At 38.8% G+C, this 57,671-nt stretch carries 42 protein-coding genes (2 of these 42 cut by a window edge); 35 read left to right on the top strand and 7 right to left on the bottom strand.

All coding sequences use genetic code 11. The features are described 5' to 3' along the window. The 10 genes from Q0371_RS14125 to Q0371_RS14080 form a co-directional block, all read left to right on the top strand. Positions 1–553, top strand: the 3' portion of a protein-coding gene (locus Q0371_RS14125) for a hypothetical protein (RefSeq protein WP_298472133.1). The gene continues 566 nt to the left of window position 1, outside the view; only the last 553 of its 1,119 coding nucleotides appear in the window; the start codon falls outside the window, past its left edge; the stop codon is at positions 551–553. A 273-nt stretch (positions 554–826) separates the two neighbouring features. Next, positions 827–1,861 carry an N-acetyl-gamma-glutamyl-phosphate reductase gene (gene argC / locus Q0371_RS14120; protein WP_298472132.1) on the top strand — a complete coding sequence of 345 codons (1,035 nt, stop codon included), beginning with the start codon at positions 827–829 and terminating at the stop codon, positions 1,859–1,861. A gap of 13 nt (positions 1,862–1,874) precedes the next feature. Continuing rightward, positions 1,875–3,101 (top strand): bifunctional ornithine acetyltransferase/N-acetylglutamate synthase, encoded by a 1,227-nt coding sequence (gene argJ, locus Q0371_RS14115; RefSeq protein ID WP_298472130.1) that lies wholly within the window; start codon positions 1,875–1,877, stop codon positions 3,099–3,101. Next, positions 3,064–3,843, top strand: a complete 780-nt coding sequence (gene argB, locus Q0371_RS14110) for an acetylglutamate kinase (protein WP_298472129.1) — start codon at positions 3,064–3,066, stop codon at positions 3,841–3,843. The genes argJ and argB overlap by 38 nt, the downstream gene beginning before the upstream one ends. Then, the gene (locus Q0371_RS14105) at positions 3,840–4,964 is read left to right on the top strand and encodes an acetylornithine transaminase (RefSeq protein WP_298472127.1); all 1,125 of its coding nucleotides are present in this window, start codon (positions 3,840–3,842) and stop codon (positions 4,962–4,964) included. The genes argB and Q0371_RS14105 overlap by 4 nt, the downstream gene beginning before the upstream one ends. A gap of 1,041 nt (positions 4,965–6,005) precedes the next feature. Beyond that, entirely contained in the window at positions 6,006–8,300 is a 2,295-nt protein-coding gene (locus Q0371_RS14100; protein WP_298472126.1) for a hypothetical protein, read from the top strand. A 160-nt stretch (positions 8,301–8,460) separates the two neighbouring features. Then, positions 8,461–10,698 (top strand): hypothetical protein, encoded by a 2,238-nt coding sequence (locus Q0371_RS14095; RefSeq protein ID WP_298472124.1) that lies wholly within the window; start codon positions 8,461–8,463, stop codon positions 10,696–10,698. Positions 10,699–10,882: 184 nt separating this feature from the next. Continuing rightward, positions 10,883–14,299, top strand: a complete 3,417-nt coding sequence (locus tag Q0371_RS14090; protein WP_298472122.1) for a S8 family serine peptidase — start codon at positions 10,883–10,885, stop codon at positions 14,297–14,299. A gap of 1,277 nt (positions 14,300–15,576) precedes the next feature. Beyond that, positions 15,577–20,316: a S8 family serine peptidase gene (locus Q0371_RS14085; RefSeq protein WP_366518596.1), complete on the top strand. Its 4,740-nt coding sequence runs from the start codon at positions 15,577–15,579 to the stop codon at positions 20,314–20,316. Positions 20,317–20,798: 482 nt separating this feature from the next. Further along, positions 20,799–22,250 carry a hypothetical protein gene (locus Q0371_RS14080; RefSeq protein WP_298472120.1) on the top strand — a complete coding sequence of 484 codons (1,452 nt, stop codon included), beginning with the start codon at positions 20,799–20,801 and terminating at the stop codon, positions 22,248–22,250. A 562-nt stretch (positions 22,251–22,812) separates the two neighbouring features. Here Q0371_RS14080 and Q0371_RS14075 read toward each other — a convergent pair. Both Q0371_RS14075 and Q0371_RS14070 read right to left on the bottom strand, forming a co-directional pair. Then, positions 22,813–24,078: a TRAP transporter large permease gene (locus Q0371_RS14075; protein ID WP_298472118.1), complete on the bottom strand. Its 1,266-nt coding sequence runs from the start codon at positions 24,076–24,078 to the stop codon at positions 22,813–22,815. Next, positions 24,066–24,563 (bottom strand): TRAP transporter small permease, encoded by a 498-nt coding sequence (locus Q0371_RS14070; protein WP_169360698.1) that lies wholly within the window; start codon positions 24,561–24,563, stop codon positions 24,066–24,068. Before Q0371_RS14070 ends, Q0371_RS14075 begins: the two co-directional genes overlap by 13 nt. Positions 24,564–24,887: 324 nt before the next feature. On the opposite strand from Q0371_RS14070, the gene Q0371_RS14065 reads away from it, so the two are divergent. From Q0371_RS14065 to Q0371_RS13945, 25 genes are all read left to right on the top strand, one after another. Beyond that, positions 24,888–25,919 (top strand): DctP family TRAP transporter solute-binding subunit, encoded by a 1,032-nt coding sequence (locus Q0371_RS14065; RefSeq protein WP_169360697.1) that lies wholly within the window; start codon positions 24,888–24,890, stop codon positions 25,917–25,919. Positions 25,920–26,009: 90 nt separating this feature from the next. Then, on the top strand, positions 26,010–27,353 hold the full coding sequence (locus Q0371_RS14060; protein ID WP_298472115.1) for an MmgE/PrpD family protein: 1,344 nt from the start codon (positions 26,010–26,012) through the stop codon (positions 27,351–27,353). Positions 27,354–27,371: 18 nt separating this feature from the next. After that, on the top strand, positions 27,372–27,758 hold the full coding sequence (gene pcaC / locus Q0371_RS14055) for a 4-carboxymuconolactone decarboxylase (protein ID WP_298472113.1): 387 nt from the start codon (positions 27,372–27,374) through the stop codon (positions 27,756–27,758). Between the two features lie 67 nt (positions 27,759–27,825). Further along, positions 27,826–28,758, top strand: coding sequence for a hydroxymethylglutaryl-CoA lyase (locus tag Q0371_RS14050; protein WP_298472111.1), 933 nt, complete (start codon positions 27,826–27,828; stop codon positions 28,756–28,758). Between the two features lie 16 nt (positions 28,759–28,774). Then, positions 28,775–29,569: an enoyl-CoA hydratase-related protein gene (locus Q0371_RS14045; RefSeq protein ID WP_298472109.1), complete on the top strand. Its 795-nt coding sequence runs from the start codon at positions 28,775–28,777 to the stop codon at positions 29,567–29,569. A 14-nt stretch (positions 29,570–29,583) separates the two neighbouring features. Continuing rightward, positions 29,584–30,744: an acyl-CoA dehydrogenase family protein gene (locus Q0371_RS14040; RefSeq protein WP_251552555.1), complete on the top strand. Its 1,161-nt coding sequence runs from the start codon at positions 29,584–29,586 to the stop codon at positions 30,742–30,744. Between the two features lie 49 nt (positions 30,745–30,793). Next, positions 30,794–32,134, top strand: a complete 1,341-nt coding sequence (locus tag Q0371_RS14035) for an MmgE/PrpD family protein (RefSeq protein ID WP_298472106.1) — start codon at positions 30,794–30,796, stop codon at positions 32,132–32,134. A gap of 33 nt (positions 32,135–32,167) precedes the next feature. Further along, positions 32,168–32,698: a PaaI family thioesterase gene (locus tag Q0371_RS14030; RefSeq protein ID WP_298472104.1), complete on the top strand. Its 531-nt coding sequence runs from the start codon at positions 32,168–32,170 to the stop codon at positions 32,696–32,698. Further along, on the top strand, positions 32,695–33,540 hold the full coding sequence (locus Q0371_RS14025) for a fumarate hydratase (RefSeq protein WP_169360689.1): 846 nt from the start codon (positions 32,695–32,697) through the stop codon (positions 33,538–33,540). The genes Q0371_RS14030 and Q0371_RS14025 overlap by 4 nt, the downstream gene beginning before the upstream one ends. An 11-nt stretch (positions 33,541–33,551) precedes the next feature. Then, positions 33,552–34,100, top strand: a complete 549-nt coding sequence (locus Q0371_RS14020) for a Fe-S-containing hydro-lyase (protein WP_298472102.1) — start codon at positions 33,552–33,554, stop codon at positions 34,098–34,100. A 37-nt stretch (positions 34,101–34,137) separates the two neighbouring features. Further along, the gene (locus tag Q0371_RS14015; RefSeq protein WP_298472100.1) at positions 34,138–35,025 is read left to right on the top strand and encodes an NAD(P)-dependent oxidoreductase; all 888 of its coding nucleotides are present in this window, start codon (positions 34,138–34,140) and stop codon (positions 35,023–35,025) included. Positions 35,026–35,083: 58 nt separating this feature from the next. Further along, positions 35,084–35,758, top strand: coding sequence for a GntR family transcriptional regulator (locus Q0371_RS14010; RefSeq protein ID WP_169360686.1), 675 nt, complete (start codon positions 35,084–35,086; stop codon positions 35,756–35,758). Positions 35,759–35,788: 30 nt separating this feature from the next. Then, entirely contained in the window at positions 35,789–36,853 is a 1,065-nt protein-coding gene (locus Q0371_RS14005; protein WP_298472098.1) for a tartrate dehydrogenase, read from the top strand. Between the two features lie 36 nt (positions 36,854–36,889). Then, positions 36,890–37,738 (top strand): CoA ester lyase, encoded by an 849-nt coding sequence (locus Q0371_RS14000; protein ID WP_298472096.1) that lies wholly within the window; start codon positions 36,890–36,892, stop codon positions 37,736–37,738. Positions 37,739–38,179: 441 nt separating this feature from the next. After that, positions 38,180–39,346 carry a mandelate racemase/muconate lactonizing enzyme family protein gene (locus Q0371_RS13995; RefSeq protein WP_298472094.1) on the top strand — a complete coding sequence of 389 codons (1,167 nt, stop codon included), beginning with the start codon at positions 38,180–38,182 and terminating at the stop codon, positions 39,344–39,346. A gap of 34 nt (positions 39,347–39,380) precedes the next feature. Beyond that, complete coding sequence (locus Q0371_RS13990; RefSeq protein ID WP_298472092.1) at positions 39,381–40,073, top strand: class I SAM-dependent methyltransferase; 693 nt, start codon at positions 39,381–39,383, stop codon at positions 40,071–40,073. After that, entirely contained in the window at positions 40,063–41,502 is a 1,440-nt protein-coding gene (locus tag Q0371_RS13985) for a DASS family sodium-coupled anion symporter (RefSeq protein ID WP_298472090.1), read from the top strand. The genes Q0371_RS13990 and Q0371_RS13985 overlap by 11 nt, the downstream gene beginning before the upstream one ends. 19 nt (positions 41,503–41,521) lie before the next feature. Beyond that, positions 41,522–42,688, top strand: coding sequence for a CaiB/BaiF CoA-transferase family protein (locus Q0371_RS13980; RefSeq protein ID WP_298472088.1), 1,167 nt, complete (start codon positions 41,522–41,524; stop codon positions 42,686–42,688). A gap of 762 nt (positions 42,689–43,450) precedes the next feature. After that, positions 43,451–44,692, top strand: coding sequence for an Nramp family divalent metal transporter (locus Q0371_RS13975; RefSeq protein WP_298472086.1), 1,242 nt, complete (start codon positions 43,451–43,453; stop codon positions 44,690–44,692). Between the two features lie 18 nt (positions 44,693–44,710). After that, positions 44,711–45,727 (top strand): NAD(P)-dependent oxidoreductase, encoded by a 1,017-nt coding sequence (locus Q0371_RS13970; RefSeq protein ID WP_298472084.1) that lies wholly within the window; start codon positions 44,711–44,713, stop codon positions 45,725–45,727. Continuing rightward, positions 45,728–46,762 (top strand): dihydrodipicolinate synthase family protein, encoded by a 1,035-nt coding sequence (locus Q0371_RS13965; RefSeq protein WP_298472082.1) that lies wholly within the window; start codon positions 45,728–45,730, stop codon positions 46,760–46,762. A gap of 58 nt (positions 46,763–46,820) precedes the next feature. After that, positions 46,821–48,131: a hypothetical protein gene (locus Q0371_RS13960; protein ID WP_298472080.1), complete on the top strand. Its 1,311-nt coding sequence runs from the start codon at positions 46,821–46,823 to the stop codon at positions 48,129–48,131. A gap of 10 nt (positions 48,132–48,141) precedes the next feature. Further along, positions 48,142–49,002 (top strand): Gfo/Idh/MocA family oxidoreductase, encoded by an 861-nt coding sequence (locus Q0371_RS13955; RefSeq protein WP_298472078.1) that lies wholly within the window; start codon positions 48,142–48,144, stop codon positions 49,000–49,002. A 199-nt stretch (positions 49,003–49,201) separates the two neighbouring features. Next, on the top strand, positions 49,202–51,469 hold the full coding sequence (locus tag Q0371_RS13950) for a 5'-nucleotidase C-terminal domain-containing protein (RefSeq protein ID WP_298472076.1): 2,268 nt from the start codon (positions 49,202–49,204) through the stop codon (positions 51,467–51,469). Between the two features lie 30 nt (positions 51,470–51,499). Further along, on the top strand, positions 51,500–51,784 hold the full coding sequence (locus Q0371_RS13945) for a hypothetical protein (protein WP_298472074.1): 285 nt from the start codon (positions 51,500–51,502) through the stop codon (positions 51,782–51,784). On the opposite strand, the gene Q0371_RS13940 is transcribed toward Q0371_RS13945, so the two are convergent. From Q0371_RS13940 to Q0371_RS13920, 5 genes are all read right to left on the bottom strand, one after another. Then, the gene (locus tag Q0371_RS13940; protein ID WP_298472072.1) at positions 51,779–53,083 is read right to left on the bottom strand and encodes a hypothetical protein; all 1,305 of its coding nucleotides are present in this window, start codon (positions 53,081–53,083) and stop codon (positions 51,779–51,781) included. The two genes, Q0371_RS13945 and Q0371_RS13940, sit on opposite strands and share 6 nt — an antisense overlap. Before the next feature lie 140 nt (positions 53,084–53,223). Next, entirely contained in the window at positions 53,224–54,396 is a 1,173-nt protein-coding gene (locus Q0371_RS13935) for an iron-containing alcohol dehydrogenase (protein WP_298472070.1), read from the bottom strand. A 12-nt stretch (positions 54,397–54,408) separates the two neighbouring features. Continuing rightward, a complete protein-coding gene (locus Q0371_RS13930) occupies positions 54,409–55,830 on the bottom strand; it encodes an aldehyde dehydrogenase family protein (RefSeq protein ID WP_298472068.1) in 1,422 nt (473 codons plus the stop codon). Positions 55,831–55,895: 65 nt separating this feature from the next. Next, on the bottom strand, positions 55,896–57,269 hold the full coding sequence (locus tag Q0371_RS13925; protein WP_298472066.1) for a hypothetical protein: 1,374 nt from the start codon (positions 57,267–57,269) through the stop codon (positions 55,896–55,898). A gap of 132 nt (positions 57,270–57,401) precedes the next feature. Next, on the bottom strand, positions 57,402–57,671 hold the end of the coding sequence (locus Q0371_RS13920) for a LacI family DNA-binding transcriptional regulator (protein WP_298472064.1). 732 nt of this gene lie beyond the right edge of the window; the window shows 270 of its 1,002 coding nt (coding positions 733–1,002); the start codon falls outside the window, past its right edge; its stop codon occupies positions 57,402–57,404.

Here is a 57,671-nt window from a genome sequence, read left to right as displayed (position 1 = left end):
TGCAGAAGAACGTAAAAAAGCAAACAAAAATAACACATCCATTCAAAAGTACAAACAAAAAGAACAACAACCAGTTAAAGAAAACAAAACCAGTGTAGAACAACAAAACAATTCCAGTGTAGATAAACAAAATAAAACCAGTGTAGAACAACAAAATAATTCCAGTGCAAAGCAACAAAAAAAATCCAGTGTAGATGAAAAACAAAAAACCAGTGTAGAAAAGCAAAAACCAGCCGTTCCAGCTCCGTCTCCAGCTGCCACCCAGAAGCCAGAGAAAGAGAAAAAGGAACAACCAAACAAACAAGAAAATGCACCAAAAAATAAAACTCATAATCCCGAAACCAAACCGAACCCTAACCAGTCAAAAGATAAACCGAAACACTCGAACGACCGTAAACACAAGGATGAAAAACAACACCCATCCAGGAACGATCACAAAGGTGTAGGTCCAAAAGACAATAATAAAGGGCACGACAAACCGAAAAACAATCATCACAATGGCAACAATCAAGGCAATCACCATAGAGACAAGAATAACAACCATAGGCCATGAGCTTCTACTTTGCTATGAGTATGTGTAGACTCATGGGCCACATTAAAAATGCTTTGTCTTATTAGACGAGGCATTTTTTTTCGTATAAATGGAGAATCGGTCGGTTCTCCCGACAAAATTCCAAAACCAACTATGTTACAGGTGCCAGGCACCTGTAACAAACCATCAACCAATCCCCCCTAAGATAATCAGTATAAAAACAAATAAAAATACAATTGACTTTATATTTATACATAGTTATAATATTTCTAACAAATGGTAAGAGGTGAGTGCATGAAGGTAGGTATTATCGGAGCAACAGGATACGGTGGGCTTGAGTTAGTTCGTTTCTTACATAATCATCCTGAAGTGGAAGTCGTTGATCTGTTCTCTTCATCCGAACAGGGTATACATTTTTCGGATAAATATTCACATTTAATGAATATTCATGACCAACCACTTTTAGAAATTGAGTCTGATAGATTAGCAGAGTACGATGTATTGTTTACGAGCACTCCCTCAGGGGTCTCATCCAATCTACTGCCAGCACTTATCGGCAAAAAGCCGAAGCTGATTGATCTATCAGGTGATTTTCGTCTAAAGGATCTAGCTGCATACGAGCAATGGTATAAAAAGTCACCAGCCCCGGCGGATGCGGTAGAACAAAGCGTATACGGGTTAACGGAATGGAACACAGCCGCTATCGCAGAAGCCCAGTTGATCGCAAACCCCGGATGCTATCCTACAGCCGTCCTGCTTTCCTTGCTGCCCCTTATCAAAGAGAACCTAATCGACGTAAGTCATCTCATTATTGATGCTAAAAGTGGTATCTCTGGAGCAGGCAACAAGCCGAGCCAAATGACACATTACAGTGAAACAAATGAAAACACGGCAATATACAAGCTACATGAGCATCAGCATATTCCAGAAATTGAACAGGCGATTCAAATGTTCACAAACCAGTCGGCACCAATCACCTTCACGACGCATCTTGTTCCAATGACAAGAGGAATCCTGGCAACAAGCTACGCACCGGTAAACGATGGCGTCACAGAAGCAGACCTAGTAAACGCTTTACAAGAAACATACGTAAACCATCCATTCGTACGAATCATAAAAGAAACCAATAAATTCGGCACCAACCAAGTGTATGGCTCTAACTATTGCGATATTCACGTAAAAGTAGATCCGCGCACGAACCGAGCAACAATCGTCTCGGTCATCGACAACCTAGTCAAGGGCGCAGCCGGGCAGGCCATTCAAAACATGAACGTTCAATTCAATCTCAACCAAACGACAGGACTCTCGCTCGTACCATTATTCATTTAAAGGAGGAAACCCCATGTTGACAGAAACAATGACGATGAAGCGCATCACCTACAAAAACATCGCTTCACCAAAAGGTTTCAAGGCGACCGGCATCCACTGCGGCGTTAAGCACAAGAAAAAAGACTTAGCCCTACTCACAAGTGAGGTGCCCGCTAGCGTTGCTGGGGTTTTCACGACGAATGCAGTCCAAGGTGCGCCACTTATCGTAACGAAGGAAGTTGTATACACCACACAGAAAATGCAAGCACTCATCGTGAATTCAGGAATCGCAAACTCCTGCACAGGAAAGCAAGGCCTAATCGACGCCTACACGATGCAGGAAAAAACAGCAGAAAAGCTTGGTATTAATCCAAACTTAGTTGGAGTTGCCTCCACTGGCGTTATCGGTGAAATGATGAAAATGGAGCCGGTCCTAGCGGGAATCAAACACCTCGAGCCAATCGACGAGCTAGAAGGAGCTATCAATTTCTCCCAGGCGATTATGACAACCGATACAGTAACGAAGGACACCTCCTACAAAACCGTCATCGACGGAAAGGAAGTCATCATTGCAGGAACCGCCAAGGGGTCCGGCATGATCGAGCCTAACATGGCGACAATGTTTGCCTTCATCACAACAGACGCCAATATCGAATCAAACCATCTGCAGGATGCACTAAAATACATCACAGATGTTACTTTCAATTCCATTACAGTAGACGGCGACACATCCACGAACGACATGGTAGTCGTAATGGCAAACGGCTTAGCGGAAAACAATCCATTGACTCCACTTCATCCAGACTGGGATAACTTCGTCCAAACGCTTCATACAGTCGCATTGGATTTAGCTAAAATGATTGCGAAAGACGGAGAAGGAGCTACCAAATTGATTGAGGTAGAAGTTAAGGGTGCGGTCAACGATGAGGAGGCGCGTAAAATTGCCAAGACGGTCGTAGGCTCACCGCTAGTTAAAACTGCGGTTTTCGGCAGTGATGCCAACTGGGGAAGATTGATTTGTGCTGTTGGTTACAGTGGTGCAACGATAGATCCGAACGCTATTAAGATTTCAATCGGTCCAACGCCAGTTGTACAAAATGGGGAGCCTGTCCCATTCTCTGAAGAAGTAACAATGCTTTATTTAAAGCAGGCAGAAGTGAAATTTTTAATCGAATTGAACCAAGGGGAAGGCCAAGGAACTGCATGGGGGTGTGATTTGACTTATGACTACGTTCAAATCAATGCAACCTATCGTTCCTGATCGCATCGTTATTAAGCTTGGAGGCAGTATGCTGGAAGGGTTAAATGAACAGTTTTTCAAAAACTTCAAAAAGCTACAAGCTGAGGGCAATGAAATCATAATCGTCCACGGCGGCGGCCCAGCTATCAACAAAGCACTAGCTGACAAGGCAGTAGCTTCCACTACAATTAATGGCTTCCGAGTAACTTCCGAGGAAGCGGTAGACATTGTCCAGTGCACACTCGTCGGCAAGGTCAATCCAGTTCTAGTGCTCCAGCTCAATCAAAACGGGATTGCAGCTGTAGGTTTAAGTGGCTATGATGGCAATCTACTTGAATGTGACTTCTTAGACAAGGAGACGTACGGCTTCGTCGGAGAAATAAAAAAAGTAAACACCGGCATACTGGAAACACTGCTTGTAAACGGTATTACGCCAATCATTTCCTGTATTGGCTGCCTACCAGACTCAACGCCACTCAATATAAATGCAGACACAGTAGCAAGTAAGATTGCTTTAGCAATCAAAGCAGATTGCCTGCTGCTAGTAACAGACACACCAGGTATCAAAATCAACGGAGAAGTCCAAGAGGTCGTGCAAACATCCTCTATCAAGGATTGGATAGCATCCGAAGACATATATGGCGGGATGATTCCTAAGGTCACTGCAGGTATGGAATGTCTAAAAGAAGGCATTCCGTCCGTCAAAATTGTAGATGAAAAGCTAAACGGCACAACGATAGTTCATCAGGAGGTTTTTGCATGAGTTCTCTTTTTCCAAACTACGCCCGACGCCCCGTACATTTAATAGAAGGAAAGGGCACAATCGTCACTGATGATCAGGGCAAAAAATACTTGGATTTCACTAGTGGCATAGCGGTGCTCAGCCTAGGGCATGCGCACCCTGCCATTGTAAAAGCAATCCAAGAGCAAAGCGAAAAGCTTTGGCACACATCCAATCTATTCGAAAGTAAAAAGCAAGAACAGCTTGCAAGCACTCTAATAGAAGAAACTCACTTTTCTCATGCTTTTTTCTGCAATAGTGGAGCCGAGGCAAACGAAGCTGCCATCAAGCTAGCCCGTAAGCATACAGGGAAACACACGATCATTACCTTCGAGAACTCTTTCCACGGCAGAACGTTCGGAGCGATGTCCGCAACTGGTCAGGAAAAAGTACGTCAGGGCTTCGGCCCAGTGCTAGAGACATTCAAAACTGTGCCATTCAATAATGTGGAGCAGCTAGAGGCTTCTATCGATGAAGAGGTCGGTGCAATCATGCTGGAGGTTATTCAAGGAGAAGGGGGAGTCAACAAAGTTACCCCTGAATTCGCCGAAGCAATCTCTAATATATGTGAATCCAAGGGAATACTATTGATTGTAGATGAGGTTCAAACAGGCATCGGCCGAACAGGTACCCGCTACGCCTACGAGCAAACCGTCTTAAAGCCCGATATAATGACACTAGCAAAAGGATTGGGCGGTGGCTTTCCAATCGGTGCCATGCTAGGAACAAGAGAGCTAGGAGAAACATTTAGTCCTGGCACACATGGTACAACGTTCGGAGGCAACCCATTAGCAGTCACTGTTGCCCAAGCAGTCCTAGAAAACGTATTTGAATCGGAGTTTATAGATGAGGTTAATAAAAAATCTGAGTATCTAGTGCATAGACTGACGGAGGTATTGCCATCCTATAAAGTAGTTGGTGCCGGCTTATTACTAGGACTCGTCTGTGAAGACGAAGCGGCACCATACATAACCAATGCAGAAAAAGCCGGACTTTTATTAGTAGCAGCAGGACCAAACGTCATTCGTCTCTTGCCACCATTAACAGTAACTCGTGATGAAATCGATCAAGCAGTAGAAATCTTACGTACAATATTAAACTAAATAACCTTGAATTAAAGCGCTCAGCGAACCGCTATTCACAAACATGGACCACTCTTAATAGAGGGGTTCTTTTTGTGTTTCCTCCTTTATATAGAAGAAAAGCTAGATTTCAATAGTATTACAGGTGCCTGGCACTTGTAATAATTAGCAGTTTTAAAGGCACACATTATATAAATATAGCAAATTCTCTTTGAATCTTTCCAAAGATATAAAACTTAGTTCCTATGCTTATAAGACTAGTATTTCAAGTATTTTACAGAAGTTTTACAACGTAAAAAGAGATATTACGATGAAAAAAGTTTGTAATTAGGTTTATAAGGTAATATGCAAGTTCTATTATACTATCCGTGATGGGTCATAAAAATATCATTGTAAGATAAGGAATTCAGAGATTATAAACCTAAAAAGGAAGTATAAGTAAAACGAAGTCTATTTGGATATTTAAAAAAAGAAGTAGAAAACGATAAAAAAACATCGACCCATGAATGAGACGATGCTAAGTTAATTTCCATTTATAAATTCTCTTCATAAAATAAGAAAAGAAGCATCCGAAGATCAGATGCTTCTTTTCTTGAGCGATAAAACGAAGGAAGTAGAAGGCTGCACACTAATTAATGTACAAACAAGTTTACGGCGTTACACATTTATAAGTAACCTTCTATACTGTACATCATAACATATATTTGGAAAAATGCACGCCTTTTTCTAAAAAATATAAAATTATTTTTTTAATCAGACTTATCCTAATAAATGGAGATAGGCAAGAATATATCAAACTATATTGTAAAAAGAAAAAATTCTAAAAAAGACTAGCCTAAATGGTAATATTACTGTATTATGGAAAGTGTAATGCAGTCACTGGTGCTTTCATAACATCATTCTTTAAAAAAACTGGTAAACTTTCTATATTATTGGTTGATTTTAGTATAAGAGTTGGGTATACTCATATATTGTTAGGGTGATGATAATGGACGCGATCAGGCGACCGCTTTTACACACTAAAAAAAATGCAACACACAAGCGAAGGGAGATCACAAGTTTATGAAGAAAAAAGCTATTAAAATTGCAGCTTCAACTGCAGTAGCAGCTTCAGCATTCGTTGCAGCAGCACCAGCTCAACAAGCAGATGCAGCAACAAACGTAAATCAATTAATCACAGACGCACAAAATGCAGGTACAGTTCTTAAATGGGCTATTTCAGTAGAAGGTACTGCTGACTACAAAAATGAACCATGGACTGAGTACAACAATGCTAAAAATGCAGTAAAAAAAGCAGAGGATGCAATCGCTAAATTAGATGCATCAGCAAAATTAGCTTCTCAAGCTAAATTAGTAGATCCAAAAGTAAGTATCACTCGTGCAGGAGCATACATTGATGCTATTACTTCTGGTAAGAAAATCCTTGCTAAAAACGCTGCTTTCGAAGCTGCTGTTAAAGCGGGTAACCTAGATCAAATCGAAAAAGAATATCATGTAGTAACTGAAGAATTCCGTAAACAAACGATTCTTAACTACCGTGTTTATGGACAATCAACTCGTGATGAAATTCTTAAAGAATACAAATTACCAATCGAAAAAACAGTTCGTGGCTATGCTAACGAAGTAACTGTTCATATGCTTACTAAAGCAGCAGCAGCTGACGTAAAAGCTAACAAATTAGAAGAAGCAGCTCTTAAATTAACTGAAGCTCAATCAATTCTTGATTCAGCTGATCTTAAATGGGAGACTACTCTACAAAAATCTGCTGATGATGTAGCAGCTTCTATGCCACTTCAAGTGTTATCAGTATCACGTACTGACAAAAACACTGTAGTAGTTAAATTCTCTAAAACTCCTGCTGATCTTTTAGCAGCTGGACAATTCACATTTGATAAAGGTCTTGTTGTTCAATCTGCAACTCTTGGAACAGACAAAAAGACTGTAACTTTAAAAACTACTGATCAAGTAGCTGGTACAACTTATGCATTAGCTTACCAAGGCGTAGCAACTGGTAAATCATTCTCAGTACCTGCTAACCCAAATGATGGTTCTACAACTATCGATGCTGCTGATACAGCTCGTCTTGAAACAACTAACACTAGAACATATACTGCTAGCGTTAAAAACTCAGATAATGGTAACTACACTGGATTAGTTGAAGTTCAACTAAAAAATCCAAATGGTACTGACTACACTGGTCCTGCTTACATCAGCAATGTTGATGGAATCGGTAACGATTATGCTCAAAATGTTGAAGTTGAAGCTGGTATTGACGGAAAAGTAACAATCGTTGTTTCAGTTCCTGAAGGTGAAGAGTCAACAGTACTTTATCCATTATTCACAAACTTAGAAGATACTTCTAAAACTGTTAAAGGTGGATTAACTTACTTCTACGAAGCAGCTGAAACTGGTTCAGTTGCAGCTAGTGGAACTTTCGGTGCTGACGCATTCGATTTTGTTGATAAAACAAATAACTATGCTGTTTTAAGCGGAGTTAAATTAAACTTTGACAGCAATGATACATTCATCATTGAAGGTAAAGTGGTTTCTTTGGATGCTTTCAAAGCAGCACTTTCAAAAAATGATACTTATACTGTAGATTACCAAAAAAATAAAGCTAACACTTCTGTATTCAATATCATTGAAGACACAGATGCTAATGCAGATATTGAAATTACAAATCCTGCAAAAGTATTAACTTATGATGGTACTACTTTCCGTTTAACTGGTGAAGGCCAAGCTGGAAACAAAGTATACATCTATAAAGAAAAAGATGCAGTAACATCAATTGATGCTGATGATACTGAAGTAGCTCTTAATGAAGATACTTTAGTTGCTGAAACTACTGTTGGATCTAACGGTACTTGGGCAGTTCAAGCTTCTAACTTAACTCAAAATGCTACAAACAAATTATATGCAGTACAAGTTGCTAAAGGTGACACTCAATCAGATGCTATCGCAGATGGTACGTACACTTCAGCTTACTTAAACGTTGGTGCTTTCGCAGCTACTTCAATTACATGGAATGACGAAGCTAGCGCTGGATTAAGCATTGGAGATACTTTAGAATTTGATTTCTTAAACAATCCTGACTTTGGTCATGATTTCAAGAATGGTACAGGAACTATCAAAGTTGATGATGGTTATGGAAAAACAGCTACATTAACTGTTCAACATACTTCAACTACTGCTGCACATACATTAGTAATTACTAAAGTTACTGCACAAAATGACTTTGACTTCCAAAAAGAAGCTGGATCTGGTAACTTCTACAATATCGACAGCATTTCTGGAGTACAAAACCAAGATAACGTATCTTACAAGCTTTCTGCATCTGTAAAATACTTTACAAAATAATATAATCTTAGTTCACCTAAGTTATATATTTTAAAAAACCCCTTAGGCTTACAAGCCGGGGGTTTTTTTTATACAAAATAAATGGGGAAATACAGAGTTAAAGAATATATTAAGTTATAAATGACTCAAGTATATGTTTAAATATAAGGGGGAAATATGTTTGAAAAAGAATAATATTAAACTGGCAATTGCTTCCACAGTTGCAGCTACCGCTATAATTTCACCTGTCCAAGTCTCTCAGGTTAACGCTGCGAATAATATCGACCAGCTAATGGTTAATGTGCAAAATGCAAGTACTGTGTTAAAGTGGGCGATTTCTGTTGAAGGATCTGCTGATGGTGTTACGCAACCTTGGGAACAATATAATAACGCAAAAAATGCACTAGCAAGTGCTGAGAAAGCTATAAGCTCACTTAGTTTTTCCGAACAATTAAAATATGATGCAAAATTAACAGAGGCTAAGCTTCAATTAAAACGTACACAAGCGTATTTAGATGCTATTACAGCAAGTAATAAAATTAAAGAAAGAACAAGTGCACTTTCTACTGCAGTACTATTAAATGATTTAGATCAAGTTGAAAAAGCCTACCATGAAATGACAGCAGAGTTTCGTAAGCAAACCATTTTATTGGATAGAGTATACGGACAATCTACAAGAGATAAAATCCGTAACACTATAAAGGGGCCTGCAGAAAAACTAATAAATGAGCTAAAAAATGAAGTTACTGTTCATATGTTAACGAAAGAGGCAAAAGAAGATATTAGATTATCAAGGCAAGCTAATGCTCTTAGAAACATAAATGAAGCTCAAGCTATATTAAATGCTAATATTCTTAAATGGGAAAGCTCTCTCCAAACAAGTTTAAACGGAGTTATTAACTTGTTACCAGTGCAAATTTCATCTATTAGCAGGACAAGTGATACTACATTAAACTTAAAATTAAATAGGCCAGTAACTTCTGTTAGAACTTCAGAATTTACAGCCGATAATGGTCTAGTAATTACAAATGCTGTTCTAAGTAAAGATGGGATGACGGTAACATTAACTACATCGGCTCAAACTCCAAGTTTAAAATATGCGATAAAGTATAAAGGAAGTTCGGTTAGCTTTTCCGTACCTGGCAGTATTGCCACAATACAAATGGAAAGTTCTGAAACACAGCACAGAGACACATCTGAAGTTTTATCTTTAAAAGGTACTTTTGCTGGTTCATATGGTTATAACACTATTAAAATAGACATTCCCACTGGATTGAAAGTATTATCTATTAATGGAATTGAAAATAATATTAGTGGTTCTAAAAGTGTAAATGTCTTACCAGATAAGAACGGATCAGTTACCATAACATTTACTGCAAGTAGCTTAAGCTCTTCAGCATTAGATAAGGTTATTACTTTTAGTAAATTAGAAAATAGCAGAGAAGTAGAGACTTTAACTTCTCCAAAATTAAACTTCTATACTCCTGCTAAAACAGGTACTATTTCAAGTAAAAAAGTATACTATGTTGATGTTGCTAATAACTACTTTGTTACAACAGATGGGGCAAAATATATTTTTAAAGGAAACTCCAATACGTACAAAAATGAGGGAGTAGCAGTTTCTTTAAATACGTTTAAAGATGCTTTAGATATAAATGATACGATCACTGGTAACTATCAACCTAATTCTTCTTCAAATTTTAATATTTCAACAAATTATTATTCTGTTCCATTGTTGCTAGACTCTGAGTTTTCATATAAATCTAGTTCAGGTTATCGCATGATAGGTAACGAAATCGAGCTAACTGGAAGTGGACAACCAAACTATGAAGTGTTCTTTTTCAAAAGTTCGGGTAGTTACATGGGTAAAGTAAAAATGAATTCAACAGGCAAATGGAAGTTTAAAACATCTATAGAACAAAATAATATTACTAATATCTATATGGTTCAACAAGAGGCAGGAAAAAAGACACCAACTTATAATAGTGGTAGTCTTTTCAAAATCATTGAAGGACCATTTAATTTACTTTCTATTACTAATGGCAAAACCGATGATCAGGATCTCTCTAACGAAGAACTAACTTTTACTATTGCGCCTATTAAACGAACTAATGGAACAATAGTAGGTCAAGACCAGGCGGTCATTTCTAAAAACTCATATATAACATTAAAAGATGAAGATGGTACTACTGTAAAGTATACTAATAATCTAAAAGGAAACATTTTTAGTAAGACTACGAATGGTTTTAAAATAAAATTCGGTAAAACAATAGATGATACAATTGCTGCCGAGATAATGGAAGCGGGGACTGTGGAAGGATTATCTGGCCCTCTTCAAGTAGTAAGTATTAGTGGCATTAAAAATCCTTATAATTTTGACTTAGTACTGGATTCAGATTTTGTTATAAATAAATATTAATTATTAAAGACGCTAAAGGATAACTTTAGCGTCTTTTTAATTGTTATATAAAAATATTATTCACTATTTTTATGGAATATATATCAAATTATATAAGAATAATATAGAATTATAGTTAGACATATGTTGGGATTTAAATGTAATAATATGTCGACTTTATTAAATAGGAGATGAATCTTTAGTCATGAGAGAAGAAGGTGAAAAGAAATTGCTTAAAAAAGTTACAAAAATGAAATTGTCTTTAATTGTAATAGTAGTTTTACTAATTACAACTCCAACGGTTTTTAGTGCAGAGAGTACGGAATTTCAAGCATATAAGCCGTTGCAAAAAGAACAACCTGCTTATGTAGAAGGGGAATTATTAGTAAAGTTTTCTAATGAAGGGTTATCTGAAGCAAGCCTAAAACAAAAAGGTATAAAAATAAAAGAGATGATTACCGATAATGTGGCTGTAATAGAAATACCTCAATACAATAAAACTAAAAATCTAGTTAGTACCTTAGAATCGGTAGAGGGAATATTAGAAGTCCAACCTAATTATATTTATTATCCTACAGAAATTTCTAATGACCCTTTTACTGAATATCTTTGGGGATTGAACAATTCTGGTCAAAAAATTCTAAATTCTATGGGAAAAAAGGATATGGATATAAATATCCCAGAAGCGTGGAAGCTAACTGAGAACAGAGAATTAAAAGAAGTAGTAGTGGCCGTCATAGATACTGGTATACAAATAGATCATCCAGATTTAAGAGAAAATATTTGGGTAAATGAATTAGAAGCAAATGGTTTGCCCGGAGTAGATGATGATAAAAATGGTTACATAGATGATATTAATGGTTTTGATTTTTATTTTAATGATGGAAGTGTTTTTGACTCCTACGATGACGATGATCATGGGACACATGTTGCTGGCACAATTGCAGCATCGACGAATAATAATTTAGGAATAGCAGGAATTGCCCCTAATGTTAAAATAATGCCTTTAAAATTCCTTGGCCCATATGGGGGGTATTCCTCTGATGCAATCAGAGCAATTGAGTATGCTAAAAATAAGGGCGTTAAGATTTCTAATAATAGTTGGGGCAGTAATAATTATGATTCCTTCTTAGAATCAGCTATTAAGGAATCTAATATGTTATTTGTTGCAGCAGCTGGTAATGATGGAGTTAATAACGATTATATTCCACACTATCCATCAGATTATAAAAGCTCCAATATAATTAGTGTTGCAGCACTTAACAATCAAGGCAATTTGGCTAGTTTTTCAAACTATGGCACAAAAAATGTTGATATAGCTGCACCAGGAGAAAATATTTTAAGTACTATACCAGGATATTATGCATATATGAGCGGAACTTCTATGGCCGCACCTCACGTAACAGGTGTAAGTTCTTTAGCTATGGGTATTTCAGACGACCTTAGTCCTGAACAATTTATTGAGCTGATAAAGCAAACGGGAAGAACGGTTCCTGGGAGTGCAAAGACATCCTCAGGAAAAATGATTGATGCTGAAAAATTAATTGAAAATATTAATCCTATAAATTTGAAAGTAGAAGAAGTTTTTGATAGTTCGTTATATATAAAAGGGACTACAGAAGCTAAGGCAAAAATCACGGTGAAAGATTCAAATAACAAATTAATTGGTAGTGGTAGTGCTGATAAGAATGGTGAATTTAAAGTAAAACTTAAAGAGAGGCAAAAAACAAATAGTAGACTATCCATTTTTTCTACGGTAGCTAAAAAAGGATCTGACACAATTGTCGTTGTAAGTCATGATAATATTAGGCCTGAATTGAAAGAGGCATTAACGGTAACTAATACTAGCTCGACTATCGAAGGGATTGTATCTGAGGAATCAACTATTAATGTAATAACATCTACCAAGCAGTTTAAAGGCAAAACCGATGCCAACGGTAAGTTTAAAATTACGGTTGGTAAACAATTAGTAGGCTCAAAAGGTTCAATTGAAATTTCAGACCATGCTACTCCTTCCAATACTTTGGTATTGGATTTTGTAGTGAAGGATGGTCTAGCTCCAACTATAAAAAAAGTGGATACGATTTATGATACTTCTCTGTATATTGAAGGGGAAGTGAGTGAAAAAGCAAGGATTGAATTTTTTACTTCAAACGATAATAAAAACTGGACACTGATAAATAAAGAACCAGTTTTAACAACTCAAAATAATCGTTTTTCTTACGAATTAGAAAAACCTTTGACCAAAGGAACAAAAATAAAAGTAACAGCAGTAGATGACGATGCGAACTACAGTAAAGAGACTGTTACTACAGTATTGCAAGATAAAAAGCCGCCATTGTTAGTGGAACCTAAAACATTATCATTGAATGACGCTAGTGAGAATGAAATTGTTGGTAAGTTAAATGAAAAAGGTACAGTAGAAGTAAAAATAGGCAATGAAACTATTGTGGATATAACAGAAACTGAGAAAAACGGTATCTTCAAAATTAATATACCAATGCAAAAATCAAATACAAAAGTTAATTTTATATTTAGGGATTCTATTGGAAACAAACTAGAAAAAGTTGTTACGGTTTCAGATGGTACAAAACCAGTATTTTTAGATGATAATCTACCTAAAATATATAATACAAGTAAGTTAATTCAAGGAAAAGTAAGTGAAAAATCCAAGGTAGTAGCTAAGGTTAAAGGGAAAATTATCGGCACAACTATAACGGACAATGATGGGAATTTCACAATAAAACTAAAGCAACTTCTAAATATAGGAACTGATATTGAACTACAAGCAACAGACTATGCCAAGCCAAAAGGATTAGATAGTGACGTTTTAAATATTTCTGTTGAACACGATAATACCTTCCCTGTACTTTTGGAAAGTGATGCGGCTGATAATTTAACTTCAGTCAGTGGGAAAGTTAGTAAAGAGGCAACAGTCGAATTAATGATTGGTGAAAGATTACTAACTAAAAAACCAATAGCAACCGATATTAATGGAAACTTCAAAATTAGCATTGCTAAACAATTGGCTGGAACAAAAATAAGTCTATTAATAAAAGATTTGGGTGCTAATCAAATTGTTGAGGAAGTAGTAGTGCAAGATAGAACGATACCATTAATTAAAAAAGTAGATAATTTTTATTACCAAACATCTTCTGCAATTTCGGGCATTATTAACGAAAGTAGCACCGTTTCTATTTACAATGTGAACGCCAATAAACCGTTTGGGATTCCCATAGCCTCTGGAGTTTCAGATGATAATGGTAATTTTAAAATTGAGATAGATGAGCAGCCTATCAATACTAAACTAGCGATTGTAGCAGTAGATTCTAGTGGAAACATTAGTAAACATAAGATAATAACAGTAATAAAAGATAGAACAGCACCTACTTTGAAAATGGAGGATATATACACTGACAACCAAGAGATAAATGGAACATTAAGTGAAGAAGGTTATGTAGTAGTTAAAATAGGTTCCATGAGTTTTAATACGGTGACTGATCACACTAACTCCTTTAAAGTTATATTAGATGAGTACTTAGCTGCAAGGACTAGAATAAATGTTACTGTTGAAGATATTGTAGGAAATAAAAGAAGCTACAATTATACAGTGAAAAAGTAAATTCCTGCTAAGGTATAAGATTTGAAGAAAACAAAATCGCTTTAAACGTGTCTATTTTTGGATTTTCTAATTTGTGATTATAATTACGATATTATAAAAATAAGATAGGTAACCAATAATATCTCTCGCTTGTAAGTACACTGAACTAAATTAGCTGATTGAATTACTGTTAAAGTTATATACTGAAAGAATTAACATGAAATCCCCCAAAGAAATTATTTCTTTGGGGGATTTAATTATCCTTCAAATTCGATACTTTACCTACAAGTATATCTATTTAATTGTCTGTGGTACCTTCATTAAACCCGGGATAAATCCTTCATTTTATCAAGCCTCTCAAATCCACCCAGTTGTGTACTTAATTATTATTTGGAATATGATGGAGAGGGGAAACAATCCACACATTCAAAATTATATTTCAAGCACTAGAAACCAATAGTTTAATAAAAATCTTTCCTTCTTTATTCGACACAATACGCTATAAGATGCTGTCGAAATTAAACGAAAAAAGAAGATTATACAAGTAAAAGAATTCAAATGTCGTAAATTGTCGGAATAATATAATTTATTTATTCTTGAAATATTTGTATATTTTAAGAGGGGTATTAGGAATAAAGGTTTACTATTGACAATCATGTATACGATGAAAGTCTCCTGTGCAGTGCTGGCCCAAACCGGCATTAGGTAAAACTAAAAGTATATTACGGAAATAACGACGTTCTAGCAATTTAAGTGATGCAACAAGTAATTTTTAAACAGTAGAAGAATAAAAAACTCAAAAAGATATTGCTCGAGGTTTGGGGACAGAGCTGATAGGAGGTGAGGAAGCAGTAGTGCTATCAACTCAACTTAATAAACTGGGAAAGTAAGTTTGCACCAATTAAATAAGGTGTAACAGATAGAGGAAAACTTCAATAAAATTAGCTTGAAGATGCTGCAATCTAATAGTTCATATAATCAATGATCTGTAAAAATCTGTAGATGAAAATTAAATTGTCTTCGTTAACACTGTCCTGATTGTCAATCAATAAATCAAGAAGAATAGTTATTTCCCTATCCCCAGGTCACGAAGTGCAAAATATATATAATTTTTCGAATTAAAGATAACTAATTTTTAATATTCTAATCATATAAATAGAGTCTAGCACATAGAATGGTAGGTATGAATTTTTACATTCGATACTTATTTTAATAGGAAGGGTGCGAACCTCATAAAAAGACATTAGCTTAAAGAACGCTTAAAAGTAATATCAATTGTTCTAATAGGGGGAAACTAAGTGGATAAAAAACTGGTTAATAAGTTTTTTAAAGTGTTTTTGGTAATAGCTATGGTCTTTACGATGTTCAGTCCAATAATGACTGCATCAGCAAATGGAGATAAAAAACAATTCAAGCCAGACATTCCAAATGAAAGTACAATGGAGCTAAAGGCGGCAATAGCAGAACAAGTAGGTCTGTCGCTTGGTGGTCCAAAGCTTCACAAAGATTTACAGAATTTATCGGGTAAACAGGAAGTTGCTGTTATTATACATTTATCCGAAAAACCAGTTGCTTTAGAAAAGGGAATTAGTGAGTTAAAGGGAAGTTCATTCACGACTGCTCAAGAAAGTAACATTAGAAATAATGTAAGAGCTCAACAATTAGCTGTAAAAAAAGAAATTAACCTAAAAAAGATATCAATGAAACAAGGATATACATTTGACACTGTTTTAAATGGTTTTGCGGCGGTTGTTAAAGCTGAAGACCTACCAAAACTATTAGAAGTTAAGGGTGTAACGCTAGTAGAGCCAGATGCAATCGTCTATGCATCGGAAGCACCTCAAAAAATGAAAACAGATAAATCATCTGTTATTAAAAAAGAAGACAAAGTAGATGCCCTAATGAATACAAGCATTTCATTCCTAGGCATTGAAAGGCTTTGGAATGAAGGAATAGAAGGACAAGGCATTAAGGTTGCAGTACTAGATACAGGTATCGATGCAGACCATCCAGAGTTTGCTAACATCTACAAGGGCGGAAAGAATTTCATACCTAATTCATCTACGTATACAAGACCTCGTGCAGACGATGATGCATCGGAAACTTTACCTTCCGAACGTCCTGCTGGAACTCCTGAATTTAATGCGAATGGAAGCTCATTCTATACATCTCATGGTACACATGTTGCTGGTACAATCGCAGCGATCGGGGCTAATGAGTTCGGAATCAAGGGAATTGCTCCAAAAGTAGATTTATATGCTTACCGCGTATTAGGTGCCTACGGTAGTGGATCTACTTCAGGTATCATTAAAGCTATTGATACTGCGGTAGTAGAAAAAATGGATGTTATTAACCTTTCTCTTGGTGGGGGAGCTAACACTGAAACAGATAGTGGTTCTTTTGCAATTAATAATGCGATGATGGCAGGGACTATTTCTGTAATTGCTACAGGAAACTCAGGTCCTAACCGTGGGACAATGGGAACTCCTGCTACTGCAAGATTAGGAATTGCTGTTGGTAACACGACTAATCCGGAAAAAATGCATAATGGACAAGTGAAAGTTACGGTTGGTGAGTATAATTTAACAAAGCAACTGCAACTAATGGGGACAACTTTTGGTACAGACGTTTCCACTCAGCTTCAAGGTGAATTTGATTTAGTTGCTGTTCCTGGAAATGGAGAAGTAAAAGATTACAATGGACTGAATGTTCAAGGAAAGATTGTTCTAGTATCTCGTGGCGGAATTGCATTTGTCGATAAAATTGCAAATGCAAAGGAAAATGGAGCTATGGGAGCAATTATTCATAACTTTGCGGGAGGTACCGGTGCACCAAATGCCTCTGGAACATTCTTAGGAGACTCTTTTGACTTTATCCCAACGTTTGATATGTCTCAAACAGACGGGGACGCAATTCGTGCAGCATTAGTAAACGGATCAGGGAAGGTTTCATTCGGGAACTTTGGTTCTACACAAACTACTGGGGATGATGTGAACAGCTCAAGCTCACGTGGGCCATCTACTCCTAACTTTGATATTAAACCTGATGTGAGTGCACCGGGTACAAACATTATGTCTACAATACCTATGTACAAAGCAGATTTCCCGGAAGCTGTGTATGGTGAAGCTTATGATCGTAAAACAGGAACGTCTATGGCAACTCCTCATATCGCAGGGATTGCGGCTCTTGTTAAACAAGCAAATCCAACATGGAATGCTTTCGATGTAAAGGTTGCGCTTTCCAATACAGCTAAAATTCTAGACAAGACCAAATTTGATGTGTTTTCGCAAGGCGCTGGCCGTGTAGATGCGTATGCAGCTGCTCATCCAAATGTACTTGCGTATGCAATTGACACAGCTGTATTAGATGGAACTGGGGCAGTTGTTGAAAACTTGAAAGGGACGGTCACATTTGGTCCACAATCTTTGAAGGACAAAAACCTTTCTGTTACAAAACAAATTCTAGTAAAAGATTTAAAGAATACAGGTGGAAACTATAATGTAGCTGTAGATGTTACAAAGACATTTGAGGATGCTAAAGTGACGGTTGATAAACCGACATTTACATTAGCAGGTGAGCAGTTGTTAAATGTCACGTTGACTGCTTCTAAAGTAGCAACAGCACCAAAGGGATCTGAAATTCTAGGTTATATCCGTATTAACGGTGGAGGTTCAGAGGTTTCATTACCATTTGCTGCAGACTTTTCTACTGTTACAGCACCTGCTACAGAAATTAAAGATATGTCTATTACAGAAACAGACCTTTCCTTTAATGGAGATGGTGTGAAGGACACAGCTAACCTTTCATTCACATTAACTGGTCCTGTGGCAACAAACTATATCGAACTTTGGGATATTATGAATCCTGAAGGCGGGGAGTATGGAGACGGTTACATCGGTTATTTACATGCAGGTGATTCACTTGCAGCAGGTAAATGGACGCTACCGATTACTGGTGAGTACAAACCTTGGGGTACTGCACCTGCAACAACTATTCCAGACGGTCTGTACACAATTGACTTTACTGGTCAAACAACAACAGGAGCAATCATTGGTGATTATGTAGGTCCTATCGTTGTTAAGACCACCAAACCAGCAATTGCAGGCTCTGTGAAGGACGGAGTGGCAACCGGGAAAGTAACGGACAAATATATTACGTATAACGAAGAGTTATATTTATACGGGTTAGAATATGATTTGAATACAAAACTAAATGCTTCCTATGTTGCAACTATTAATGGTAAGACAATGGAGCCTGTAAAATTCAATTTAGCACAGGACGGGGCATTTACATTCCCAGTTACTGCAGGAACTAACTCTATCAAAGTAGTTGTCAAAGACGCAGCAGGCAATGTAGGAGAAGAGTTAATTTATGAAAATAAAAATACAGATCCATTAGTAACACTAGCTGTAAATCCATCTGCATTAGACTTAGAAACTGGAAAAACAACCCAAGTTACAGTTACGGAAACTTCTACTCCAGCAGAAGGAACAGCGACTGACAAGGATGTAACTGCAGAAGCTACTTATACTGTAGCGGATGAGAGTGTAGTAAAGGTTTCTAAAGGATTAGTAACTGCAGTAAGTAAAGGTATTACTAAAATCACTATCACTCATGGAGAAAATACTGTGATTGCAAATGTCACTGTAAAAGACCCAGCAATTGTCCCTGGGGTTAAGCTTGTTTCCAACAAAACCCAGGTTGAATTGGAGCCAAAAAAAGCTGAACAGTTGACTATTAAAGAGGTAACAACAACAGCTGATGGTAAAACAACAGAAAAAGATGTAACAAAATCTGCAACATACAAAGTAGCGGATAGTAAAGTTGCAACAGTAAAAAATGGTCTAATAACAGCCCAAAAAGCAGGTAACACAACAGTAAAAGTTCAATACGGTAAAAATGAACTAACTGTACAAGTAACTGTTAAAGATCCAACTGTAACACTTTCTGCGAATATGACCGAGGTTAATTTAGAACCAGGAAAAGATACTCGGTTAAAAATCAATCAAGTAACCACATCTTTGGATGGAAAAATAAAAGAGCAAGATGTAACAATGTTAGCAACTTATAAAGTGGCAAATAATAAGGTAGCAACCGTTAGTAATGGTGTAGTAAAAGGAAAAGCTGCAGGTAATACAACAATTACAGTCAAATTTGGAAATAATGAATTGACAGTAAAGGTGACAGTATCAGAACCAACACTAACACTAAGCATAGACAAAAAAGAAATTAATCTTGAACCTGGAAAACAGTCACAACTTAAAGTGATGGAAGTAGCTACTTCAGCAGATGGAAAGGTAACGGAAAAAGATGTTACTTCTAAGTCAAGTTATGTAGTTTCCAATACGAAAGTTGTTTCTGTAAGTAATGGGATAGTAAAAGCAAAAGGTGCTGGAAATGCAACAATTACCGTTAAATATGGTAAAAATTCATTAAAAGTTGATGTAACAGTTACAGAACCAAGAGTGTCATTAAGTGTAGACAAAAATCCAATTAATTTGGAACCAGGAAAAGCAATACAGCTAACCGTTAAAGAAATAACAACATCAGCAGATGGGAAAACTTCTGAACGAGATGTTACATTTGCCTCAACTTATAAAGTGAAAGATAGCAAAGTAGCTACTGTAAATAGAGGCTTAGTAAAAACAAAGGCTATAGGATCAACAATCATAACTATTAAGTATGGTAAAAATGAGCTAACAGTTAATGTATCTGTTGCAGAGCCAGAAGTAACATTAAAAGCCGATATGTTAAAACTAGATTTAAAGCCTGGAACAGAAACACAACTTACAATAACAGAAGTTACTACAACAGGTGAGGGCAAAACAGAAAAAGATGTTACGAGAGCTGCTAAGTATAAAGCTGAAGACGATGAAATAGTTTCCGTAATCAATGGCTTAGTAAAGGCGAAAAACTACGGAGAAACTACTATCACTGTTAAATATGGGGATAAAGAAATAACAGTAGTTGTGGTTGTATCTGATCAAGGAAAAATGGGTATTAAATCAGTGGATACGGATTTAAATACATCTAACTAAAGGAAAAATTAAAAAATCAAAAAGAAGTAGCAGACGTAGAAACGTCTTGCTGCTTCTTTTTTTATAGGGAGAGTTGTGTCTGTCCCTGTGTCACAAACAATTTACAAACAATTCATTTAAACAAGAAGTTGATGCCTTACTAAAAAACTACATCTATATTTCAGAAAGATAGTCAAAGGTAGGTTACTTTTGTTGCAGTTAGTGAATGCTATTCTAAAGGATTAAGTTGGTCATGTTTTGTTTAAATAATTAAATTGGTAGTTTTAGCAATTGGAGTAGTTATCATGCAAGTTAGATTACTTTTTATTGATGTTGCTATTGCTAGAGAAATGAAAAGTAATCATTAGTTCCTTTTTTCTATTCTATCTATAAGAGTTAGGGTTTGATACAATGTAACAAGTCGAGAGGAAGAATCTATTACTTTTGTTGTTATTATTTGTAACAAATTAGAAAATTTAAATTATTTAAGTCGGAGTTGAATTATGAAGAATTTTAAATGGAAAGAACTTATTTTTACACTAATATTAATGATGATTGTTGGGCTCATCATAGGTTATAGTCTAGCTACTACGAAATCATTAGATCAATCGGATTACATAGAAATACATAAGTTTGGAGCTATCGGAGATGGAAAAACAGATGATACTCTCGCTTTTCGGAAGGCCTCTAAGGAAAGAGGGATTATAAGCTTAGAATCTGGCAAAACTTATTTGATTAGCAAAACGATTTTTCTCGATTTAAGCACGATCAAAGGAATACAAGGGAACAATGCCAAGATTCTTGTTAGAGGAGATATTCCTGCCTTTCATTTGACAGGGAATAAATTAGAGGATGGAGCTGAACCACCATCCAATGTGGGATTAGAAGATGAATTTTCAGCAGTAATTGAAGGACTTCACGTATACTCTAACAATCACCAAGGAACAGCGTTAGTTTTAGATGGCTCCTTTGGAGTAAATATATCAAATTCCCACTTTTATAGCTTAAAAAAAGGGATAGAGCTTATCAATAAAAATAGGAATGTTATTTTTACAGAAAATCAAATATGGGATATGGCTGATTACGCGATTCACTATAATAACACAAACACACATCAGAGCATCATCACCAATAATCATATTTCCTACGCGAAGATTGCCATTTTATTTGAAAATGGTGATGTACATAACACGCAACTAAATAGTAATGATATTGAGGTAGGACACTCGGAAAATGACAATACACTTAATGCGGTTAAAGTTATTGCAAGCGAGGTAAACTCGCAATTTTCCCAAGCTCAGATTGTAGGAAATACGATTGAGGATCACTTTCATGCTAAAGAAGGTTTATTGAACTTTTATGCAGAAACCTTTGATCCTTCGAAGATAGGAACAGACGATGTACCTTATATAGGTATGGTTGAATTAGTAGGAAATGAATTTTCAGGATCATCGAAGGCGGTTGTCTTAGAAAATAGTAATGATTTAATCGTAAACGGAAATACCTTTAAGATTATCACAGAAGTGTTTATCTCTATTTTTACAGGCGGGGAAGGTATTAATATAACTGGAAACACTTTTTCGGGAAAAATAAATAAAGATTCGGGCGGGAGGGTCCTTGAAGTAAAAGGAGGAAAAACTGGATTTAACTCCTCCTTCAGGTACTTTATGTTTAACAATAATTCTGCTTATAATTTATCCGAGAATCTCATTAATATAAAGAGAAAAGACGGAGTGAAGGAAGAATTTAACGTATCCAATCTAAGTATGAGCAATAATATCTTCAATACAACTAAGGCAACAGATTATGTGATAGATATTAACGTACCCTCCTTAACAAATACAATCTTTAGCTCTAACATTATTACTACAGGTAGTAATAATGCGCTAAAAATAACTGGTGAAAATGAAAGTAGTTTAGTGATTAGGGATAATATTGTTAATGGGTTGGAGTAATTGTATCTGTCCCTGTGTCAGACACAATTTATCAAAAGAAGTAGTCAAGGGGAACCCTGGCTGCTTCTTTTTTAGAGGTAAACCTAGAGAGAGAGCTGGGGGAGCTTTATCCTCGTTCGCAGGGATTTATGACGAGGCGCGAGAGATTTATGATCGTTCACCTAAATTTAGGACCGGTAAAGCGAATTGGTTATCGCAGCACAAATAAAAAGGGAGTAAGATACTTCTTACTCCCATGATATACTCAACTATAAAAGAGTTATTAATAGGGGGGTTAAGTGATGGATAATCAATACTTCGTAGGCTGGGGTACTATTGGCGTTGATAAATGCTGGCCTTGCACAAGGGAAGAATAGAACGGGGTTAAATTGGTTTTTTCTTTCTCTTATATTAGGTCCATTGGCAACACTAATTTTGTTGTTTGTTGAAAAGAGACAATAACACTGCGCGCGTTTGTGTCTATCCCTGTGTCACACACAATTCACACACAATTTATCTTTAGAGATTCTACCAATATTTAAAAGAGACCAAGAACATATCGCTCTTGGTCTCTTTCCATAAATCACCTTGTAAGAAACAATGAAATTTCTGGGAAAATAATAATCAGCACGAGTACTATCGCAAAGATGGCGAAGAACGGGACGACCCCTTTTATTACCCTGTCGACTTTTTCCTTGGATATTGCACTGACGACGAAGAGATTTAGTCCTACAGGTGGTGTGATCATACCGAGTTCCATGTTTACTACCATGATTATTGCAAAGTGGATAACGTTGATATCCAGCGTTGTAATGATTGGTAGAAGGATAGGCAGAGTGATTAAAATAATCGCAGTTGGTTCTAAGAACATCCCTAGGATGAAGAATAAAACGCTTACAATTATTAAGAATGTCCATTTATTAAAGCCGCTTTCGCTTACCCATGATGCGAACCCTTGAGGAATTTGTTCGGTTGTTAAGAACATTCCTAGTATGAGTGCTGCAGCGATGATTAAAAATATCATAGAGGTAGTGGTAATGGACTCATTTAGTATGTGTTTAAATTTAGCCCAATTCAATTCCCTGTATACGAAAATAGAGATGATAATCGCGTATAGGGATGCTAGGAAGGATGCTTCTGTTGGTGTAACAACCCCGCTATAGATTCCGCCTAATATAACAACAGGCATTATTAGACCCCATACTGCTTTTAACGTTGGTCTCCATCTATCTTTAAGAGGGACTTTCTCTAACCCGCCATAGCCCTTCCGATGTGCAACAATTACCGCATAAACCATTAAGGATAGACCAAGTAATATACCGGGTAAGATCCCTGCAGAGAATAGCTTTCCAGTGGATTGTTCTGATACTGAACCATATAGAATAAGTGGGATGGAAGGAGGAATTAAGATTCCTAATGTACCCGCAGCAGCTACTAATCCCATGGAATATGTTTTATCGTATCCCGCTTTCACCATCATAGGAATCATTATTGCTCCGATTGCCGCAGCAGTAGCCGGGCTTGATCCAGAAATAGCTGCAAAAATCATACAAGTTAGCACCGTTACAACAGATAACCCGCCTTTTGTATGTCCAACCCAGGATTTGATACATTCTATTAAATATTTGGAGATACCCCCCTTTGCCATGACCAATCCAGCAAAAACGAAACCTGGTATAGCCATCAGCGTTGTACTATTTACCCCTGTAAACATTTTTTGAATGACCGTATCCAGCGAGAAGTCTACTAAATAGAGTCCAAAAATACTGGAGACTACTAAGCTTATAGCAATAGGGACTCTCAAGAAGGCTAAAACAAATAATAATCCAATGACGATTATTGCTTCCATTCTAAATCACCTCCATGAGTAATTTCCTCATGCTTCACAAAGAATCTATATGCTTTTTCACAGAAGCGGATAAGTAATAAAACCCCAGCAATCGGCATGATTAAATAGTTGATCCAAATAGGGAACCCAAGATCTATTGTTTTAATCTGCTGATCGTATGCAGTAAGAACCATATTAAAACCTGTCCATATGATGAATATGCTGAAACCAATCCCTATGATAAAAATGATGGCTTGAGAGACTTTTTTCATAGTAGGACCAAACTTATCATAAAATAGTTCGATGGCAATATGTTTATCTTCTTTTAAGGCTGTAGAAAAGCCTATGAAAATTGCCCATACAAGGAGCATCGTATAAACCTCTGTTGCCCAGCTTTGGGAAGCCCCCATGACGTATCGCATAAAGACGGAGTATAGACTAATACCAATTCCTAAAAGGAATAAAATACCAGATAAAGCGCTTTCAATAAAGTTTAAAACTTTCAATCAGATTCCTCCCCTATTAGTTTATGTATTTCGGATACAGGATTACAAGGTACATCATAATACAGTATATTTGAAAAAACAATATAAAATTCTAATAATACTAAATATTATAATTTTTCTTTACTTTCAGTTTTCGGTGTGATAATTTGTAAGTGAGTTGTATCCAAAGTACAGAGTAATAGATTTCGATCAACTTGTTTAAGAGGTTAAGTAGTTAGAAGGTCACCTGAGAGTACTTCTTTGTCCAAGATGCTTTCACTTTTTTGTAAGCCCTTTCATTTTAGGGTGTAAGAAAATTACTAAAAAACAATAGGGGGAAAAAGGATGAAAAAGTTTGCATTATCTTTATTTGTTTTAATTTCAGTTATCTTTCTAGTAGCCTGCCAAGGTGACGATGAAAAAATACCGGTCTCTGGTGAAGCTAGTGACGGAGTACAAGAAATGAAAATTAAATTTGCACATGTTGTAGCAGAAAACACCCCGAAGCATAAAGGTGCCTTAAAAATGAAGGAATACATTGAAAAAGAGTCAGGTGGAAAAATTGAAGTTGAGATTTATCCAAATAGTTCATTATTCGGCGATCAGGATGAATATCAAAATCTAGTAGCTAATAACATCCAATTTATAGCACCTGATTTAACAAAGTTTGTTGGGAACAATCCACAATTTAATGTTCCGGCTCTTCCTTTTATGTTTGATGATGATGACGAAGCCATTGCTTTCTGGGATGGGGAAAAAGGTAAAGAGGTTTTAGCAAGCCTTAAAAATGATGGGGTAATTGGATTATCCATGTGGCCAAATGGAGGAAAGCATTTGACTAATGGTAAACGTCCAATCAGTTCTCCGGAAGATTTAAAAGGATTGAAATTCCGTACACAAGGTGGGCAAGTACTTGAATCTATTTACCATGCCTTAGGAGCAGGTTCTGAATCGATTCCATTTGGAGAGTTATATACTGCCCTGGACCAAGGAGTAGTAGATGGCCAAGAGAATACATTTAGTAATATTGAATCTAAAAAATTTGATGAAGTACAAAAGTATATGACAGTAATGAATCATACACGTGTGGATTATGCTGTTTTCACTAATACAAAATTCTGGGATAGCATGAATGAAGCAACGAAAAAAATAGTCGAGGATGGTTTGGCTGCTGGTACAGAGGTAGCACGTGCAGAAGCTAAGAGTCTAAATGACAAAGCATTGGAAACGATTAAGGAAAGAGGAAATGTTGAAATCGTGGAATTAACGCCAGAGCAAGTGGAAGAATTCCGTAAGGTTTTGGAGCCGATTTACAAAGAATATGAAGAAGAAATTGGAGCGGATGTAATCGAAGCAGCACGTGAGGCTGCTAAATAGATTACTAGATTACTAATTTAGAATTGAAAAAGTTGGTGTTATAACCGACTTTTTCAATTTACATAGAGTAAAAAAGGATGGCGAGAAAAGATGGTAACAAAAACATTAGTAGATCATTGCTTATCAACTTCTTTTGAACAAATACCAGAGGATGTGAAGCTTCATGGAAAAAGAAGCTTGCTAAACTGGATGGGGGTTGCCATTGGAGCTTCAAGGCATCCGTCTATTGAAATGATGTTGGACGTAACAAAAGAATTGCAATCGGCAGAACAGGTTTCTGTATTCGGAAGAGAAGAAAAAGTGGATTTATTAATGGCAGCATTAATAAATGGTACGTCTTCTCATATTTTTGATTATGATGATACACATTTAGATACGATTCACCACCCTAGTGGACCAGTAGCTCCAGTTGTTTTTGCGTTAGGAGAGAACTTAGGGTTAAGTGGAGAGGAAATTTTGCACGCCTTTATATTAGGCTGCGAAGCAGAATTAAGAATCGCCAATGCAGTTTATCCAAGTCATTATCAGCTAGGCTGGCATATTACAAGCTCTACGGGAGTTTTTGGAGCAGCAATCGCAGCAGGTATTTTATTGAAGCTAGATTCTGAAAAGCTTGTTTGGGCTTTAGGTATAGCAGGAACACAAGCATTTGGTCTAAGAGATGTATTTGGAACAATGACTAAACCATTCCATCCTGGAAAAGCTGCACAAAATGGCTTGCTAGCAGCGTTATTGGCAAAGAGAGGTTTTACGAGCTCTGAAATGATTTTAGAATCGAAGCGTGGATTTGCTAATGTGTTAGCTCCGGAGCATGACTTAGAAAAAGTGAATGTGAACTGGGGAGAGGAATGGGAGCTATTAAAAAATAGTTTTAAGCCATATGCCTGCGGGATTGTTCTTCACCCTACAATTGATGCATGCGTTTATTTACATAAACGAGCTTCAGCTGATCAGCTTGAGTCAATTGAGCTAACGGTTAATCCTTATGTACTGGAGTTAACTGGTAAGGAAACTCCTCAGACAGGGCTAGAAGGAAAGTTCAGTGTTTATTTTACAGCTGCAATAGCATTCCTAGATGGCGATGCAAGTGAAAAACAGTATACAGATGAAAAGGTAAAAGATGAAAAGATTATAGAAGTGCAAAACAAAATTCGTGTAGTGATAGACGAAAACCTTAAAGAAGATGAGGTCGAGCTAGCTGCATTATTAACAGATGGAACTACAGTAACGCACAAAGTTTTGCATGCAAAAGGTAGCATTGATAACCCCATGCAAGAAGATGAGCTTCTGACCAAATTCGGTAGCCTTGTCGAAGAGCATATGGGAAAAGGCACAACAGACAGTATGGCTCAGTTTCTCTTAGACATAGATAAATATTCTGATATAAACGAACTTATTGTTCTGAATAACAAAGGAAATGGTGTACAAATATAAAACGTTAGGAGAATGGCTATGAACAAAGAGAGATTTGAAAAAGGATTAGAAATAAGACGAAGTGTCCTTGGAGCAGAGTACGTTGATCATTCTATTAATAATGCAACAGATTTCAATATGCCGATGCAAGAATTAGTAACCGAATACTGTTGGGGAGAAGTTTGGGCTAGACCTGGCCTTCCGAAGAAAACGAGAAGCATGATAAATCTCGCTATGATTACTGCTTTAAACCGACCGCATGAGTTAAAGCTTCATGTACGAGGAGCTATTAATAACGGTGTAACAAAAGAAGAAATTCAAGAGGTGTTACTACAAACTGCTATATATTGTGGAGTGCCAGCAGCGATCGATAGCTTTAGAACTGCAAAAGAAGTGTTAGATGAAATAGATAAAGAACAACAATAGAGAACAAATACCGGTGCAAATTTTTTTACATTATTTTTGGATACAAAATACATGACGGAGGTCTTAGATGAACTTTCCCAAGAGTGTACAGATAAATGAAGTTGTTCTACGAGATGGTTTACAGCTAGAAAAGAAAATCGTAAGTGTGGAAGAGAAAAAACTACTTTTTGATCAGTTAATAAAAGCTGGTGTGTCAACTATTGAGTTTGGATCATTCGTCCATCCAAGGTTAGTACCGCAAATGGCAAACAGCGGTGAATTGTATTCGCTTGTTACGAACCACGAGAAAGAACTTTCGCTGATCGCCTTAATTCCAAATTTAAAAGGAGCGGAAAATGCTCACTTGAACGATGTGAAAGAAGTAAATTTTGTTTTCTCCGCAAGTGATACGCATAACTTGCAGAATGTGCATAAAACAACAGCAGAATCACTAAAGGAATTAAAAGAAATTCAAGACTTTTGTTTAAAGAAAAATATTCTGTTAGGCGTTTCTATCGCAACTACCTTTGGATGTCCTTTTGAGGGTGAGGTACCAGTTGAAAGAATCAAAAGTGTATTAGCTGAAGTAATAGCTATACAAGTTAACAAGATTTCATTAGCAGACACAACTGGGATGGCAAATCCGAAACAAGTGTATGATTTGTTGATTGGTTTACGTAGTGATTTTCCTGGACAGAAATTTAACCTGCATTTTCATAACACAAGAGGAATGGGACTTTCCAATATTCTTGCAGCTATGGAAGCAGGAGTAGACAGTTTTGACGCATCATTAGGCGGGCTAGGCGGTTGTCCATTTGCACCGGGTGCAACAGGGAATGTCTGTACGGAGGACGTCATACACATGCTCCACAGTATGGGGATTGAAACTGGTCTATCCTTAGATAACTTACTAGAGGCGTCCAAGACACTCACCAAAATAGTAGAACATGAGACTCCAAGCTATATAAGAAGTGCAGGACCGTACAATCGTAAATATCCAGTTCCTACTATAACTAAATAATTTGGAGGATACATTCATGACAAATTGGAAGACGATAATAGTGAACGAGGAGTACAGTGCTGAAAATGTTTATATCATTGAATTGAATAGACCAGAAGCGATGAATTCCTTAAATACATTAATGGCAAACGAGCTAATTGAATGCTTGAAGGAATTACGAGAAAAAGAGGATTTACGCGTTTTGATCCTAACGGGAAGCGGTGAAAAAAGCTTCTGCGTGGGAGCAGATCTAAAAGAAAGAAAAGGTATGACGAACAAGCAGTGGAAGCAGCAGCACGATATTTTTGAAGATGCATACGGATTGTTACGAAACTTTCCATATCCAGTAATCGCAGCGGTTAATGGGTTTGCGCTTGGAGGTGGAATGGAAATGCTCTTAAGCTGTGACCTTCGTTATACTGCAGACCATGTGAAGATGGGATTGCCGGAAGTGACATTAGGAATCATTCCTGGTGTAGGTGGGACGCAGCTTTTACCAAGAGCTATTCCGGTTGGCTTAGCAAAGGAGTTTTTATTTAGAGGAAATAAGATAGATGCACAAAAAGCGCTAGAGGCAGGGATTACAAATGGCGTATTTCCTAAGGAAGAGCTCCTGACAAGTACTTTAGAAATAGCAAAAGAAATTGCAGGAAATGCACCGCTATCACTAAAAGCAATTAAACAAGCAATTAATAATGGGCTTCAAACGGATATCAACACAGCGTTAACGATAGAGCTAGACCAATATTATAAATGTGCCAATTCAGAAGATAGATTAGAAGGGGTACTATCCTTTAATGAAAAACGAAAACCAAATTGGCAAGGAAAATAAGGGAGGAATTTGGAATGGTATTAAGCACACAGGAAGATATAAATCTTATTAGGAAAAGTGTCCGTTCTCTATGCGAAAAGTTTCCAGAGGATTATTGGAAAGAAATAGATAAAAAGCAGGAGTATCCTGAGAAATTTATAAAAGCTTTAACTGACGAAGGTTGGCTATCCGTATTAATACCCGAAGAATATGGCGGGGCAGGCCTTGGTATGATCGAGGCGGGAATAATATTAGAAGAAATTAACCGCTCAGGAGGAAATGCAGGCGCTGGGCATGCACAGATGTACACAATGGGAGCTGTTCTTCGCCACGGAAATGAAGAACAAAAGAAAAGGTTCCTACCGAAAATTGCAAGTGGAGAATTACGTCTTCAAGCCTTTGGTATTACAGAACCAACTGCTGGTAGTGATACAACGAGCATAATTACTACTGCTGAGCGTCAAGGAGACAAATATATAGTAAATGGGCAAAAGATCTGGACATCTCGAGCTAATTACTCGGACTTAATGCTATTACTGGCAAGGACTACGCCGAAGGATAAAGTGGCGAAAAAGACAGATGGGTTAAGTTTATTCATTTTAGATATGCAAGATCAAAAGGATCGGATTACGATTCGTAACATTGAAACGATGATTAATCATGCTACGACGGAAGTGTTCTTCGAGAATGTTGAGATTCCAGTTGAGAATCTAATAGGAGAGGAAGGAAAAGGCTTCCGTTACGTATTAAGTGGGATGAATGCAGAGCGTATTTTAATCGCCTCAGAAAGTGTTGGGGACGGCTTGTATTTTATCGATAAGTCAGTGAAATATGCAAACGAGCGTGAAGTTTTTGGAAGACCTATTGGCCAAAACCAGGGAGTACAGTTCCCAATTTCTCGTTCTTATATGGAGATTGAAGCAGCTAAGCTGATGAGAGATAAAGCAGCTAACATGTTCGATGCAAACGAAAACTGTGGTGCAGAGGCAAACATTGCAAAATATTTAGCCTCCGAAGCAACTTGGAAAGCAGCAAATGCTGCTATGGACACATTTGGTGGTTACGGATTTGCTACTGAATACCATATTGAACGAAAGTTTAGGGAGGCTCGTCTATTTGTAATTGCTCCTGTAACTAATAATCTTGTTGTCAGCTATGTAGGTCAGCACGTCCTAGGATTACCGAGATCGTTTTAAAGCATTCAGGGTGACTGGTGCTATGTCCCCTAAAAAGGAGAATGAGTAAATGGATTTAAGTAAGGCTTTGGCAAAATACAGTGTTGACATGACCTACGAAAAGCTTCCTGCAGAGGTAATAGCGTTTACTAAGCTATGTATACTGGATTATTTCGGATCAGCTATAGCTGGTTCGGATAAACTACCAATTCAAATGATTAGTGACTTAATAGATGAAATGGGAGGCAAGGAGCAAGCTAGCCTTTTTACTGGAGGAAAAACCTCTGCCTTGCAAGCAGCTTTAGTAAACGGGGCATCGAGTCATGTCGTGGAACTAGACGACATCCATAAGGGATCTATTATCCATGCGGCAACAGTAGTTATTCCAGCTGCGTTAGCGATTGCGGAGTGGAAAGAATTATCCGGCAGGGACTTAATTACAGCTATCGTTGCAGGCTATGAAGTTTGTTTTAGAATCGGAGAAGCAGTTTCTCCATCCCACTATTATTATTGGCATAATACAGCTACATGCGGAACTTTTGGAGCAGCTATTGCGGCGGCTAAACTACTTCAGCTTACAGAGGAAGAGACGGTGCATGCATTAGGTAATGCCGGCACACAAGCAGCTGGCCTGTGGGAATTTATAGAGGATGGAGCAATGACCAAGCAGCTTCATTCAGGAAAAGCATCTATGAACGGCATTCTTGCAGCACTTTTAGCACAAAAAGGGTTTACTGGACCGCTTAAAATCCTGGAGGGTAATCGTGGATTTTTTAAAGCTATGAGTGATGAGTATGATACGACGAAAATAACAGAAGGCTTAGGTTCAGAGTTTAAGATTATGGAAAATTCCTTTAAGATTCATGCTTCCTGTCGTCATACGCATCATGCCATCGACTTGTTAATAGAAGTTTTCAAAGAGCGCAGCCCAAAATTTGAAGAAATTGAGTCAATAACAGTGAAGTCATACAAGGCAGCTATAGATATAACAGATAATGACGAACCGAAGACTGAGTATGCAGCTAAATTTAGCTTACAATTTTGCTCAGCATTGGCAATATTAAAAGGCAGCGCCGGTTTATCTGATTTTAATGAGGATACCTTATGGGACAGTCAAATACGGGCGCTTTTGAAGCGAGTAAACGTAGGGATAGACTCGAGGATCGATGCAAGTTATCCAGAAAAATGGGGCTCTATGGTCGAGGTTGTTTTGACAAATGGAGAGATTATTTCTAAAGAGACGGACTTTCCAAAAGGAGATCCTGAAAATGCGGTTACTTCAGATGAACTTATTGAAAAGTTTAAGCACATGACAGGACAACATCCACCGGAAAATAAACAACAAGTTATTGATAGCATCTTGGCACTAGAAATCATGGACAATGTATCAGCCCTGATGGCTAAAGTGTAAAGGGATATTTGTTAAAGAGAGAGGGGTGCAAGGATGGAAGAAAATTATAAGGAAAAAAATGAACTAATACAATCTATTCAAACGAATCTTCAATCGCTTAGTAGTAGTGAGTTAAACCAAATATCGTATTTACTCTCTCTTTATCAAACACCTTTTGAAAATAGAGATACAACAGATATACCTATGCATTTTTTAGGAAGATTTTTAGGGATAACACAAAATTCAGATGGAACAACCAAAATGGAGCTTGGAATTCAAAATGAGAATACATATGGAGTTGCGCAAGGTGGAGCCATTTATACGCTTTGCGATGTTGCAATAGGTTTTAGTATATTAAGCAATTTAAAAGAAAACGAAAAGGTTTTTACTCTGGAATTAAAAGTCAACTTTATTAAAAAGGGGCAGGGTGCTTATCTATTAGCAAGTCCTTCTATACTTTATCAAGGAAAAAGCACAGTCGTTTCAGAGTGTAATATCACAGACGAAAATGGGGACCTAGTAGCCAAGGGGCTTGGTACATTTTATATTGTTCGGGATAAAAAGAGAGGGGAGGATAAGGTATGAGCGTAATTCTTTATGAGACGGTAGTGGACCAGGTTGCAGAGATGTGTAAGAAATCGAATTATAACTTAGGTGATGATGTTTACACTGCTTTTAAGCAGGCGTTAAACACCGAAAAATCGGAAACTGGTAAAGAGATTCTTTCCCAATTAATCGAAAACGCGGATATTGCAAAAGCAGAACAAGTTCCAATGTGTCAGGACACGGGAACCGCAGTCTTTATCGTAGAACTAGGGCAAGGGTGTCAGATTGTTGGGGGGAGCCTAGTGCAAGCGATTAATGAAGGAGTTTCTAAAGGCTACAAGGACGGTTATTTGAGAAATTCAATCATTTATAATCCCTTAAATCGGAAAAACACAGGAAATAACACACCTGCTGTGATTCATATTGAGCTTGTGGAAGGGGATGAGCTTACACTTCATATGACGGCCAAAGGTGGAGGAGCAGAAAATATGAGTGATTTGAAAATGCTGAAGCCCTCTGCAGGAATGGATGGTGTAAAGGACTATATTCTATCTATCGTAAAAGAAGCAGGGCCAAATGCATGTCCTCCTCTTGTTGTTGGAGTTGGTGTTGGAGGAAACTTCGAACGATGCGCTTACTTAGCAAAAAAATCTTTGTTTCGACCAATAGGTGTACGGCATCAGGATCCGGTTATTGCACAATTAGAACAAGAGCTGATGGATGAGATTAATAGACTTGGTATTGGTCCTCAAGGTATGGGGGGAAGTACAACAGCATTGGATGTAAAGGTGGAAGTAGAGTCTTGCCATATAGCGGCACTACCAGTAGCTGTCAATCTTAACTGCCATGCCAGTCGCCATCAAACTATAACGTTAACGTGAGGAGAGCTACTGTGCAGAAAAAAGTTAACCTACCTTTACAAGAGGCAGATTTGATTTCTTTAAGAGCAGGAGATCGTGTTTTATTGTCAGGCGTTGTTTATACAGCCAGAGATGCGGCGCACAAAAGAATGATTGAGCAAGAAATTGAAGGTATACCTTTTCCTATCGACCTCACCAATCAAGTTCTTTACTATGTTGGACCAACTCCTGGTAGACCTGGAGAAGTTATTGGTTCAGCTGGCCCTACGACTAGCGGGAGAATGGACGCATATACACCGAGGCTGCTGGAAGCAGGACTAAAAGGCATGATTGGGAAAGGATATCGCAGTGAGGAAGTAAAGCAGGCGATGAGAACAAATAAAGCCATCTACTTTGGAGCAGTTGGAGGAGCAGCAGCATTAATAGCGCGTTCCATCAAATCATCGGAAGTGATTGCGTATGAAGACTTAGGGACAGAGGCCATTAGAAGATTAACGGTAGAGAACTTTCCCGTATTTGTTATAAATGATATTCATGGTGGGGACCTTTACGAAGAGGGAACAGCCAACTTTAAGCAATAGGTAGTTGAAATCTATTTGAAAAGAAGGGATAACCTTAATGAGAGTTGGAATTATTGGCTTAGGTAACATGGGTGGCAGGATGGCAAAGAGGCTTTTGGAACAAGGAGTAGAAGTAGGGATCTTCGACGTTAATAAAGAATTTATGCGAATATATGCCAGCTTTGGTGCAGAAGAAACAGAGAGTCCAGCTGATTTAGCAGCTAAATTTCAATATGTTATAACGGTTCTCCCTAATGTATATATCGTAAAGGAAATACTAGTTGGCGAGGAAGGATTGATGAAGGGGTTTAGCTCAAATAGCTTACTTATTGAAATGACTACTTCCATCCCTTCTGAAACGAAAGAAATAAACAAAATGATGGAACATGCAGGATTTAGAATGATAGATGCTCCAGTCAGTGGTGGAGTAAAAAAAGCAGAGGAAGGCACACTGTCGATAATGGTTGGAGGAGACGCTTCCAATTTTGAAGAAGTTGAACCTCTATTAGGAAAGATTGGTCAAAATGTAATTCACGTAGGTGATATTGGAGCAGGCCACACGGTGAAAGCACTAAACAATATGATTTCAGCAGCAACCTTGGCGGTAACAGGAGAAGCAATAGCTCTTGGTGTAAAGCTGGGTCTAGATCCAACTAAGATGCTAAGCGTGATAAATACAAGCACAGGAAAAAGCTTCTCGAGTGATTTTAAATTTCCGAACCAAGTACTAACTAGAAACTTCGAAGTAGGATTTACACTAGATTTAATGGTGAAGGACTTAAAAATTGCGATGAGCATGGCCGAAGATGAAAAGGTACCTATGTTTATATCAAGTGCCTCCTATCAATTATGGAAGCAAGCTTGGTCAGAGGGTAAAGGAAACGAAGACCATACGACTATAGTAAAGCACATAGAAGAAATGTTTGATGTAGAAATAAAAGCATAAGTGCATTGTTAATTCCAAATATATTAGGAAGATACTATGGAAACTCAAGGAGCATATTATGGATAAATTAAAACTTACAGAGCTAGATCGTTCAACCTTACAGTTTAAAGTTACTACTAAATTAAGAGATTTAATATTAAGAGGAGAATTTAAGATGGGAGACCGTCTTATGCAAGAAGAGTGGGCAGCGAAGTTAGGAGTAAGTAGAATGCCTCTGCGAGAAGCGTTGAAACAGCTTGAGGTAGAAGGGCTCGTTCGAATGGAGCCAAGAAGAGGTGCAATCGTCACCCCTATTTCTATTGATGATATTGAAGAGATTTATCAGCTGAGAGCCATGCTAGAGGGAGAGGCTGCTGTAAAGGCGCTACCTTTTTTAGACGAAGAGGACATTAGAGATTTAGAAGAACTATATGAGCAGATGATTCAATTAGATCATAGCGAGACAGACATGGAAAAGTACATGAAAATGAATGCAGATTTCCACCAAATAATTATAGAAGCATGCCCTTGGAGAAGGATTAAAGGGTACATCGATACCCTGTGGAAAGGGATACCTCCGTATACGCCAAGTGTCCTAGTGGATCATCTAGCAGAATCTCATAAGGAGCATAGCCTAATGGTGAAATATGTTAAAGAAAATGACCCTATTAAATTAAGGGATGTAATCGAGACGCATATTCTTCGTACGAAGGATAACTTAATAAAAATGATTGAAATGAGTGGAAGACAGTAAGTAAAAGGTAGGCATGGAAGGGGAAATATAATGAAAAGGTTAGAGATAGCTGTCATTCCGGGAGATGGAATAGGAAAAGAAGTAGTACCTGAAGCATTAAGAGTGCTAGATGCAATCGCAAAGGTTCATGGAGGCTTAACGTTCAACTATACTCATTATCCTTGGAGTTCGCAGTATTATGTTGAGCATGGGAAAATGATGCCGGATGATGGGTTAGATTTGCTAAGTCAAAGCGATGCTATTTTTTTAGGAGCTGTAGGAGACCCTTCTCTCGTAAAGGATCATATTTCCTTAGGCGGCCTCTTGTTAAAAATTCGAAGAGAATTTGAACAAGTCATTAATATTCGTCCTGCTAAGCATATTAAGGGAATAGTTTCTCCATTAAGCCATCCACGAGATTTCGATATTATGATTGTTAGAGAAAATAGTGAAGGTGAATATAGCAGTAGCGGCGGTCGAATCCATCAAGGGATAGATGAAATAGTAGTTCAGAACTCCGTTTTTACTAAAAAAGCTGTTTTGCAGGTCATGGAATATGCTTTTGAACTAGCTACAAAGAGAAATGGTCATTTAACTAGTGCAACCAAATCAAATGGAATCGCTCACTCGATGCCGTTTTGGGATGACGTATTAGCGGAGGTTTCTCAAAACTATAAGGATATTCCAACTAAAAGTGAACATATAGATGCCCTTTCCGCTTTTTTCATTACAAGACCTCACACATTGGATGTAGTGGTGGCTAGTAATCTCTTTGGAGATATTTTAAGTGATATTGGAGCAGCCATTATGGGAAGTATCGGAATTGCACCTTCTGGCAATATAAATTTAAATGGCAAATACCCTTCCATGTTTGAGCCTGTTCATGGCTCGGCTCCTGACATTTATGGAAAAGGAATAGCAAATCCGGTTGGGCAAATTTGGACAGCCAAAATGATGCTAGATCACTTTGGAGAAACAGAAATGGGAACTATCTTATTAGAGGCGATTGAACATACTTTACAGTCAGGCATCAAGACTTCTGATATTGGAGGGAAACATAGTACAACAGAGGTGACGGATGCTATTATTGCAAAAATTGAAGGCGTGAATTCCTAAATGGCGACATAAATACTCCTAAGAAAGGGGAAATCTATGAATCGTGCACGCTCCTATTTATTTGTGCCTGGAAGTAACAAGGAAGTAATTAGAAAAGCCATTCATTCAAAAGCTGACTCTGTGATTCTCGATTTAGAAGATGCGGTAGCGGTAAAGGAAAAAGATAGCGCAAGAGAAATAGTTAAAGAAGCATTGGTTAAGTTTAGGGAAGAAAAAGAATTGATTGTAAGAATCAATGACTTGGATACCCCTTTTTGGGAGAAAGATTTAAAATGCGCATTATCGAATGGGGCTGCAGGTATTATGGTCCCCAAATCAGAAAGCTCCGAGGGCATGAAGGCTGTTTGTGAGATCGCTCGACAATATTCAACCAATCAATTAAAGCCAGTTCAAGTAATTCCATTAATAGAAACCGCAAAAGGAATCCAGTTTGCTTATTCTATTGCGACAGCAGATGAGTTAATTGTGCGGATGGCTTTTGGTTCTATCGATTTTTCATTAGATATCGATTGTGAACTTACAACGAATGGATTGGAGTTATTATTCGCTCGTTCCCAGCTTGTCATTGCTTCCAGAGCCGCGGGCATTGTAGCTCCTATAGATACTGTCTATCCTAAGCTAGATAATGAAGCAGGTTTGGAAATGGAAGCGAAACTTGCCAAACAACTTGGCTTTAAAGGGAAATTAATCATTCATCCTAAGCAAATAGAAGCCGTCCACCAAACCTTTTCCGCTTCTCAAAAAGAAATCGATCAAGCAATAGCTGTTGTGGAAGCATTTGAAAATGCAGAACAAAACGGTATAGCATCGATAATGGTAAATAGTCAATTTGTAGATTATCCAGTGTACAAGAAAGCTAAAAATATAGTATTAGATTCCGAATGAAATATTCTGAATATTAGAATAAATAATAAAAAATAAAAGCTTTACTAAAGTTATTGGTTTATTTTGATGAACAATTCTTTTTTATAGTGACGACTAGAAAGATTATATAAGTGACCTTCAAATAACTATTAAGATCATAAATAAATTATTAAACAGGGGTTGGTGACAGTTTTTCTGCTTTGTTTATGCGAGTTAATTTATTAGCGCTTGATCGATCCTAAAGCTGTTCCATTTATTGATTGGAGCGCCAGACGGCGACTCCAGCGGGATGAGTGAGACAGATCAGACATCACAACCACGCGCGCAAAGCGTCCGGCTGGTGCGGAAATCAATTCTACTTTCTGATTTAAAGATTTCTTTTTCTATGCATCATAAATCAACCCTACTCTTTAACATAGCCAAAATAAAAAATAAAAAATAAAAAATAAAGGATGATTTGATTTGAAAATAACAAATATAGAAGTTAAGACTGTGCCAATTAGTAGTCCAATTAGAAATGCTTATATTGATTTTAGTAAAATGACTGCATCTGCATTAGCCATCACAACAGATGTGGTAAGAGATGGAAAGCCAGTCGTTGGTTATGGATTTAACTCGAATGGCCGATATGCGCCTACAAGTCTATTACTTGAACGATTTATTCCTAGATTACTTGAGGCTGAGTCGAAAGATATTTTAACAGATGATGGGACTAACCTTGATCCACATAAAATACATGCCATCATTATGGCAAATGAAAAACCGGGGGGACACGGAGAAAGAACGGTTGCGGTTGGTGTCATAGACATGGCTGTATGGGATGCAGTGTCCAAAATAGAAGGAAAGCCTTTATACCAGCTTCTTGCAGAACGATATGGGAATGGTCAGGTAGACGAAAAGGTATACATTTATGCAGCTGGAGGCTACTATTTCCCAGACAAAGGATTAACGGAACTCCAAGATGAAATGAAGGGTTATCTTGAGCTCGGCTATAAGGACGTGAAAATGAAGGTTGGCGGTGCTTCTTTAAGTGAAGATATAAAGCGTATCGAAGCAGTTCTAGAGATTTTACCTTCAGGAAGTGGACTGATGGTCGATGCAAATGGTCGCTTTGACTTAGACTATGCTATTGAATTTGGAGAGAAGATTAAAGACTATGAATTGATCTGGTATGAAGAAGCGGGAGACCCTCTGGACTTTCATCTGCAGGCTGAACTCTCCAAGAGATATCCACATGCCATCGCAACTGGGGAAAATATTTTTTCCTTACAGGATGCAACCAACTTAATCCGATATGCAGGCATGAACCCGGAGAAAGACTTTCTTCAATTTGATTGTGCGCTTAGCTATGGATTAGTAGAATATCTACGCATTTTAGAAATGTTGAATGAACACGGCTGGTCCTCTAGACGTTGTATACCTCATGGAGGTCATCAGATGTCACTGAACATAGCTGCGGGATTAGCACTTCATGGGAATGAATCATACCCAGGCGTATTTCAGCCATTTGGTGGATTTGCCGATAACTATGCCGTTGAAGACGGATATGTAAGGCTTCCGGACATTCCAGGCATTGGTTTTGAAGCAAAATCAGATTTGTATAGCTTGCTATCATCTATCGGGAAATAAGTAAGGTTATATCAAAGAGAAGGAAGGCGAGAAGTTGTCTAATAAACTGGAGTTTGATCATAAAACGGCCGCTGAGTATGACAAAGGGATAAGACGAAATCTCCCTACATACGATCCAATGCTTCGGCTTTCGCAAACTTTTCTACGGGCAAACTTAAAAGAGGAAGCCTCTCTCCTAGTAGTTGGAGGTGGAGGAGGTAACGAGCTAAATGCTTTTGGACCTAGCAATACAGAATGGAAGTTTACCGTTGTAGATCCATCAAAGGCGATGCTTGAGGTGGCGAGGATGAAGGTAGAGCAACTGGACATGGATAATCGGGTCGAGTTCTTCAATGGAACAATTGAGTTAGTTCCTCCTGATTATACGTTTGATGCAGCAACATGTATCCTAGTCCTTCATTTCATACCGGAAGTAAAGGATAAGCTGGCACTCTTAAAACAAATTAGAGCTCACCTGAAACCGGGAAGCCCTTTTATACTCGTTAGTAAATATGGAGATCCGAATTCGTTAGAGTTTAAAGAACTGGTTAACCTTTGGAAAAATTACTGGCTAGATACGACGAACTTGTCAGAAGAGAAAGTAGAAGAGTTAATGAACGCAACATTAACCGAATCATCTATCTCTGAAGAAGAAATTCGAAACTTACTTTCTGAAGCTGGGTTTCACCGAATTGCAAACTTTTTCAAGACGAATCACTTTGGCGGTTGGATCTGTCATGCTTTATAAATTGCGAAGAAGTCTTGTTTTAAAAGAGAACTATAAAAACTATGCAGCTCTTGCACTAGCCCTAGTAAGTTTTTTTATCATATTTCTATCGTTACCAGACACATTCTCGTACTCGGCTAAAATCATGACCGGCATTATTACGTCAGGAATTATCTTATGGGCTTTAGAGCCTATTCCTATGGGTCTTACAGGTCTAATTATCTTATTGCTTATGCTTGTTCTCAAAGTAGCAGATACCTCCGTTATATTTAGTGGCTTTGCTTCGCCAGCTACTTATTTAATTGTAGCTGGAATGATGCTAGCAACAGCGGTGAATGAAACCTCTCTTATTAGAAGATTGACCTACAAGATTTTAATAAGGTGGGGAAGTCATGCGAAGGGCTTATTAGGAAGTATCATTATCATTCAGCAAATCCAAGCATTTTTTATTCCAACTACCGCGGTTCGAACTGCCTTAATAATGCCGGTTTCGAAAATGATTATCGAGATTGTTAATGCAAAGCCGGGAAGTAATTTAAGGAAAATGATTATGCTAGGAGTCGCCTATGGAGGGGTAATTAGCGGAACTGCAGTCATGACTGCTGCAATCGGTAATATATTAACGGTGGAGATTCTTAATCGTTTTGCAGGAGTGAACATCACGTATTTCCAGTGGTTCCTTTATACGTTTCCGTTATGGCTCATATTAATTCCTTCCATATGGATTCTTCTATTAAAGGTATTTCCTTTACCAAAAGAACAACAAAGCTTCCCTATGATTCAAGGCGAAATGAAAAAAAGACTAGAAGAATTAGGACCGGTCAATAAAAAAGAGATCAACTGTCTCATCATCTTAATTTTAATCGTTAGTTTATGGTTAACGGAACCGTTCCATGGCATGCATCCGAGCATTCCCGCTTTACTTGGTGTTGTTCTATTGACCCTCCCTCAAGTAGGAATTGCCTCTTGGGAAAAGGTGATTCAAATTAATTACAATACCGTATTGCTATTGAGTGTAACTTTATCAATGGGGTATGTGTTTGTCGACTCTGGTGCGGCGGATATAATTAGTAACTATTTGAGTGTAGATTGGTTTACAAATATTATTCAATATCCTTTATTGGCGGTACTGGTAGTTAGTGTGATGGCACAATTGTTCCATAAAATGATATCCAATGTTTCCACAGCAGTTGTGATTTTGGTTCCTATTATAATTAGCGTTGCTCAAAATGCAGGGCTAGACCCATTAACAATTGGCTTCGCAACTGGTTTATCGTGTGTCTTCGGTTATATGTTAGTTGTAGAATCGATGTCTAATGTAATCGCTCATAGCAGCGGAATGATTTCACAAAAAGACTTTTTAAAGCCTGGATTGTACGCAACTATTATAACCATTATCGCTACAGTCTTGGTTGCAGCGACGTGGTGGAGTTGGATTGGTTTAGTTTAAAATGTGAGGAGGAATGTAGATGTTGCCTTTACAAGATATTACCGTAGTATCGTTAGAGCAGGCCGTGGCAGCACCCTTTGCTACAAGACAATTAGCAGATCTAGGGGCCCGAGTGATCAAAGTGGAGAGACCGGGAATGGGCGATTTTGCACGTAACTATGACGACACAGTCAACGGTATGTCGAGTCACTTTGTATGGATCAACCGATCTAAAGAATCTTTGGCTCTTGATTTGAAACAAGAAGAAGCGAAAAAAGTTTTAGAAAAACTACTTTCTAAAGCCGATGTATTCATTCATAATTTAGCACCTGGTGCGGTAGATCGACTTGGTTTTAGTGCCGCAGAACTTAAAGAAAAGTTTCCACAGCTCATAATTTGCAGCATCTCCGGATATGGTAGTGACGGCCCATATATGAACAAAAAAGCATACGATTTGTTAATCCAATGTGAAGCAGGACTTGTGTCTGTAACAGGTACAGAAGATTCTCCATCTAAATCAGGAATATCAATTGCCGATATTGCGGCAGGAATGTACGCATATACTGGCATCCTAACAGCTATAATTGCTCGTTACAAAACGGGAAAAGGAGCAGTTTTAGAAGTATCGATGCTAGAGGCATTAGCAGAATGGATGGGCTATCCGATGTACTATGCTGGCTATGGGGAAAGTGAACCTAAACGAACAGGTGCCAGCCATGCAACTATTTATCCTTACGGCCCATTCAAGGCAGGCAACGATAAACTAGTGTTCATGGGTATCCAAAACGAACGGGAGTGGATCCATTTTTGCTCAAAGGTCCTAGGCAATCCTGACCTAGCAATAGATCCGCGCTTTAACAACAATTCAAATCGTGTGGCCAATAAAGACTCATTAAAAATCATCATTGAAGAAGTTTTTCAAAAGATGGATCCCGACCAAGTCATCCGCTTGTTAGAAGCAGAAAAAATAGCAAACGCACGCCTAAATACCGTAAACGATTTAATAGATCATCCTCAGCTAGAAGCACGTAATCGCTGGAGAGAGGTTGAATCACCAGTCGGAAAACTCAAAGCACTCTTACCACCCGTAACCTTTGACGAAATCGAATCCGTCATGAACCCTATACCTAACATCGGGGAGCATACAAAAGAGATTCTGAAGGAGTTAGGATATAGCGAGAGGGAGATTGTGTCGTTGGGGGTTTGAGGTTGGTGGGTTGGAGAGTTGGAGTTGTGTGTGTCCCTGTGTCAGACACAATTCTCGCACAATTTGTTTGGAGAAATTTGTTTGTATCCCTGTGTCACACACAATTCGTTTGCAGAAGCAGCTGGGGTGATACCTGGCTGCTTTTTTTGTTGTTTAGATGGGGAAATTGTGTGTGTCCCTGTGTTAGACACAATTCTCGCACAATTCGTTTGGGGAAATTTGTTTCTGTCCCTGTGTCACACACAATTCGAACAGGGTGACCGCTTATATATTTGATAGCGATTTGAGAGAGTTTTTGAGTTATCACCGCTCACAGAGATGTATCATCGGTAGATGAATTTTTCCCTTTGGAGCACAAAGCAAAGTAGCTCAAAGTGTTGAATGAAGAGAATATGCATGTATGTAGCAAGAACAACGTAAAGTGTTGCGGGAAAGTGTGAAAGTGTTGCGGAAATCGATCCAAGTGTTTCGGAAAAATGTGAAAGTGTTGCGCAAAGAGCCAAAAGTGTTGCGCGAATGAAAAGTGTTGCGGGAAAATATGAAAGTGTTGCACTTAATGCTGCAACTGTTGCAGAGAGAGTTGTGTGTGTCCCTGTGTCACACACAACTCCCACACAATTCAATTCGATCAAAAAAGTAGCCAGCATCCCACTGACTGCTTCTTTTTTATTTACAGTCCTATTAACGTCATGTCATTAAATATCATTATACGTTACTATAAAAACATATAATTCAGAAAAATCTATGAATAGGAGGGTGTCTATGAATGAAGGGGCAAAGATTGGGGTTGCTGGTAACGCGAAGGCTGGAAGAAAGAGTATTTTTAGCTATTTGGGGCCAGCATTAATTACTTCTGCTTTGGTGCTTGGGCCAGGGAGTGTGACGTTGTCTTCTAAGATTGGTGCAATTTATGGTGCACAGCTTGTTTGGACGTTGGTGTTGGCGGTTGTGCTGATGATGGTGTTTACAGAGATGAGCACGCGAATTGGGATTGCAGCTAAGGGGAGTTTCATTGGTGTGATGAAGGAAAAATGGGGATTCTGGTCTGGGCTGTTGATTGGGATTGGTGCATTTTTGGTTACAGCTTCGTTTCAGGCGGGGAATGCGATTGGAACGGGGATTGCCATTTCAACGGTAACTAATATGGATCCGACCATTTGGATTGTCGTGTTTACGGCCATTTCCATTGGGCTTTTATTTGCAAAGCAGTTTTATCAAATTCTAGAGAAGCTGATGCTTGTACTGGTTGTTCTGATGCTTTTGGCGTTTCTTATAACAGTCATTGTAGTAAGGCCGTCGATTGGGGAGATTTTTCAAGGATTTGTTCCTGTTATTCCGGATGGAAGTATGGGGCTGATTATCGCTTTATTTGCTACTAGCTTTTCGATAGTTGGGGCGCTTTATCAGTCTTATTTGGTTAAGGAAAAGGGATGGACATTGGCGGATGCTGCAAGTGGGAAGAGGGAGTCTTTCTTAGGTATTTTTCTGCTTGGATTTATCTCCTTCCTCATCATGATCACAGCAGCAACGATTCTCAAACCACAGGGGCTGGTTGTGAATGATGCTTCGGAAATGGGCTTGGCGCTCGAGCCGTTGTTTGGTAGCTGGTCGACGGTTGTGTTTATGCTTGGGCTGTTTGGTGCTTCGTTTTCGTCCTTGATGGGGAATGCAACGATTGGTGGGTCCCTGCTTGCGGACGGAGTTGGGGTAGGGAATAACCTTTCTAATATGAAGGTGAAGCTTTTCATTATATTAGTGATTTTATTTGGCTCGGTTATTGGAATTGTGTTTGGGTCTGCACCGCTCAATTTAATTGTTTTTGCGCAGGCGGTTACGATATTTGTTGTTCCGTTTATTGCGATTGCCATTTTAGTCGTAGCGAATGATAAGCGAGTGATGGGGGAGCTGAAAAACAAATGGCTTAGCAATTCACTCGGCATAATAGGGTTACTTGTATTAATTTATCTGGCATATAACAACGCAAACAATATCTTTTTTTCTTAAAAAGGAATGGGGGAAATTATGAAAACAGTTGAAGAGTTAGAGAATTTGATGACGCAGCCATCCGCTGCATTGATCGATGACATGGTGAAGCTAGACGGGAATATTATGATTTTAGGTATTGGTGGGAAGATGGGACCGACGCTTGCTGTGATGGCGAAGCGTGCGATTGATGAGGCCGGCTTGGATAAAAAGGTGATTGGTGTGTCGCGTTTTTCAAATGGCACGCTGCAGGCGGAGCTGGAAAGTGCAGGGGTTGAAACGATTGCCTGTGATCTATTAAACGAGGACGAACTAAAGAAGCTGCCTGTTGAAAAGAACATCATTTACATGGCTGGCAATAAATTCGGGACGACTGGCAACGAGCATTTCACATGGGCGATGAACACCTATCTGCCTGGTCGAGTTGCAGAGCATTTTAAGGGCTCTAATATTGTGTCATTCTCTACGGGAAATGTGTACCCGCTAGTGCCTGTGATTGGGAGCGGCTGCGATGAGAACCACCAGGTTGCTCCGGTTGGAGAGTATGGTCAGTCCTCTTTAGGAAGAGAGCGTGTGTTTACATATTTCTCAGAAAGAGACAATACGCCGCTTGCCATTTTCCGTTTGAATTACGCAATCGATATGCGTTACGGGGTTTTATTGGAAATAGCGAAGTCGGTTTATAATGAAAAGCCGCTGGATCTATCGATGGGGCATGTCAATGTCATCTGGCAAGGGGATGCGAATGAGTATGCGATTCGATCCTTGCTTCACGCGAGCTCGCCTCCAACCGTTATCAACGTCACTGGTCCGGAGACGCTTTCCGTACGCTGGGTTGCAAATGAGTTTGGCCGCTTGTTCGATAAGAAGCCTGTTTTTGAGGGGGCAGAACAAGAAAATGCACTCCTTAACAATGCGAGCAAGGCTCACCAGCTGTTCGGCTACCCGCGTGTATCGATTCGTGAAATGATTGAATGGATTGCAGACTGGGTCGCAAATGACGGAGAAACGATCAATAAGCCGACTCACTTCCAGGAGAGGAAGGGTGAGTTTTAAATGAAAGAAGAGTTAAAACAGCATCTACATGACGGGGCGTTCATTCCGGCGCATCCACTTGCGATCACGCAAGACAAAAAACTCGACGAAGAGGCACAACGCCGTTTAACTCGATATTACTTGGAGGCTGGCGTTGGCGGGGTCGCGGTTGGCGTGCATACTACACAATTTGAGATTCGAGATCCTCAGTTTGATTTGCATGAAACGGTATTAAAGCTTGCGATGGAGGAAATCAACAACGCAAAGCTGAATCGTCCATTCCTTAAAATTGCGGGTGCTTGTGGTAAAACAGAGCAGGCGGTAAAAGAGGCAGAAATCGCTAAAAGTTTTGGCTATGATATGGTACTATTAAGTAACGGTGGATTAAATGAATATTCCGAAAAAGAACTAATTGAACGTACGAAAGAGGTCGCTGCTATTATTCCAGTGTTCGGCTTTTATCTGCAGCCAGCTGTAGGTGGACGGGTATTCAGCTATGAATTTTGGGAGCAGTTCGCTGCAATCGACAATGTATTCGGTATTAAAATGGCTCCGTTTGACCGTTATTTAACGTTAGATGTGATTCGCGCAGTGAACGCCTCTCCGAGAAGAGACGAGATTGCGCTTTATACGGGCAATGATGACAACATCGTAGTGGATTTGTTCACCAATTATAATGATAAGCAAATCGTTGGCGGCTTGCTAGGGCACTGGTCTGTGTGGACGCATAAGGCAGTGGAGCTTTTTGAGCAAATAAAAGAAGCAAGGGCACAGGGTCAGATTGATCCAAAGTGGTTCAGCATTGCCCAGCACGTCACGGATGCCAATGCAGCATTCTTTGATTCGAGAAACGACTTTAAGGGAAGTATTGCGGGTATCAATGAAGTGCTCAGAAGACAGGGGCTTATGCAGGGGAACTGGTGCCTAATGGATCACGAGGTATTGAGTGAGGGCCAGCTAGAGGAAATCGATCGTGTGTACTACGCGTATCCAGAGCTGAACGACGATGCATTTGTAAAGGCTTTTTTGGAAAAGGAAAGTGTAGTAAACGGTTAAGCAATGGAGGCACATCGATTAGGTGTGTCTTTTCTTCTATTTCAAAGGGGGGAGAGGTATGGAGACAAACATAAAGGTGGGAGTTATAGGGCCGCAATGGATTCGCGAGACGATGGTTAGATGCTTTGGACTTTTTCCGAATATCCAACCGATTTTCCGTTTATCCGATGAAATAAAAGATGCAAGGCAACTGACGATAGAGCTCTTGGACAAGGTGGATTGCTTGTTTTATTCGGGAAGAATCCCTTATTTAGTTGCAAAGGAAGAAATACCGATAGAGACACCAGCCTTCTATATTCCACTGAAGGGAGCAGGACTCTATCAGTCTCTGTACAAGCTAAAGAGCAAGCAAAATTTCACGAACATTAGTCTGGACGGCATACAGGACAACTACATGGAGCTTATTAAAAGCAATTTAGAGGAAACGTTTACGTATCAAAATTTTCAAGAAATCGTCTATATGGAAAACAAAGATGACGTGGTGAATTTCCATCTAAGAAATGTAGAGGAGATACCTAATACGGTTGTCATAACTAGTCTCAAGCTAGTTAGTGAGCAGCTATCCGAGATGAATATTATAAACGAATGGCTAAAGCCTACGGACCAGGATATTATTGTGGCAATTGAACGAATGCTGCTCGCAACCAATCAACGAAAGCAAAAAGAGATGCAAATAATAGTAGGTCGAATCTTTATCGAAAATTCCTGTGATGCGAGTGAATTTATGTCCGAGCAGCAGGTACATACTCGAAATCATGCCATACACCGTATGCTTCTTCAATTTGCCGACCAAATAAATGGTTATCTGATAGCGCTTAGCAGTAGTGAGTATGTATTTATCACAAATCGAGGTATTTTCGAGCGGATTACAGAGGGCTATAAATATTTGCCAATTGTCGATGAGATGAAGAAAAAGCTAGAGGTGTCTTTATCAATAGGAGTCGGCTTCGGGTTTTCAGCGCTCGAGGCAGGATCGCATGCAAGGGTGGCACTCATTCAGGCACAGGAGCATGGAGGGGGCTGCTGCTTTATCGTTCGCGAGGATCGCAGCGTCTTTGGACCAATCGATTTGATTGTCCCGATGAAATATCCACTCACAGTGACGGATCAGCTGTTAATAAGTAAAGCAGAGCATATCGGCATGAGTGCAGCAAACATCCAAAAGACAATGGCAGTCATCAAGCGAAAGAAGGAAAATGAATTCACGGCGCATGAGCTTTCTTCTATTTTAGGTATTACACCAAGAAGCGCCCACAGAATAATCCAATCGTGGCTGGATGCCGAGCTCATCAAAATTATCGGGATGGAGAAAATTTCAAAGCGCGGTAGACCTAGACAAGTATTCGCACTCGTAACAACTGAAAGCTAGGAGGGACTCTATGAAAATAGGATTGATAGGACTAGACACTTCACATAGTGAAATATTCACTAGATTACTAAATAACCAAGATGATCCCCATCATGTACAAGGTGCAACCATCACCCACGTTATCCCGACATTCTCGGAGGATTTAGCAATTAGCTCAAGCAGATTTACTGACTTCTATCAAATTGTCATCAAGAAATACGGTGTAGCAGAGGTAGACACAGTTGAGAAATTAATGGGTGAGGTAGACGCCGTCATCATAGGGACAGTCGATGGGCGCAATCATCTAGACTGGTTCAAGGAAATTGTGCCTTATGGTAAGCCAGTGTTTATCGATAAGCCAGTCGTCATGAGCAGCAAGGAAATGGCAGAGGTGATTAGGTTAAGTAAAGAACACGCGACACCTGTCATGAGCTCCTCTGCTTTACGTTTTTCGGAGTCGGTTATGGCGGTCAAAGGGTCAGTAGACTGGAGCAGTGGCTATTTCTACGGACCAACGCCCATGCAGGAGCAGCTAACAGGATACTTCTGGTACGGTATTCACCTCGTCGAAATGGCGGTCACTCTATTCGGGACAGGCGTGGAAAAGGTGGGGGTCGAGCAAAAGGCTGATTGCCACCATGTTCATCTGACCTACAAGGATGGTCGACATCTCATCATTCGAGGTGAAACCGAATGGCACAGCCGTTTCGGTGCAGTATTGCACTCCGCGGATGATGTACAGACATTGAAGCTATGGGAGGAAGAGAAACCTTTTTACGCTGGCTTGGTTGAGCATATGGTAGAATTTTTTGAAACAGGGAAAGCAACCGTATCTTTAGAGGAGACGGCGGAGATTGTACGAATTATTGAAGAAATAAATAAGGGATTATGAGATGAAAAACACTATTCAAGCTATGCTTGGATGGTGTTTTTTAGAGAGATTTAGATACTAGGTGGTTAATTGAAAAGCATATAAAATTTATTTTTTTATAATAATCGTTCGTGTTTTAGGTTTGAAAAAGTTTAAATTTTATAAGGAAAATAGTATTCTTATGATTATTCCGAATGATATAATAATAAAGTTATAAAAAATGAACTTTAATCAAGGGGGAGAAAATTTGTTTAGTGGGAAAAGGATTGTAGCAAGTTTTTTAGTTGTGATTTTATTATTAGGGAATGGAATGTTTCTAAAACAACTTCCAGTACATGCGGAAGAGAAGGATATAAATATTACCCTTCTTGCAACTTCAGATATTCATGGGCGATTTATGCCATGGGATTATGCGATAGATGGTCCGAATGTAAGCGGGAGCCTAACGCAGCTATATACCATTATCAAGCAAGTGCGAGCAGAGAATCCAAACACCATTTTATTGGACAATGGTGATTTGATACAGGATAATTCTGCAGAGCTATTCAACGATCAGCCGTTATCTCCTATGACTCAAGCGATTAATGCGATGGGCTATGAGGCATGGACTTTTGGTAACCATGAATTTAACTTTGGTTTAGATGTGTTGGACAAGGTTTCTAGTCAGTTCAAAGGGCCTCGATTAGCTGGTAACGTATACAAGGAAAATGGGGAACGTTTTTTACCTGCTTATACGATTATCGAACGTGATGGAGTAAAGGTTGGAATCATCGGGATGGTCACTCCATTAATAACACAGTATGAAAAGGGTACGGATCATTTAGAGGGTCTAGTGGTCAAGGATCCTGTAGAGGAAACGAAAAAAGCAGTGAAAGAGCTAGAAGGTAAAGTAGATGTAATGATTGGTCTTTTACATATGGGTCTTGAAAATGAAAACGGTAATCCTGGAACAGGAGTAATGGACATTGCAAATGCAGTGCCAGAGCTAGCTGGTATTTTTGCAGGGCATAACCATGTGCTGATTAACAATGAAAATGTAAATGGTGTTGTAATTACAGAGCCTGCAAAATATGGTACACATATTTCAAGAATTGATTTAACCTTCTCCAAGGATGGGGAAAAGTTAACACTAAAGGATAAGGGTGCTTCCACAATTCCAGTGAAAGCGGCAGACGGAACTACTGTTAAGTCGGATGAAGAGCTGGAAAAATTATTGCAGCCTTACCATGAGTTCGCGCGAGCAGACGCAAATGTGGTGGTAGCACAATTAAAAGGGACAAACCTTGTTCCTCCAAATGAAATAGAAGGTATCCCAGCAGTACAAGTACAAGAAACACCTTTGTCGGACTTTTTCCATGAGGTGATGCTTCATTATAGTAATGCAGATGTGGTAGCTCATCAGATAGACAATGACAAAGCGTCCTTAAATGTTGGACCTATAAAGAAAAAAGACATTGCTTACAACTACCAGTTTGCTGGTGGAGAAGTTTCTGTCTATGAAGTAACAGGAAAAGATTTAAAGGATTATATGGAATGGGCAGTTGGCTATTTCAATACTACGCGTGATGGAGACGTGACAGTAAGCTTTGATAAAACTCGCCGTGCTTCCAAATACAGTACAAATGACTTCTTCGGTAATGTTAAATACGATATCGACTTATCCGAGGCACCGGGAAAACGTATTAAAAACCTTAAAAAGCTAGACGGAACTCTGATTAAAACAGAGGATCAATTAACTTTAGGGATGAATGCATATAGAATGGACTTTCTTCTATCTAAAGGACAAGCGTTAGAAGGGCGTAAGTTTAATATGACCTGGTCCTCCAAGGATGAAAGTGCCTATGGTGAAACTGGCGGTACCATTCGCAATCTTGCCATTAGATATTTAAAGGACGAGATGAAGGGCGAATATAAACCAACCATTCAAAACAACTGGAAAATCGTCGGTGTAGATACAAAATCTCCAGCACGAAAAGCAGTTGTAGAACTAGTCAATAAAGGAATTCTAACTGTACCTACAACGGAAGATGGAAAGTACACGAATATCGCATCCATCAATGTAAAGGATGCAATTACACAGCAGGAAATAAAAGAGCTATCAGCAAAGGCTAAAGTGGACTCCGCACAATTTGCAAAAGTAAAAACAACAGGTGAATTCTATTTAGCTTTAGCGAAAGCACTAAATAAACCAGAACCACCAAAGGATAAAGCTAAACCAGTTAAACCAGAAGCACCTAAAGATAAGCCGGCTAAACCTGAAACACCGAAGGATAAAGCTAAACCAGTTAAACCAGCAACACCAAAAGGAAAAGTAACAGCTTACCATTTGAATGTCCGCGCTCAAGCAGCAAACAGTGGAAAAGTGCTAGGAACCATTGCTAAAAACAAAGAAGTAGAAGTGCTTGGCAATGAAAAAGGCTGGTACGTCATTTCCTACAAAGGTAAAAAAGGATACGTGTACAGTAGATATATTGATTTACTAAAATAAATGGACTTAACACTCATTCGGGAATCCCGGATGAGTGTTTTTTTATATGGGTCGGTAGAACCTTGCGGAGATGAGAGTGAACCTTGCAGAGACGGTAGAACCTTGCGGAGACGGGAGAACCTTGCAGAGATGGGAGTGAACCTTGCGGAGACGAGAGTGAACCTTGCAGAGACGGACGAAAACCTTGCACAAAAGGGAAAACCCCTTGCTACACAAAAAATCCCCATGCCACCAACCGGCACAGGGACTAACTTAAACAAATCTACTCCATCGATAAATCCTGAACTATTTACATCCTTTCAAAGGAGTCTATAAGGTTGTAACGTCGTTCCCCATATATTGTTGCAGCTGTTGCTGATATTTATGAATTCGGTTGGAAGTACTAGCTATTGGATTCATAAGATATGTGTCATTTAGTAGGTTGTTGTAGCTTGGATATTTGTATTCGGGCTGCTTTAAAGTACTGGTTATATCGATCTTACTAGCCACACAAATATTCACATATACGATCTTGGCGAAATGCTCTTCAAAATAGAATGACTTTCGTAAAAAGGTGGATTCATTAGCCTCGAATAAGTCATCCAGTATAATATTTAATTTCTCCCTGGCAACTATAGCCTTGTTCATACTGGTAGCCCATTCATTAGAATATGTTTCAGTTAAAAGTTCTGAGAAAAACTCGGCTCTTGCTCGATTAAAAGAAACAAATCCTATCCACATAATATCTTGTTCTGAACTTTCAAGAGCATGGTCAAAGGCTTGCTGGGCTTCCCCCAAGTACATGATAGCTATCTGCCTAGATTCAGCAGTAATTCCACTTATATTTTCTCGAATTTCTTCTAAACTTGTGATTTCTAATAAATCCTTTGTAGAAAGGTTTAACTCTTTTGAAATTATATCCATGGCCTTTTGGCGATAGTACAGCCCTAAGTAATTATTGTAAATAGTTTTAGACACAGGATTTTTTAATAAACTTCCTCTTATCTCTAATATAGAAGCAGGGATATTATTGTTTTCGGTATTCACTAGCTTTTGATATTTCATTACATATTTTAAAAGCTGTATAGTTTCTTCAACCAATAAAAGATTTCCTGTGCTTATTGTCATTAAAGACTTTAAACGTTTATCGATTAATTTCAAAATCTCATCCATTTTCTTCGCGTTTTCTTTATGATTTGCATTGGAATCAGTAAACAGGGAAGGAAAGAACACAATTAGATCAATAAAGTATTGTAGGTTATTAGCAAATTCAATCGCAGATTTAGATTGCTTCTTATATAGAACGGTTAAATCTCCATATATTGCTTTTGATACGTCAGTAGCATTGGATTGAGCGTATTTTTTCATTAAAGAAGGAATAGAGGTAACATAATCCGGGTTTTCAAGCACATTGCCTTGCATTTTGTTAATAGCGTTAACGCTATCAATAGATACATAGGTTTTAAGTGCAAAATGAAAGGCAAGAATAGATACGACAATAGAAATTAAGGTTATAGAGAAATCCACGAAGTCAGCCGTATCCTTCATTTTAGAAATGCGTATGGCACTGTATACACATACAATAGAAATAAGTAGAAAGAAGATATAAATATGTCGAAGTTGTAGTTTTATCACAAAAATCTTCCTTTTAATGTTTTATCCCAATTATATCAGGAATGGTAAAACAGGGTAGATGGTTTTTTTATAAAAAGCTAGCTACATAATCAAAAAAATCCCCATGCCACCAACTGGCACAGGGACTAACCAAAACAATTCTACTCCACAATCTCTCCATCAAAAGCAGCTCGGTAAATCGCAGCAATCTCTTTTTCACCTAGCTCCAATGGACTGCGAGCCAAAATGCGCTTTTGTTTTGTTGCGTCTTCCGTCAAGCTTTCTAAGGAACTTTCCGGGATTTCGAAGCCTTGAAGGGTAGAAGGGATTCCTACGTCTTCTACTAATCTCTTTAGCTCAGCGACGCATTTATAGGATGCTTCCTCCTGAGATAGATTACTAGAGCTGAAGCCCATTGCTTCGTAAATATCTTTCATGCGTTTTTCGCAGCTTTTGCGTATGTAGCCCATAACATAAGGGAGTAGGACGGCGTTGGAATCTCCGTGGGCGATATGGAACTGACCGCCAAGCGGATAGGCGAGTGCATGAACACCAGCAACTCCTGCGTTGAAGAACGCTAACCCTGCTAAATAGCTGCCGTAGCTCATATCGGTACGCGCTTGTTTGTCTTTACCGTTCGATACAGCAGTGCGGATCGAATTGCTAATTAAGCGAATAGCCTGTAGCGCTAAAGCATCTGACACAGGACTAGCATTTTTCGAGATATACGCCTCAACTGCATGAGTTAGTGCATCAACGCCAGTAGCAGCAGTAACCTTCGGAGGCAATGAAACAGTCAATGCTGGATCGACAATTGCTACGTCTGCCAATAAATAATCATGCGTCACAACATCCTTCGTAGTCTCTAAAGATAGCACCGAAATATTAGTAACTTCCGAACCGGTTCCAGAGGTAGTAGGGATTAAAATCGTCGGTAACCCTTTATGCGTAATTTGCATAGAGCCAGTTAAGTTTAAATAATCCGCTACATTGCCTTCATGAGAAGCAATTACTCCTGCAAGCTTCGATAAATCGAGTGCACTGCCGCCGCCGACGCCGATGACCATGTCAAATGCATGCTCACGAGTATAGGAAACTAGCTTTTCGCCGATAGCTAAAGGGGGCTCAGGCACAACATCTGTATAAATATCAACCGTGTAGCCGGCAGATTCTAGCGGCTCCGAGACTTGATTCGTCAAACCGATATCCTTTAAAAATGGATCGGTGACAATCAGTATTTTTTTTACTTTAAAGCGTTCCACTTCAGCTAGGAGATGGGATAGTGCATCCCATCCTGTGTAGCTGATTGGTGTGAACGTAATTTTTTCTGACATACTGCTCACTCCTTATTGATTATTCCAAACAACAAGCTTCGTTTCCGTCATTTCGTGAATCGCGTATTTGATACCTTCCTTACCGGTACCGCTATCCTTCACACCACCGTATGGCATTTGGTCCACACGATACGTAGGAATGTCATTGATCATGACACCACCAACCTCTAAAAGCTTGGCTGCCTTAAACGCTGTCTTAATATCGTTTGTGAAAATACCTGCTTGTAGACCGAAGCTTGAATCATTGATTGCTTCAATTCCTTCTTCAATAGAAGAAATGCGACTCACGCCAACGATCGGAGCAAATACCTCCTGGCAAGAAACCTTGGAAATTGCATTCACATTTTTTAAAATCGTAGGCTGGAACACATCATTTTCAATCTTCCCGCCTGTAATAATTTCTGCGCCATGACCGACTGCTTCCTCGACCCACTCTAGAGCACGTTCCGATTCAGAAGTAGCGATCATTGCGGAAATGTCTGTAGCTGGATCGAAGGGACTTCCAACGACAAGCTTGTTCGTCATCTCACTAAATTGTTCAATAAATTCATCGAAAATTTCATCCATCACGTACGTACGCTGTAAAGAAATGCAGACTTGACCTTGATTGGAAAATGCACCCATCACACATTTTTGCACTACATTAGCAAGGTCTACATTTTTATCGATGATCAAACCAGCATTAGAGCCAAGCTCCAGCGCAACCTTCTTCAATCCAGCCTTATTGCGAATTCCTTTACCTACAGCAGGACTGCCGGTGAACGTAATCATCTTCACCTTGTCGCTTTCTACTAAAGCATCTCCAACCTCGCGTCCACTACCAGTCACGACATTAAAAGCGCCTTTTGGTAGAGCCGTTTGTTCTATCAATTCTGCTAAAAACAGAGCAGATAGTGGAGTCTGAGACGCAGGCTTCAATACGATCGTATTGCCAGCCGCAATCGCAGGTCCAACCTTATGTGCCACTAAATTTTGTGGGAAGTTGAACGGAGTGATAGCTCCGATAACACCGATTGGCTCCTCGATCGTATAGCCAAATCGATCCGCTCCGTTTTTTGCAGCGTCCATTGGAATCATCTCGCCGGTTAAACGCTTCGCTTCCTCGGCAGCAAACTTATACGTTTCAATCGTACGGTCAATTTCCCCGTACGCATATTTCAGTGGCTTTGCGGCCTCTAATGAAATAATTTTTGCAGCCTCTTCACGATGTACGGCGAACAGCTGAGCAATTTGCTCCAATATAGCAGAGCGCTCGAATGCTGTTAAAGCCGCCACTTTTTCTCGTGCACCATGTGCCACTTCAATTGCTTCATCCACTTCCTCACGCGTTGCCTGAGGAATTTTTGCGATCAGCTCTTTTGTATGTGGGGAGTAAAGCTCCGCAAATCTTTCAGAAGATTTCCATTCACCGTTTACATAATAGTTTTTTTCCATGTCGATCATCCTTTCATTCGTTACAGTTGTAACACTATTTTACCATGCGAGGATGCCATATATGTTTAGTCCGCCTTCTGATCCTTCATGAAGGTGTTGTCGACCTCACCTCTAAAGAAATGCTTACCGTAGATTAATAAACAAAGAATGATTCCTACAGCAAACGCCCAAGCAGCACCCTTTATGCAAAGCACGGCACCAATAATACCAGCGATACCTAAATCACGTTGACTGCGTGATTCTAAAATACCGACCTTAACACTAACATACCCTTGAATGAGTAAAGTTAAAGCCAAAGCTACCCCTAAAATTGGTTCTACTAAACTAACAATTGGAAGTAATAGTAAACCAGTATTAGTACCCCAACGGAAGGAGCCAACTCCGCCAAAAATCGAATCCATTGCTTTTCGTCCTTTTTTAAAACGTTCGATCATCACTACCTGCATAGCTGACCATAATGGACCACACATCGTTACGTCTGGACCTAAAATACTCATCGCACTATTACGAATTCCAAAGATTAAGTGAGCACGACTAGGATTGTATTCTACTTTTTCATCAGGACGTGCCGCAGCCCCTTCTTCCACTAATGCTTTCGTTTGTAGCACATCTCCGAACAACACGATATAAGCTGCTAGCACGGTAGGTAAACCAGTTAGGAACATCATCAGTGGTGGGAACCCTAAACCAAATATTGTATATTCGTTCCACAGTGTGACAAAATCAGGGGTTGAAAAGCCCCATTGAAGTGTTGGCCATGGTGCTTCTCCAAAAATCGGCGCGATGACCACCGCCAAAATAATTACAGGGAATATCCCGAGCTTAGCAATCGTCCCCCAAAACGGATTTCGGTTTTGGAAAGTAGCAAAATGGTTAGAGAATAATAGATAGAAAGCTATGCCGATTGCAATTGTGATCGTCCATGGGAAGGACTCAAATCTTCCACCGATTTGGAAAACAGAGATAACAGCTGCAAAACCTGCCCCAAGGATAACCCCTGATTTAATGGCAGGTGGGATTAGCTTAACAACCTTAGATGCGAGACCGGTTGAACCGAGCAGCAAGGAAAGAATCCCTAGCGTCATCTGGAAGGCAATTAAGGCATGAACCCGTTCTGCACCTTCAGGGAACTGCTGGCAATAAAGCATAATCAGCGGTATAGCTGGAGTAATCCATCCCGGAACTGCTGGGTCACCAAGTAAATGATGTAACAAATAAAAGATTCCGTTTAGTAATACGATTGCCATAGCAACCTCAAATGGCATTCCCAGCAACTCGATTAAAAGTGGAATAGCAGATAAGTCGACTGCACACATGAGCAAGCCTTGCACATAATCTGGCCATTCAAAACGGTAGTGAATAAAAGGTAAGCGGATCTTAAAAGGGCCCGCTGGTATGTATGGGGATTCCTCTCCATACTTTCGGTTTTTCCATAACATAAACTAAATCTCCTCCCAATTTTTAATGTAACCCCTTACATAAAACCCCTTTTGAATACGTAACCATTTTATTGGAAAGTAAAATGGTTACGTATTCATTGTTAGAGAAAAAATAAAACAAACCTGGCTTCATTAGTTTGTTTTAAGTGCTCTCGTCGTGCTTCTTTTAAATACTTTAACAGACTCCGTAATTTGTGTGCAACTATTTTTTTTATTTTCAATCATTTCTATCAATTCCTGAATAGCTAAAAATCCTAGATTCTCTTCAGAGATGCTACCCACTGTTGTAAGCTGAATGGACCCGTGCATACTCATATCCACGTTATCAATTCCTATAATACTCAAGTCATTTGGGATCGATAGACCGTGCTGAAAAGCTTCATCCATTAAAAATAACGCGAG

The organism is uncultured Psychrobacillus sp. (assembly GCF_938022135.1).
Lineage (GTDB): Bacteria > Bacillota > Bacilli > Bacillales_A > Planococcaceae > Psychrobacillus.
Note: the sequence above shows the minus strand (reverse complement) of the source record. Positions and strands in the feature narration are given on the sequence as shown.

Excerpts from the sequence above, each read along its gene's own strand:
- Q0371_RS13960 (WP_298472080.1), top strand. The coding sequence starts at position 46,821 with ATGGAGACAAACATAAAGGTGGGAGTTATAGGGCCGCAATGGATTCGC.
- Q0371_RS14010 (WP_169360686.1), top strand. The coding sequence starts at position 35,084 with ATGGATAAATTAAAACTTACAGAGCTAGATCGTTCAACCTTACAGTTT.
- Q0371_RS14050 (WP_298472111.1), top strand. The coding sequence starts at position 27,826 with ATGAACTTTCCCAAGAGTGTACAGATAAATGAAGTTGTTCTACGAGAT.
- Q0371_RS14090 (WP_298472122.1), top strand. The coding sequence starts at position 10,883 with ATGAGAGAAGAAGGTGAAAAGAAATTGCTTAAAAAAGTTACAAAAATG.
- Q0371_RS13925 (WP_298472066.1), bottom strand. The coding sequence starts at position 57,269 with ATGTTATGGAAAAACCGAAAGTATGGAGAGGAATCCCCATACATACCA.
- Q0371_RS14015 (WP_298472100.1), top strand. The coding sequence starts at position 34,138 with ATGAGAGTTGGAATTATTGGCTTAGGTAACATGGGTGGCAGGATGGCA.
- Q0371_RS14100 (WP_298472126.1), top strand. The coding sequence starts at position 6,006 with ATGAAGAAAAAAGCTATTAAAATTGCAGCTTCAACTGCAGTAGCAGCT.
- Q0371_RS13965 (WP_298472082.1), top strand. The coding sequence starts at position 45,728 with ATGAAAGAAGAGTTAAAACAGCATCTACATGACGGGGCGTTCATTCCG.
- argC (WP_298472132.1), top strand. The coding sequence starts at position 827 with ATGAAGGTAGGTATTATCGGAGCAACAGGATACGGTGGGCTTGAGTTA.
- Q0371_RS13975 (WP_298472086.1), top strand. The coding sequence starts at position 43,451 with ATGAATGAAGGGGCAAAGATTGGGGTTGCTGGTAACGCGAAGGCTGGA.
- Q0371_RS14000 (WP_298472096.1), top strand. The coding sequence starts at position 36,890 with ATGAATCGTGCACGCTCCTATTTATTTGTGCCTGGAAGTAACAAGGAA.
- Q0371_RS13930 (WP_298472068.1), bottom strand. The coding sequence starts at position 55,830 with ATGGAAAAAAACTATTATGTAAACGGTGAATGGAAATCTTCTGAAAGA.
- Q0371_RS14035 (WP_298472106.1), top strand. The coding sequence starts at position 30,794 with ATGGATTTAAGTAAGGCTTTGGCAAAATACAGTGTTGACATGACCTAC.
- Q0371_RS14005 (WP_298472098.1), top strand. The coding sequence starts at position 35,789 with ATGAAAAGGTTAGAGATAGCTGTCATTCCGGGAGATGGAATAGGAAAA.
- Q0371_RS14075 (WP_298472118.1), bottom strand. The coding sequence starts at position 24,078 with ATGGAAGCAATAATCGTCATTGGATTATTATTTGTTTTAGCCTTCTTG.
- Q0371_RS13955 (WP_298472078.1), top strand. The coding sequence starts at position 48,142 with ATGAAAATAGGATTGATAGGACTAGACACTTCACATAGTGAAATATTC.
- Q0371_RS14030 (WP_298472104.1), top strand. The coding sequence starts at position 32,168 with ATGGAAGAAAATTATAAGGAAAAAAATGAACTAATACAATCTATTCAA.
- Q0371_RS14065 (WP_169360697.1), top strand. The coding sequence starts at position 24,888 with ATGAAAAAGTTTGCATTATCTTTATTTGTTTTAATTTCAGTTATCTTT.
- Q0371_RS13945 (WP_298472074.1), top strand. The coding sequence starts at position 51,500 with ATGAGTGTTTTTTTATATGGGTCGGTAGAACCTTGCGGAGATGAGAGT.
- pcaC (WP_298472113.1), top strand. The coding sequence starts at position 27,372 with ATGAACAAAGAGAGATTTGAAAAAGGATTAGAAATAAGACGAAGTGTC.
- Q0371_RS14025 (WP_169360689.1), top strand. The coding sequence starts at position 32,695 with ATGAGCGTAATTCTTTATGAGACGGTAGTGGACCAGGTTGCAGAGATG.
- Q0371_RS13985 (WP_298472090.1), top strand. The coding sequence starts at position 40,063 with ATGCTTTATAAATTGCGAAGAAGTCTTGTTTTAAAAGAGAACTATAAA.
- argJ (WP_298472130.1), top strand. The coding sequence starts at position 1,875 with ATGTTGACAGAAACAATGACGATGAAGCGCATCACCTACAAAAACATC.
- Q0371_RS14060 (WP_298472115.1), top strand. The coding sequence starts at position 26,010 with ATGGTAACAAAAACATTAGTAGATCATTGCTTATCAACTTCTTTTGAA.
- argB (WP_298472129.1), top strand. The coding sequence starts at position 3,064 with ATGACTACGTTCAAATCAATGCAACCTATCGTTCCTGATCGCATCGTT.
- Q0371_RS13980 (WP_298472088.1), top strand. The coding sequence starts at position 41,522 with ATGTTGCCTTTACAAGATATTACCGTAGTATCGTTAGAGCAGGCCGTG.
- Q0371_RS13935 (WP_298472070.1), bottom strand. The coding sequence starts at position 54,396 with ATGTCAGAAAAAATTACGTTCACACCAATCAGCTACACAGGATGGGAT.
- Q0371_RS14045 (WP_298472109.1), top strand. The coding sequence starts at position 28,775 with ATGACAAATTGGAAGACGATAATAGTGAACGAGGAGTACAGTGCTGAA.
- Q0371_RS13970 (WP_298472084.1), top strand. The coding sequence starts at position 44,711 with ATGAAAACAGTTGAAGAGTTAGAGAATTTGATGACGCAGCCATCCGCT.
- Q0371_RS13950 (WP_298472076.1), top strand. The coding sequence starts at position 49,202 with ATGAACTTTAATCAAGGGGGAGAAAATTTGTTTAGTGGGAAAAGGATT.
- Q0371_RS14105 (WP_298472127.1), top strand. The coding sequence starts at position 3,840 with ATGAGTTCTCTTTTTCCAAACTACGCCCGACGCCCCGTACATTTAATA.
- Q0371_RS14080 (WP_298472120.1), top strand. The coding sequence starts at position 20,799 with ATGAAGAATTTTAAATGGAAAGAACTTATTTTTACACTAATATTAATG.
- Q0371_RS14040 (WP_251552555.1), top strand. The coding sequence starts at position 29,584 with ATGGTATTAAGCACACAGGAAGATATAAATCTTATTAGGAAAAGTGTC.